Origin of the sequence: Oceanobacillus massiliensis str. N'diop (assembly GCF_000285495.1) — a bacterium.
GTDB classification, from domain to species: domain Bacteria; phylum Bacillota; class Bacilli; order Bacillales; family Amphibacillaceae; genus Oceanobacillus; species Oceanobacillus massiliensis.
Genome location: NZ_HE610977.1, coordinates 822,724 through 875,617 on the forward strand (window position 1 = coordinate 822,724; position 52,894 = coordinate 875,617).

Below are 52,894 nucleotides of genomic sequence, written 5' to 3' on the forward strand. Positions count from 1 at the left end.
CCCATTTTTTTAAGTTTTCGCCGTGCCCAGCTTCACGAAAGTTCAAATATCCACTTGTATCTTGATATAAAAATTCACTTTATCTACACAGATATCACTAGCCAGAATCGTATTTTTAGTCAAAAATGTGTTCCTTCACATTTCAATTTGGAATACCTAGTAACCGAACACCGCCATCAGATTTCTGGACTTCGTTTTGTTGAGCAGACTCATCCAATGATATCTAGCCTTATATGAAGTTCACGTTCCTCAGACCGGAAGTTTGCCGCTCTCTTCCTTCAGATTACGCGCTACTTTAATAAAATTTAAAAGCCCTTCGCCAAGAAGAGCTTTTAAATTTTATATCTCTCGCTACACTATTGGCAGGATGACATGTGATGGATATTCATTTTGATGAAAAAGACTTTGGGTTGCCTTTTTCATTTCTTCGGAATCTAGTGTTGTTTTTCCAGTGTTAGGATTCACATCATAGCGTGGGAAATCGCTGGAAGCTATTTCAATCCGAATGGAGTGTCCTGGTAAGAATACATTGCTTGTTGCACTTAAATCTATTTCATAACGGATTATTTCTCCATTCAAACTTACTTGTTCCCTTTTCCCGCTTCGCCATTTGGCACGGATAATACCATCTGCTAAATTATAAGCAGTTCCATCAGGGAAAACATCGATTAACTTTGCTGTAAAATCAGTATCTGGAGCATCAGTAGACGCCCAAAGAATAACTTTTGCTGTGCCAGTTACTTCTACTTCCTGTTCTAATTGTTCAGAAGTGTAGACGACAACATCCTCACGTTCTTCTATTTTTCTTTGATCATGTGGCCCAGCGTTTCTACCGTTAAAAAATAGCGTTCCACCTCCATTAGTTGGTACTGGGCTCGTTGGATCATGAATAAACTGGTCCTTTTGCTCATCGCCAGGAAGGGTAGTATTTAAGATGCCAGACTTGAGATTTGCTTGTCCATCACTATGAAAATAAAAATTGGTATATGCAGTACGCTGCAACGGCCATGACTTTTCCGACCGCCATTGATTAATACCCATAACAAAAATTTTAACAGGGTCTTCATCATCTTTTCGAACCTCGTTCTCTTCTTTCAACCAATGATTAAACCATTTAATATGCAAAGATGTGAGGTCATCTTTACCATCAATAGAGTCGCCTGAACTATTTACGCCAAAAGAACGCTCTCCTAAATCGGTACCAGTCATTCCGTGTCCCCATGGACCAATGATTAACTTTTGATTTTGGCTATATGCCTGCATCTGTTCATAATTCAATAGGGTCTGATTTAAAAAATTATCATACCAACCAGCAAGATGATAGGCTGGGATATCCATTAAATCAAAATACCTCTTTACACTCCTATGCTCAATGGCTTTATTATTGTAATCTTGATGAATATATTTCTGGTAGATATCTTGTAGTGCGGGATGCTTCATGACTGCTGGTAATTCTTTAATCGGAGTGAATTTATGCCATTTTTCAATCTGATTTAGGTCGTTGGCTATCTCCTCCATTGCTTTTGCAAAATCCTCTGGACTTAGCTTTCGTCTTAAATAATCAGGCGCTAACGAATCAAGCATCCACGTTTCTGCTGCAGCTAAAGAGAGTATGCCGTTTTCCTCAAAGGCATTCTTAAAAATGTTTCCTGTCATCGCGGGGAAAATTGCTTTTAGAGCAGGGGGCTGTTCTACCATTGCATACAATTGTGTGAATGCATAATATGAGAGGCCAAACATACCTACTTTACCATTGGAATAGGGTAAGCTCGCTGCCCACTCCACGGTGTCATAGCCATCTTTCACCTCTTGAACAAAGGGTTCAAATTCTCCTTCTGATGCAAAACGGCCACGAACATCTTGGATTATAACGATGTAGCCTTCCATTGCGGTTCGAATGGGATCAATCCAACGATGTGAAAAGTTAGGAAGATTTTTATTGTAAGGCAAGCGAGTTAAAAGTACAGGAAAGTTTCCGTTTGCTTGTGGACGATAGATATTTGCATAGAGTGTCACTCCGTCTCTTAACTTACAAGGAACTTCTCGATCGACTATTACTTGATTTATGTCTGACATATTTAACTTCCTTTCGAATAAGGTAAAATTTATCATACACTTGATAAAGAGAGCAGAAACAAACAAAGTCTGTGCTGACTCAGTCAACACAGACACTCATTTATTTGCCTAACATTTCATTTACTTTATCTTGATTATTATCAATCCACTCTTGTGCTACTTCTCTGGCAGGTACGTCTTCTTCCTCAATTTTAACAATCATTTCTTCCACATCATCAAGTGGGATACTCCAATTGCTTAGAAATTCGTATGCGTCAGGTGCTGTTTCTTGTAGTTCTTTGTTCGTAATAACTTTAACAGTAGCTGTTTCAAAGAATCCTTTGGTGTCTTCTATTACTTTAATGTCTAACTTATTAAACATTGTGTGTGGACGCCAGCCATAGAAAACAACTGGTTCTTCATTTTCCAATTTACGCATAGCTTGTGCGAGCATACCACCTTCAGATGAATTGACTTGCTCCATATCCAGGCCATATCCTTCAATCAAGTCATCAATGATGCCAGTCACACTTGCTCCTTCTTCTATTCCATACAATTCATTATTAAACTGATCTTCCATACCTGCGATGTCCTCGACTGTATTCACATCTTCCATATAACTCGGAACGACTAAACCAGCATCAGCATCTGAATAGCTAACCGCTGTTTCTTCAATAGAGTCACCATACTTTTCGATATATACGTCATGGACTGGGAACCAGCCATCCATGAATACATCAATATCACCACGTGATAGTCCAATATATGTGCTTCCCGCATCTGCTTGTGTTTGTTCTACGTTATAACCCATATCTTCCAATAAAATTTGAGCTATTTCTGTAGGAGGTACAGTGCTTGTCCATGGCGTTACACCTAATGTGATTGTTTGCTGTTCTTCATCACCTGTCTGACTTTTGCTATCAACGTTTTGTTGGGAACAACCAACGATAAACATTACGAATAATGCACTGATCATACCTAGTAATACCTTTTTCATAATATCTCTCCTTCTAGTTTTCTATTTTCTTGATATGCCGAACTATTAGATTTAGTTTACAATTTATTCCCTACTCCTTGTGTAATGCGGTCAAGTATAATGGCAATTACAACGATAGCTAAACCACCTGTTAACCCCAGTCCTACGTTAACTGTCGAAATCCCTGACAATACTACCGAACCAAGACCTGGAGCCCCAATCATGGAGGCCACGACTGCCATCGATAATGCCAACATAATTGTTTGGTTTATACCAGCCATGATGGTTGGTATAGCAAGTGGTAATTGAACTTTAAATAGTAATTGTTTTGATGTTGTACCAAATGCTTTTGATGCTTCAACTACTTCTTCAGGCACTTGTAAAATCCCCAACCGAGTCATACGCACAGCTGGTGGAGCCGCAAATACGAATGTTGCTATTACAGCTGGGACACCACCAAGCCCAAATAATAGAATCGATGGAATTAAATAAACGAATATAGGTAGTGTTTGCATAAAGTCCAAAATTGGACGGACAATTTTATCTATAATGCTGCTTTTTGCACTTGCTATGCCAACAGGAACTCCAAAAATAACGGATATAATTGTCGAGACGATTACAATGGCAACCGTTTGCATTGTTTCAGCCCATAAATCAACAGAACCGATATAGAGACAACCTATTAACGTAAACAGTGCGATTCCTTTCCCAGCTAGTTTCCAAGCTAATAATATGAGGACGACTGCGATAATTTCGGGAGGGATTATAATGATGAAATTCGTCACCCCGTCAATAAAAGACCGAAGTGCCATACTAATACTATTAAAGAAACCACTCATGACCGGCAGTAACCAACCATTAACAAAATTGTTTGTCCAATCTTCTAATGGGAAATTGATATAATTCATGTTGACACCACCTCGTCTTTCTCTTTCCCTAGCACTAAGCCAGACAATATGGAAACGCGTGACACGATACCCATCAATTTACCATCTTCAACAATCACAATCGGATACTTCACATTAGCAGCAATGCCGATTAAATCATTCAAGGGTGTATCTGGCGAAGTAGTATAAACATCCTCTGTTATAAGCATTTCTTCCATTGAGATATTATTTTGATAAGCTTTAACTGCATCATCAATGGTCAAGAGGCCCTTAAAATTCTTTTCTTTATCTGTAACAAAGATACTAGAAACACTTGCTTCCTCCATTTTTCTTACAGCTAACCGGGGGCCGTCCTTGTATGATAACAATACTTCAGGGTTTTTCATCACATGGGACGCTTCAAGGACTTTGGAACGGTCTACATCTTTTACAAAGTTGGATACATAATCATCTGCTGGATTTTCTAAAATCTCCTCTGATGTTCCTATTTGTACAATTTTTCCGTCCTTCATTATTGCAATCCGATCACCAAGCTTTAGAGCCTCATCCAAATCATGGGTAATAAATAACACAGTTTTCCCCAATTTGTTCTGGATCTTTAAGAGTTCGTCTTGCATTTCTTTACGAATAATGGGATCTAGCGCACTAAATGCCTCATCCATCAATAGAATATCCGTATCGTTTGCAAGTGCACGAGCTATGCCAACGCGTTGCTGCATTCCTCCACTTAGTTCGCTTGGATAGCTATCTTCATATCCCTTCAGCCCGACATCCTCAATTGTTTCTAGTGCTATTTTTTCCCGTTTTTCTCTTGCAATTCCTTGGATTTCTAAGCCATAAGCGACATTGTTCATAATTGTTTTATGTGGTAGCAACCCAAATTTTTGGAAGACCATACCTAGTTTTTTACGTCTTGTTTCAATTAGAGTATGTTTGTCCATTTTGGTAATGTCTTCCCCGTCGATTAAAACTTCCCCATCTGTGGGTTCGATCAACCGATTGACTAATCTTATTAGTGTTGATTTACCACTCCCGGAAAGGCCCATAATAACGAATATTTCTCCAGGTTTTACTGCAAACGATGCCTGGTTAACACCAACTGTCATTCCAGTTTTTTTAAGAATTCCATCTTTTTGTTCTCCATTTTTCAAACGTTTTAGACCTTGCTGTGGATGAGAGCCAAAAATTTTCGTCAAATGATTCACTTCAATCTTATTCATCTACATTCTCCTATTCTTCTAGAGATACTTTTTGGAAAAGCACCGCCTTAACTTTTTCGCTTAATACCTATCGTTCTACCCACTTGCTTCGGTTTTTTTAGTTGCTTATCCTTGTCCCACATTACTTCTATACTATTTGCTACAGGAGCAGGAAAGGGAGCAGGTCTTTCTTGATCGGTATTGATCCCCATTAACATTTGTTCACTTGTTGCGATTGCTTCGTTCATTTCATTTTTCATTGTGAAAATTACATGCAGACGTTTGCTGTCGACGTCTAACAGTTGGATGGTCACGTCTAGTTGCTCATTCTGATGCGCTTCTTGCAAATAACACAAATGTGTTTCTAAGGTGAAAATCGTATAACTAAAATAATTTCTTGACGCTTCATCCAGTCCGATATTAGCCATAAATGCATCAACAGCCAAACTAAATACCTTCGCATACGCTGCATCATTCATATGGCCGTTATAGTCTACCCAATCTTGATGGACTACGGTTTGATAATGAAAGGGTTGTTGCTCTGCCATGGTTTAAAATCCTCCCAGACTGTTAATTAATTTGTTCAAAAAGATGGACAAAGGAAGAGAACATTCCAGGTTGCAGCTTTTCAAGTTGCCGAACGTTTTCAACTACATTCCTGACACAGTAGCAACCAGTATTTTCGTCTACCTTTTTAACCATCTATTAAATTTTGGATTGAGGCCAATAATCCTCGACTAAGTCTAATAGTTTAACTAGAAACTCGTTTCGTTTATTTTCTAAATCGGAGATCGGTACATTACCTGCATGGCTTTCACAGCCTTCAATCACTTTTTCTTTTAATTCATCCGTTAGTTCAGGTGCTTCTAGTTTTGTCCATGGCTTTTTAAGTGCTGGGCCAAACTGTTCCAGCATATGTCGCATGCCTTGATCTCCGCCTGCTAGATGGAAAGTCAGGAATGGTCCCATTTGAGCCCAACGAAGCCCTGCACCATAAATAATGGCTGCATCAACTTCTTCTGTAGTAGCAATTCCGTCATTAACAAGGTGTAGCGCTTCACGCCATAATGCTTCCATTAATCGATCAGCTACGTGCCCTTCAATTTCTTTGTTAATGACTAGTGGCTTCATTCCAATAGATTGATAGAAAGCTTTTGCCCTTTCCATTAACGCAGCATCAGTTTCTTCTCCCCCAACTAGCTCAACAAGAGGCAAAAGGTAAACTGGATTGAAAGGATGAGCAACAATTACCCGCCCTGGATACTGCAAACCTTGTTGTAATGTTGTTGCCATAATTCCTGAAGTACTGGACCCAATGATGGCATCAGGCTTAGCATGTTGATCAATATTAGTTAAAACACTTCTCTTAATATCTTCACGTTCGGGTACATTTTCTTGGATAACTGCAGCATTTTGAACCGCTTCTTCAATTGTCGGAACGAATGTCAATCGTCTTTGTGAAGCCCCTTCTGCCAACCCAAGCTTTTCCAAAGACGGCCAAACTTGCTGAATGACCTGCCGAGTACGTTCTTCTGCCCCTTCTGCTGGATCAAAGGCAATGACATCTAGCCCTTGAGCTAAAAATCGACCGATCCACCCATTTCCAATTACCCCGGTACCAATGACTGCTACTGTTGTTGACTGACTCATATGCTTTCGCCTCCGTATGGGTTTCTCAATCCGAATTGTATTCTGGCTTCTTGTGGTGTCATGACTTCGATATCATTACTGTTTAACATGTTTACTGCTTTCTCAACGAGTTGGTCATTTCGAGCAAGCACACCTTTTGATAAATATAAATTGTCCTCTAAACCAACACGTACATTTCCACCTAACTGTGCGGTTTGTTCAAGAATTGGCAACTGCATCCGTCCAATACCAAATGCTGACCAGTGTGCATTTTCAGATAGACGATTTTTCATGTACATCATTGTTTCTGCATCTGCATCCATTCCCCAAGGGATTCCCATACAGAATTGGTACATTGGATCCCCGTCAATTAATCCTTCATTCACTAGCTGCTGGGCAAAACGAAGGTGCCCTGTGTCAAAGCACTCTAATTCAGGTTTGACACCGCTTTGTTGAATAAGTGCCGCTTGTTCTCTTAACCAATCAGTTGGGCTCATATAGATCATATTGCCGAAATTTACTGAACCACAGTCAAGGGTGCACATTTCTGGAAGCAACTCACCTACAGGCTGATGACGTTCCGCTGGTGTTTGGATATCGGTTCCATTTCCACCGGCTGCTGGTGTGTTTAAACTGGGTATGAAATCTCCGCCTCCCCCAGAAGTAATATTAATAATGACATCCGTTTCAGATTCACGAATCCGATCAACTATTTCTCGATAATGATCAACGTTGTGGCTTATTCCACCTGTCTCTGGATTACGAGCGTGAACATGGGCCACAGTTGCTCCCGCTTTTGCTGATTCTATTGCTGCTTCAGCAATCTCTTTTGGTGTTACAGGTACATGAGGGCTTTTTGAAGTTGTATCCCCTGCACCCGTAACAGCAGCTGTTAGTAATACTTTTTTCAATCTGCTTCCTCCTATTCTTGAGTGCTCATTAAGCTTTCTTAGTAATAATCGATTAGTGTTACTTTGTGTACCATCCGGACGGTTTGTTTATCACAATAATAAACTATACCATCCAGACGGTTTGTTTTCAACCCTCTTTAAAATCAGAAAGGTGTTTCATTTGCTCTTTTTCATTTAAAGCAATCACTAAACTCGTCTGTAGTAGGGATTGGCTGGTTTTTCGATAAGCTTATAAAAAAACAAAAACACCCTCATAAAGGGGTGTTTTTGTTCAACATTTATCCTATACGTTTATTCGTTTGCCCATTCTCTTAGCTTTTCGTAGACAGCTTTTTTCTTGTCTTTTTCAATATGATAAATATCGAATAGTTCGGATAACCAAATTCCATCAGTAGCCAGCCTTATGATGGTAGCTTTAATGGGATCTAAACCATCGTCCTCAATTTTACGTTGCCAATCTGAATAGAGTTCACGAATAGGATCCAATGAATTAGCACTGACTGCTTTCGCCGCAAGTAAACCATAATGCATATCTTTGTTTTGGTAAGCTTGATTAAACGTTACATCAACATATGCACGGACCCATTTACCTTTATCGACTGGATCTGCCTCCGCATTATTACTTATTTTCTCTCTATAGTTATTCGCTAGATGTTCTACCATCCCTTGCACAAGCGCTTCTTTCGATGGATAGTGATAGAGAAGGCCACCTTTGCTTATTCCAGCTTCCTTCGCAGTGGCATCGAGTGTTAGATTAAAGATACCTTTTTCACTAACGACTTTCGAGGCAGCATTAAGAATATCCACTTTTCTTGAAGTTTTGCCCATTGAAGATCTCCTCTTTATTTTATTTATGCTACTTAACATACCATCTGGACGGTATACTTTCAATCTTTTTTAGAATGGGAGTAACAAGTTAATTTTACAGGTTTTGGGCTGTAATTCCCAGTCAATCACGCAAAAACTCCTTTTATTTAAGGTGAAAATTAATTAGCTTTCATACAAGTAGCATGTTTTTAGGATAGGTTGTCTTGTTTAGAACCAGAGGGCCATTCATTATATTGCATACTAACTATATAATTTATCAGCTCCTGTATTTCTTTTAATAAATCATAAATTTAGGCAATGTTGAAAGTAATTATTTTCAATCGTTGCTAATGTAGTGCAATCCTGATTGTACTTGGAGATTTTGAGATGAGAAAGATTTATTACCTTCAACTCTACACTATTTCTTCCTTAACGGGAACAATTACCATTCTCAGAAAAGTTATTGACTACGATTGTTAAATTACTTAAAAACTGGCCTGCTGTACGGCTCTGTCTAATGGAGAAAGTATCTTCTTTGCCAGTAACTAATCATTCCTGCTCAGAGCCTGTATTGATCTTTCACAACCAAGTTATAGCCCACGCCGGACGCATCAAAAAAAGCGCCCCCTACAATGTAGGGAACGCTTGATTTACAGCTTATTAACTTACTGTTAAACGAAAATAAGATACCGGTGGTCGGGGTCTAATACAGCTTATAATGGTTGATATATCAATGTTATAATTTATTATGTGTAAAATCTGTGTAAAAGTTTATGTAAAATATACTATGATGATAAAAATGATCTTTCTATTTCGAACTTGAAAAATGCTAGTTTTCATATCGTTTCATAAGAGTTTATAAAAGCTGTTCTGTCAGTATTTATATCCCAATGACTTCAAATTAATTCATATTAAATCATTATTTGTATGCACAAATTAGGCCCATAATTAGATTAATGTAATCAGAAGGGGCAAAACTATTTTTGTTCCTTCTCAATCATTATATCCTAATAAATGCAATTGCTTTTATATACTATAAAATTAGGAGGAAGTTTCCAGCTGTTAAATTTGAACCAATGCCCCCTTTATTATCAAAGTCATTGTCGTTACTGTTATTAATTTTTCCGCTCTCTAATACCCGCTATATCAAGCCTTATCTCTTGTTGTATTTCCACTCCATATCATTAATCATCCATTATAGTTATTTAAAACGTTCGTCTTTAAATGTCACTTTACTATATTTTTAAAAAGTCTTGGAAGCCTTACAATATTCATATGACATCTAAATTCTACAAACCTTTATTTTCGCTATTTATGATACGGCTCACCGTAGTGATTTAAGAGGCAAAAAGTGGGCGAGGGTTGAATCTCCAACTCTCGCCTTTCTTATAATGAGATTCGAGAATAATAATACATCATATTGTTTTATTTAATAATAATCACACATTATATTACTTTTAAATCATACACCAATTGTATGTTCATTCTCTTTGACTATCGGAACTTTTGCATCAACTAGTATTTTTAGTAACTCCGATATTTCCTTAATATCTTGTATTGTATTTTTCGGCTTTCCATATTTCAAAATTTCCCTTTCCCTGCTAATCGTAAAAATAACCCTTTGCTTTGCACGGGATAAAGCTACAAAAAAAGCATTCTTATCAGCTTCCTTCTGAGTTTTAAAACTCCAAAATGCTGCATCTTCTAAACCAACAAATATTACTGTTTTATATTCCAACCCTTTACTTTTATGTATTGTCATTATAGGGATACTATATTCTCCACAAAACTCTTGAATTAGATCCTTTAACGAAGCACCTCTATAATAGTTTAGATTCCTTATCATTCTTTGAATTCTATCTTCTATATAATTTTTCTGGTTATATTTGGGATAGGTTGATTTAATATTCTCTTCACCTAAAAACTCTACTGCCGTATTCATTATTTTTTGAAATTCATTCTCAAAATTTGCTTCGTCGACATTAGAATAAATATCTTTGATTGTTTTTAATGCTTTTGATAATTCCTTTTCTACGTTCAATATATTTATATCTTCTAAATCCGAGCTTGTATGTTTTATTTCAATAATTGTATCGGTAAATTCCAACCATAAGTCTGGCAATTTTTCCTCTCCACACAATTTCAAAAAATTTAAAAATAGTAAAATTAATTCATCCGATAATAAATCCTGAAATTCTCTCTCGATTCTACTTTCGATATTTAACTTTGAAAGAGCTTGAATTATTTCAGCTGCATAGACATGTTCCTGTTGCTTAACAATAATACAAAAAATCCCTTGGCTTTGAATCTTCAGAATCCATCCACTCTTGTATTTTTCTCGCTAAAATATTAGCTTCATTCATATGATTTTTAAATGTCCATATTTCGCAGATTCCATCCTCTGCGCTCCACTCTCCAGCTGGAATTGCATCTACCGAAGTCTTATTTAGTGTTTTAGAAAATAAATTTTGAATATAGATTAATCTAGGGGCGGATCTATAGTTATTTAACAAAGAAAACTGAGTTGCATTAAAATCTTTATTAAAAATTTCAAAAGCATTTTTTAATGCCCCAGCCCAACCCATAATTCGTTGTTTATTATCACCTACTGTTGTAATAATAGATTTTGAATCTAAAAAAGCTGTTTTTAAAAGGTCATATTGAATATATGTAGTATCCTGAAATTCATCTAAAAAGACATGACTATATGTAGCATGTAATGAATTAACAATTAATGGATTTTCCCTTAATAAATATTCTACTAAAATAGATATCATGGGAAAGGTCAATGAGCTTTTCAAATTATTTTTTCCTTTTAATAATACATTCCATAGTCTCTCATTGATCCAATAGTACAAATCATTATCAAAGGTTGATAAAGGAAGTCTTGTTTCTTTCAATAGTTTATTGACTCTTAAAAAGTTATATTCATGCTGCCATGTTGGGTAATAAACATTTGTATCAGTAATATATCCTTTAATAATGTCATCTACTAGTCTTTCATTACTAATAATCTCATATTGCTTCGCTGGCTTATACTCTTCAGGTAAGGCATGTAGAAATTGATCCAATAACCCTTTTGCAAAAGAGTCGAATGTTCTTGACTCAATTCTGCTTGAAACCTCTTTACCGTATCTCTTTTCAACTCGCTCTTGAAGGTTACTGGCAGCATCCACCTTAAAGCTTATGGCTAAAATTTTTTTTGGATATGTGCATACTCCTGTTTCAATTAGGTATCCGACCTTATGAGCTAACAACTCAGTCTTTCCAGCTCCCGGCCCAGCGACAATTGAAACATTATTAGGTTCTTTTATTGAAGCTAATGCAGAATCCTCTAATTCTATGCCATCTGATGGCTTCCAAACTTGCTCAAATACTTTATTCTTCATCGTTAATCCCTCCTGTTAAATCTATTTTTTCTTTTATTTTATCTAGAAGACTTAACAGTTCTTTAGGGGCATTGGCCAAAAATGTAGTATCTTCTACATCCTTCAAGGCAGCAATATGCGTACTTGGTTTCCCTCTACCTAAAAATAAAGAATTGTACCATATCATTAACTTTTTTTCCCCTTCAGAATATGTTTTGGCAACAGCATCTTTATTTTTAAGAGTAGCTTGTATTGATCCTTGTAATTTATCATCGTATTCTGAGGATTGTTCATCTGCTGGAATTCTAGGACCATTAATCATGGTACTTTGGTATTCCACTTGGAAACTTTTCAACATTGAGAAATCAATATCTAATGGAAATGAAAAATAAATATCTTCTTTTTCCAATTTAGTTATCCAAGTATCCATTGAATTTAAATGTTCTACATTTCTTTTATGAAATTCTTCTAATTCTTCAATGCTATAAATATACTTTTCTTTTTCTTTACCTCTATAAACTGTTCTAAGGTCTTCAGAACATCTATTATTATTATTAAGCTGCTTTAGCACATATTTGATTCTTCCCCAGCCTCCTCCATTTCTCTCTCTGTCTAAATCTAACAATGTGACATGAGGAATCGATAAATCATTTAGGAGCTTCCACATATGATTAACATGTCTACCGCCCAATGGTACTATTGAAATATTGAAATCATCTAGGTAAATATCAGAAGCAATTAATAACTTAGGCAATACAATTTCTTCACTATCTCCTTCCCCTAAGACTACTAATTTTGAAAAGTATAAATCAGGATAAGATTTAACCGCCTCTTTAATATAAGTAAATGCTTCGTCATGTTTCTCAGGAAGTGTAATATTATGAACCAAAGACTTTGAATCACTTATCTGCAAATGTCTAATATATTCTGGATCAATTTTCCCAATAATAGACGAATTATGGGAAGATAGTATTACTTGTGCATTTTTTATATTAGCTATTTCCCTTAAATTCCTTACTACTCTTCCTAATATATGCTGGGATATATGATTCTCCGGTTCTTCTATAGCCAATATATTCAACAAGGGTTTATCTTCTTTTTCTTGTTTATTTTCAATTTCAAGCAGAGAAGAAACTAGCGTTATATAAAATAAAGACTTTAAACCATCCCCCAACCCATCAACCCTAACAGAATTACCATCAACAGCTGGATTAAATAAAATCTCAACGTTTTTTAAGAAATCATTCAGACTATTGCTATTGAATTTTAATTGACTCTTTGAATATCTTTCATCCTTATAATATTTATTCCATTGAGTATTTAAGATCTTTTGTACGTTTTTAATTCCGTCAATACCGTTAAATAACTCTTCAATTGGCTCAGTTAATGATTCTATATCTTCGTTTAAATTTTTTGGCCAATCGATTCCATCAAAAATGCGCCAAAGTAAAGTTCCAGAAGCATTTTTCAATTGACTAGCTGGGTCTCTCATTGCCGGTACATAAATCATTTGAATTAATTTTTTATGATGAATTGGCACCTTAATTAAGGCATCTTGCTCCTCTTGTCCATACGGTACTTTTACATAAAATAATTCTTGTTCAATATCTCCTTCAGGTGTAGTACCCTGCACCCATTTACCCACTAAACGCATTCTTAAATACGGCTCTTTTCTCGCCTCATCCACAATCAACTGTTTTATAAATTCAGGTATAGTCTTAATTTCCTCCGGTTTTTGGGATTTTAATTCCGGAAAAGCAATTTTTGCTTCTATACTGAGGTTCATTTCCCCGATATTGGATAGATCTTCGTTTTCGGAAATGTGAAAATCTGTTTTAATCAAAGTTCTTTCATTATTTCTCTGACCAAATAATCTTAGCAAAGCCATAATCATACTAGTTTTACCTGAGCTATTTGAGCCTATTAAAGCTGTTAAATTATCAATTTTAATCGACTGAGTATCTGCACCAAATGATCTAAAATTACTTATATGAAGTTCTGAAACTATCATTTATAAAATCCTCCTTAGAATTTTCAATCTAGATAAAATTAAAATAAAAGGGTCAAATTACAGCATAGCGACATTTTCCTAGCAAGATAGACCCTCTCATTATTTAAAAACTTGTTTTCCCGCACAAAATACAAAATTTAATATGTACTCCATCCTCTTTTAAAAAAATAAATGCCAGCCATCTATAAAAGTAATTTTACCAACCTTTCTAGAAATGACTGACATTCGCTGTTTTAATCAATATTTATCTTTTGATTCTGTTACTGATAAATTTCTACCCTATACTTCATCAGACCGCAATGTTTTATAAACATCTGCAGCAATAAATGCATAGACAGTTTTAAAGTAAGTATCGTCAGCTCCAATTAACCTTTGATAAGCTTCTGTATTCTTCGTGTATTCATCCATTACTCGATCAAGGAACACATCTTTAAACAAACTATTTTCAAACATTTCTTGGCTGTTATTTTTAGCCATATTCACTATTTTCGCATCTCTTACTTCTGTGAATGCCTTGTGCAATGTTTCTACAATTACTCGATCTTGTGGAAAAAATTCATCTGGGAACCGTTCGTTAATTCGGTGAATAATCTCTTCCAATGAATCACGTTCTTCTACTGGCTTTACGTTAGCATTAAATTCTTCAGGGTGCTTTAATTCACCACCCTCTTCACCTTCAGCAACGAGCATGATTTCGCCTTCAAAATCCTTTTGAAGCTTATAATATTCAAGCTTTACTTTATCTGCGATATCCACCTTTTCACGCTTTTCTTTAGGGATAAAATTTAATAAATAACTTGTATAAATGTTTTCTTCTAATAATTCCATATCAAATGTTCGATCTAACTGTGCGACATAGTTATACCATTTTCCGAAGTTACGTAATGTCACCCTGAACTCATATTTTGTATCTTCTGGTAAGTCCTCATACCGCTGAATGACAGGCTTGAATAAACTAGAAATACGACCTAATAAACGCTCATCTTGCTTCTTTTGTGCTTGTTTCACTAGTTTCATCACCTGTGCAATATCATCGTCATTGTACAACGCAAATTTACGTAACTTACTTTGCGTATCATAAATTAAGTTCAAGTTTACTTCTTCTTTTAATATCGTTACTTCATAGAAAGCTTGAAATGCTTCTAATATCTCTTCTTCTGTGTTCACAAAGTCTAAGATAAATGTATCCTTTTTTCCTTGCATTGTTCGATTTAAACGGGATAGTGTCTGCACTGCCTTCACGCCACGTAATTTTTTATCGACAAACATCGTATGAAGTAATGGCTCGTCAAAACCCGTTTGATACTTCTCTGCAACAATTAATATATTAAAGTCATCGCCATGAAATGTTTCTTTTAATTGGTTTTCTTTAATCCGTTCGCCATCTTTCGTTACGTTCATACTCGGTTCTGTATATTCATTGTCATCATCTGTAACAGTACCCGAAAAAGCAACAAGAACATCAAGATCAGTATAACCTTTCTCTTTAATGTAAGCTTTAAACTCCTTCATATATCGAACTGCATGGAGGCGTGAAGGTGTTACAATCATTGCCTTTGCTCTACCACCAATTGCTTTTTTTGTTACTGCTCTAAACTGCTCAATCATTACTTCTGTTTTTTGCCGTAATACCCAAGGGTGGAAAGATTGATACCGGGAAATTGCACGAACGGCTTCTGTTTTCGGTAATTCAGGGTTCTCTTCTATTTCTTTAGCAATACGATAAGAAGTCTTATATGTCATATAGTTTTTTAATACATCTAAAATAAACTCTTCTTCAATCGCTTGTCTCATGCTATAAATATGAAACGGTGCAAAGCTTCCATCAATTTGTTTTGTACCGAACATTTCAATTGTTTTTTCTTTTGGAGTAGCCGTAAATGCAAAGAAACTTAAATTTTGATGCTGTCCTTGAGATAATAACGTATTCACAAGCTGATCTTGTTCATCTAACATTTGATTTTCAATACCTTCTTCAATTTCTTGATACTCTTTTAAGGACGCTTCTTTATCTGCGAGCGCTTGCTTTAATTTTTGCGCGCTACTACCTGTTTGAGAAGAGTGCGCTTCATCGACAAGAATCGCAAATCGTCTTCCTGCCACTTCATCAACTTCATGATAAATCACAGGAAACTTTTGCAGGGTGGTTATAATAATTTTATTTTTATCGTTAATTGCATTTTTCAAGTCTTGAGATGTTCTATTCTCACCAATCGTTTCTACTTGTCCTGTTGTATGTTCGAAACTTGTAATTGTATCTTGTAACTGTCTATCTAGTACTGTTCGATCTGTGACAATTAAAACAGAAGAATAAATTGGATTATTATCTTCGTCATGTAAGGAAGCTAGGTGGTAAGCAAGCCATGCAATACTATTCGATTTTCCTGAACCAGCTGAATGTTGAACGAGATAATTTTTCCCTGTTCCATGATTTTCTACATCTTGTATAAGCTTATTTACAACGTCTAATTGATGATAGCGCGGGAAAATTAAAATATTCTTTTTCACTTCAAAATTCATAAAGCGTTCGACAATATCCATAAACTGATTACGATGTAACACTTGTTCCCACAAGTATGCTGTTGGGTAGCCTTCTTTATTATGTGGATTCCCCTTTCCACCAACTTGTCCTGCTCCATTTGAACCTTGATTAAAAGGTAAGAAGTATGTTTTGTTTTTTTCAGTTTAGTTGTCATGAATACTTCAAAATGGTCAACAGCGAAATAAACTAAGAAGCGCCTATTAAATTGAAATACAATTTCATTCGGTTCTCGATCATTTTCAAACTGTACCTTCGCATGTTCAACATTTTGGCCCGTGTATTGGTTCTTCAATTCTAAAGCGACAAGGGGTATTCCATTGACTGCAAGCACCATATCAATCGTATTACGGTTATTGTTGCTGTAAGCAAACTGACGAATACATTGGAAGTGATTTGCTTCAAACTGCTCGATGTTTTCATAACTTAAAGAAGAAACAGGACGAAAATAAATAACCTTTAAAGTGACACCACGATCTCTAATCCCTTTTCTAAGCACATGTAACAGCCCGTGTGTATTTACTTCTTCAATAAATCGTTTAATAAACTTCGCTTCAGCGTCTTCACGATAAATTCTTACATAACGTTTCCAAACTTTCGGTTGTGTTTCTTGAACAAAAGATAATAGTAAAGAAACATCTAATCCATGTTGCGGATCATAATTTGTATCTTTGAAGGCGACTGATTCCCAGCCGCCTTCATCTATTAAACTTGCTTCAATGTCTTTTTCAAACCGTACTTCTCTATTTTCAAGCATAAAACATACCTCCTTACACTTCTTTTTTACCGGTCACATACTCATAAACAAGTGATTTTTTATACTGTTCGAGGTCTTTGATTACTTTTTCTTTATCAGAAATTAATTTATCGATTCTATTAGTTTGTTCATCTAAATAAGAAACAATTTCTTGTTGTTCATCAACACTAGGTAATATAATAGGAAGCTTTTTTAATAATGGCTGACTTAAAGAAGCTCTAGTTACCAAATTCATTTCTTTTGCGAAAAAGTCTCTAATAAAAGTTGCTTCTAAATAATATCTCGCATATTGAGATGAAAATTCACTTTCTTCATTGGGTCTAAGCCTAATCAAAAAACCGGCAAATGTTGCATGTTCAATATCTGAAAAACAAACTGAGGCCATTCCTACTTCTTCAATAGTTTCTGAAGTACGAGTAAATAGTACGTCACCTTTTTGTATTGAATAATATTCCTGTTCATTTACTGTTGACTTCACTAACCCTTGTACTGTAGATGGAAGTACCCTATTATTATAAACATCGCTATAACTAACAAAAGGATAGCCTTCTCCAAAATGGTCTCCTGATTTACTGATACCGTTTTGTAGTGACCCCAAATAGCCTAGCGGAATGACACTATAGTTTCTTTTGATTTTCCCAATCACTTCAATTCCACTATCTTTCATTTCCACATTGGAATTTAATCCTTTTGTTACTGATTCTGTAATGATGGATTGTTTATATTTCTTCAATTCTTCGATGGATTGCCGTGTTTCGTTTATAACGTTTTTGATATTGTCACTAAACTTATCAATCTTCGCAGCAATATTTTCTTGTTCAACAATATTAGGTACAGGTATTGGAATGTTCTTCATTTTCTCCCATCTTGTAGACCATAAGTCTGCAACAATTCCAGTCCCCCATTTATAGAATTCTTCTGCAAATGAATAGTTTTTCAATAAATACTTAGTGTATTCTTTTGATATTGTATCTGAATGAATTACTGTATTAATTACAGAAACAGATCCATCTGAATAAGCGATACCTGATGACATTTTTCTGTCTGATCTAGAATTAATGACAAAATCGTCTTTAAGAACTAATTTTCTATTATTATGATTGGAGGATTTTGCTGCCGAGTCTAATTGCGGAACTATACCATTTTTGGTCACCGATAACGGTTCATAATCTAAATCTGACACCTTTTCATTTCTATTAATATAGTGTGAACCAATTTTAGACACTACCCAATCCGTGGGTATCTCCCCTAACCAATCAACACCTGAGTCTTTCATTTCTTTAGTCAACATTACTCACATCCTTACCCGATAACGCCTGGAAGTTTGCGACGATTGATTCTTCTAGCATTTTAATACGCTCACTTATGATTTCTGATGACTCTGGCGGCGTATATTTATAAAATAAACGTGTAAACGGAATTTCATAGCCAATTCTATCTTTTTTACGGTCCATCCACGCATCTGGATTAAATGGAAGTACTTCACGCTTAAAGTAAGCATCAATATTCTCTTTTAAAGGAATTTCTTCTGTATCTCTTAGTATCGTATCTGCTACAGGTTTATTTTTCTTTAAAATGATATTTCCTTCTTCGTCACGTTGAGGGCTTTCAACTGTTACACGTGTATAGCCGAACTCTTCATTATCAAAAGTCTTAGATTCTACTAGTCTATCATCTAACTTATACTTTTTGGTATCAAATTCTCCATACGCTTTAACAATTATGTCCCGACATTCATTTGATATATCAACGCGCTTTTCTCCAATATTTTTCCGGCGTTTTTCAAACATCTTAGACGCATCAATTAATTGTACTTTCCCTTCGCGTTCAGGAGATTTATTCTTCGTAATAAGCCATACATACGTAGATATACCTGTGTTGTAAAAAGAATCATTCGGTAATTGTACAATCGCTTCTAACCAATCATTTTCAATAACATATTGACGAATACTACTTTCACCACCGCCAGCATTTCCAGAGAAAAGCGCAGATCCATTATGAATAATCGCCATTCGACCATTCTCTTTTAACTTCGAAATACCGTTAAGTTGGAAGAGTAGTTGCCCATCACTGATTTTCGGCAGCCCAACACCAAAACGTCCATTTTCTCCCAGTTCATGCTCAGCTTTTACTTTCTGCTGATCTCTTTTCCAGTCTGTTCCAAACGGCGGGTTTGAAATACAATAATCGAATTGATATTCCTCAAACTGATCATTTGATAACGTACTCCCTAATGCCATATTGTCTGGATTTCCACCGCGAATCATCGTATCTGCTTTGGCAATCGCATATGTTTCAGGATTCAATTCTTGTCCATATGTTCTAACTTCTGCATCTTTATTAAAATCATGAATACGTTCTTCCATTGCCGATAACATTTGAGATGTTCCCATTGTTTGGTCATAGACCGTCTTCACAACATCTTGTCCCGTCAATGTATCTCTATCTTCTACTAGCAACAAATCTGTCATTAAATAAATAATATCTCGGCTCGTAAAATGCTCTCCCGCTTCTTCGTTATAGCTCTCTGAAAACTTACGGACTAACTCTTCGAATACATATCCCATATCTGTGCTGGTTACTTTGTCTGGTCCTAAATATGATTCGTTTTTATTGAATTCTTGAATAATGTGAAATAGTGCATCATTATCATCTAAAGTGGATACTTCAGTGTCAAATTTAAAGTTTTCTAAAATATCTTGCATGTTTTCCGAGAAACTATTTAAATAAGCTCGAAAATTCGTCTCGATATTCGCAGGATCTGCTAATAACGTATCAAACGTATATACGCTCGTATTGTAAAATGAATAACCTGAAGCTTGTGTCAAAAAGCGATGACGAAATGCTTCGTTCATTTCTTTATGCTGCTCTGATGCTTTCATTACTTTTTCTCTCGTTGGTAATAATGTATCGTGTAAACGCTTTATTACCGTCATAGGTAGTATTACTTTCCCATATTCATGTGGCTTATATAAACCCCTTAAAATATCTGCTACGTTCCATATAAGATTCGCTTGTTTCTGAACGTTTGCTGTTGTTTGGGAATTACGTTTTAATTCGCTCATTTCATCTACTCCTAAATATATAGTTTATTCCATTATCAAATACCTATAGTATACCAGCCACAGGGAATATAGGTTGTAGCTGGTAAATTTAGTATTTACATTTCTGAATAATAATTGACTATCATCGTTTTAATAATTGGGAAAGTCACTTGAATTGCTAATAAAGCATCTTCCTCCGCAGGTTCAACTTCACCTATTTGGTCAATATTGTCCGCGGCATGTATAAAAGCTGACAAGAAATTGTAAAGACCGTTGAATAGCCCTTTCGATTGGTCATTAACCAAATTTCTGCTTTTATCTAGGATAACTGTATTGCCCAATGCCGTGCGCAGCACACTTTGATTTTTCGATTCGTTATTCTTGTCAAGATGTAAGTTTCGCACCTCTGCCAATTTTTAACAATCGTTTCGGTTGTGAGGCGTAGATTTAGAATACAAGTTTTATAGTCGCCTTCTCGAAAGGATTGTAAAGAATCCTCCATGCGCTTTGATATTGGTTTAAATAAGTCCTCATCTTGTTCTAATAGCAGAAACACCTGCTCCTTGGCTTGTACTACCTCTGAAGGAACAATTCTGATAAGTGTTTTACTACTGTCATCAAAACTAAAACCATCTGCCGCCAAAGAGCGAATTAACATATTACGCTCATAAGATCTAAATTCAGTATCATCCTCCAACAATGATTTTGATAAATATTGAATTAGTTCTAATAAGTCGGATTTATTTAAAGCGCCTGAATAAACTGCCTCTCTCATTAAACTTATTTTTTTATTGATACTGTTTGCTTTGGGATTGTCTTCTAATACAACATCAAAATTAAACATTTCTGCTATTTGGGATACCTCAGAATGTGATTGGAAAATATAACCTTCAAACGCCAAAACAATCGACTTTTTGGAGAGTAACATACAATCCTTCCTTTCTAAATTTATTTTAGCAATGTAAAGGATTCACCTAATCCCATAGATTGATAAGCCTCCATAAACCCATCTTGCTTTATGACATTAGCTAAATTTAGTTGCTTCATGTATTCCTTTTTCACTTGTAAGAGATGGTTAGCTATTACATCTTGCTCCTCATAAGATATTTGGGGAATCATTATCTTTTCAATATCTTTTGTACTAAGAACCGTTACCATACTTCCGGTTTGATATGACTTAATGAAGTACTGCCCTACTGGACTATCCAAGAAAAACTTTACAAAGTGCGGATGATATTTGTTTAGATTATTCAATCTCAAGCGTATAAAATTAGCAGAGAATACGATATTCGATTCTACATCTTCTGGTATCACAACAACTCTCGTTTTCCTTGCCCCTCTGCTGGAAATTAATATATCCCCGGCTATCACATTCTGCCCATTTAGCTTTTTTGCGGTAAGAAATGCACCTTTGAGTTGACTAAATATAATTTCTTCTTCTGAATCGATATCGGCTAAATTAATTACTTTGCAATTGCTTTCTGTTGCTTCCGTTTCTTTCGCTGTAATATTCAGACCTCGCTGTAAATCTGCAATATCTCCAATTGGAATGCTGTCTACCTCTTCATAGGCCGACTTTGAAACGACCATTTCACCAAGATCCGTTTCTACCTCAACCTTGTCAAAATAGCGGAATGGTAATAGATTAAATTCATTTTGTTGTACTGTTTCAAGATCTACTAGTGTGCTATAACCTTCCAGTTCTTTATAGTTGTGGTATACATCTACAATTTTATTAATGTTAGTTAATTGTAATAGATTTTTCACTCCCTTTTTACCATATTCATTTTCAGCGTCAATAAAAAAAATTTTATCTTTCATAAATGAATCCTTGGATTTATTGATAACCAATAACGCAACAGGAATACTTGTGTTATTAAACAAATTTGCAGGTAGACCAATAACGGCCTCTACTACATCATCCAAAATAAACTGCTTTCGAATTTCCCCTTCTTGTACTCCTCTAAAAAGTGCGCCATATGGTACTACAATAACCGCTTTTCCAGTTTCATTTAAAGAAGCAATACTATGTGAAATAAAGGCCCAGTCACCAGAGGACTTTCTTGGCACGCCATATAAAAAACGTTGATACTTATCGTCAATTACCTTTTCATATCCCCAGTTCCCTAGACCGAAAGGGGGACTACTAGCAATACCATCAAATGTCTTTAGTTTTCCATTTTCTAACCAAAGCGGGTTGGTAATTGAATTACCACACTTTGTAGATGCTATTATTTTATCTAATCCATGTAAAATAAAATTCATCTTTCCAAGCGCCCAAGCTTCTCGGTTAATCTCTTGACCAAATAATTTCACATTACCATTGTTATCAGCCGCATAGTGATACTGTTCAATTAAAAATTCATTAATTCCCGATGTGCAATCGTATACTTCTCCTTCAAAACGATTCAAGATCTTTATAACTAATTCGCTAATCTCTTTTGGGGTAGATATTTCATCTACATTATCCTTCTCTATAAACATCCCTAAAACTGCTTGGATAAATGCTGTAAAATCAGGATGCTTGGTATTAAGTTGTGATGTTTCATTTATCAAATTTACTAACCTCAACCATATTCCTGGATCCATATCCTTAAAATCAACAAGAGGGAAAATACCTAGTAATGTTGGATTAAGATCTTCAATTGCTTTGAAGGCATTTTCGATGTTGATTTTAAAATTCCCACCATCGCCTTCCAAATTGCCCCATTTCGCATGTTCAGGGATAACATAAGAATATTGATCATTTTCTTCACTAAGTTTTTTTAATGTTAGTAATGAAAAATAGATAGCTTTTGCGTTGTATGATTTCGGACCTCTGGGGAAAAAACCGTAAACTTGCGATACTTGATTATGTGCTAACTTTGTAATGTTTTTTTTGTTTTCATAAGCACTCCCCTCACAAGTGTATGGCTCATACACTTGTTTTGAATTTAATTTTTTTGTCATTTCTACATTTGATCCCTTTAGTAATCTAAAAAAGAGTATAACCCATACACGTTTCATATTCAAGTATGAATCATACACATTTTAAAATATGGATACTTTACAGATTAATCGTAAATAGCCAGTAAAAATCTACAGGTTCCCACTAAAGCTTTCCCAAAGGGTATTTGAGCTAACTCTTGCGAACCGATAATCACTAAAGGTAAATCCACCTCTTAATAAAGGTCAAAATTATAATACAACCCTAGTTGTACACATGAAACGTTAATATATCAAAGCTTAATAATGTATCGTTAAGGTGTACTCTAGCTGAACTGATTTTATCACATTAGCCTTTATTATCTTTATAATCAAAGTGCTTATGCAATATTACCGCATGGCAAACAAAACTAAGTCCTCCTTGAGCAATTTAGAACCAGTTCGTTACAAACACTCTTCTCCCAAATTTCAAAAGCTTTTAAAATATTTATTCTGCAAACAATCTCGATATTTTAAAAGTATATTAAGTATAATCTTGATAATCTAGTAGGTGATTTTATGAGTAAAGCATTTAATCTATTCGATAACTCCCAACACTTGAATGAGACTGGCTTAATTTGCACCTTATCCAAAGTGCATTCAGTTACTATTCCAAAAATAATTAGAAATACATTACAATTAAAAACAGGTGTTGAGGTAACAATTAGTCTGAGAACCAAGTCAAATGATATAGTAATACAAAAAAATAATGGTGATGCTTCTGAAAATAAAATGGTATTAAACAATAGAGGATCTGTCCGGATACCAGCAGAGATTATAAAACTTATGTATCTAAATAAAGGAGATATTTTTAAAATTTACCTAGCAAGCAATAATATATTCATTTTATTGAGAAAACGGTCTTAAAATATTGAACGCAATTAATTAAGTATCCTCCTCCGAGTAATCGCTGATACTTTCAAATTCTTTATTACAAATGAATGATGACAATTGAGTAGGTAACTAGCCATTAAATGACTAGTAGGCCTCTCACATCACCAAGCATACGGTTTACGTACTTGGCGGTTCTATCTTTTAAGTATCGGAGCTCATAAAGTGTGGGTAATTCTTTAATCCCCCTACTTTGTGAGCCCTTTCGTTTGTTATGGAACGATGGACAATCTCATATGTATCCTGAACCAAGGGCTACTAATCATAATACCTAAAAAATTAAAGAAGAATTATTCATAATGGCTGGAGATGAAGTTGCCGTATCCTTGGTAGCCACTTTATTTACTTAGGAAACCTAACTAGTAATATCATTCCAACTAATAAAGACATCTTTTTAATCATGCTCATTATTTATATTTTAACGCACCTCTAATTTAGATGAGTTATTACCAATTTAATACTGAAATATTAAGCTATTATTACAAGTACTTAGTCTGCACACTTACTCCATATTTTCTATTTAAGATTAAGGATAATAACATTTGCATAAAAGGAGTAAAACCACCTATGAAGTTAAAGAACCTTCTTCAAGAAATTAGTACTGCGAGTAAAGTAAATTCTGAGACAGCAAACCTCATTATTAGAGGTATAGCAGACAGTTCAGCTGACGTGTTACATGGCTATATGTTTGTGGCAATTAACGGGTTCAATCAAGATGGTCACCAATTTATCCTGGAAGCTATTGAAAAAGGTGCATGTTTAATAGTAGGTGAATCAGAAATTTCCGATTTAACTGTACCTTACATACAAGTTGAGAATAGTAGAAAAGCTTTGGGGATCATTGCAAATAAATTTTATGGCAATCCTTCAAACCAAAAGCTAATGATCGGTATTACAGGGACGAATGGAAAAACAACGACAAGTTATATCCTGAAACATATCTTAGAAAGTAATGGAAAGTCATGTTCATTAATTGGAACAATACAAAATGTTATCAATGGCCGGGTTAAGAAGAGCGCCAACACTACTCCAAGCTCATTAGATTTACATAAATTAATAGCGGAAAGTAAGGATGAGGTAGTCATCGTGGAAGTTTCCTCACACGGGTTATCCCAACATAGAGTACAGGGCATCACATTTGATTTTTGCCTGTTTACGAACCTTGAACATGAACACTTAGATTACCACCTTTCGATGGAAGATTATTTTCAAACAAAAATGTTATTGTTTGACCATTTAAAAGAAGCTGGACAAGCCATTGTTAACACAGATAATCATTGGGGTAAAAGACTGGCTAAAGTCTTACAGGGAAAGGGAATTAACGTAAATTCTATTGGTCAATCTACTAATAATAAAGTGAGGATACTTTATTTTAACGTCAAAAACTCTACCATTTTCCTTGAAGATGGAGATGAATTAAACCTTATTTTTTCACCTATGCATGGGATTCACAATATGTATAATACCTTGATGGCCTATGTTAGTGCTAGACTAGTGGGTCTTAGTGAGGATTCCATTATTGAATCCGTTTCAAATTTCCAAGGTGTAGAGGGGCGTTTTGAAAAAACTAAACTTTCTAATGGCGCTACCATCGTAGTCGACTATGCCCATACCGCAGAAGCTATTTTAAACTGCTTAACAACTGCAAAACGGTACGGCGCGGAGAGAGTAATCCACATATTCGGCTTCCGGGGCGATAGGGACCAGAGTAAAAGACAAGAAATGTTGACAGTAACCTCTGGCACAAGCGATCAATATATTTTGACCCTAGATGATTTAAATTCTGTTCCCCAAAGTGAAATGATAGAAATGCTAGACAGCTTAAACAACCTCTATGGAAATGAAAGAGGACTCATCATTCCCGATCGAACCCTAGCCATAAAGTGGGCTATAGAACATAGCAATCCAGATGATTGGATCATTGTTACCGGGAAAGGCCAAGAAATATACCAGCAAAATTACCGGTTGCAAACGAATTCTGATAAAGACACCGTTTTGTATATTACTAATAAGAAAAAACATTCTTGGAGTAGTTAAATATGAGAAAAATCACAATAATCATCACAGTTTTAGTTGCCATAAACTCTTTGTATGTATCAAAAGCCTTCGCAGAATCCAGTCCTTCTCTCCCAACTGTAGCAAGTGAGGCTGCTATTTTACTAGAGGCAAATTCAGGTCAGATTCTTTATGATAAAAACGCCAATTCTCAAATGTATCCTGCAAGTGTGACGAAAATTGCTACAGCGATCTATGCAATCGAAACGGGTAACCTGAATGACATTGTAACGATTAGCAGTAATGCCAGCGCCAGAAATGTAGAAGGTACCACCGTTTTCTTGGAAAAGGGAGAAAAAGTACCATTGAAGAAGCTGATTCAAGGCTTATTAATCAATTCAGGCAATGATGCGGGTGTAGCAATTGCTGAGCATTTAAGTGGCAGTGAGGAGCAGTTTTCTAAGGACATAAATACCTATCTTAAAAACGTTATTGGCGTCCGGAATACTAACTTTGAAAACCCGCATGGTCTTTTTAATTCAGAGCATCGTACCACTGCAGAAGATTTAGCGAAAATAACACGGTATGCCATGAAAAATGAGACCTTTGGGAAAATATTTGGAACAAAGGAATTAGAATGGGATGGGCAAACATGGGACACAACCATACTTACCCACCACAAATTAGTTAAAGAGGAAATACCTTATGAAGGTGTAACAGGCGGGAAAAATGGCTTTGTCAATCAATCCGGCTATACATTAGCTACTACAGCAGAGCGAGATGGTTTAAGCTTAATCGTAATTACCTTAAAAGGCAGCATGAAAAATGATGCGTATAATGACACGATCAAGTTACTAGACTATGGATTTGAGAATTACAGAACATCCATTATCCCAAAAGGAACTAAATTTATGGTAGAAGATCAAGAATATATAGCCTCTGAGAAAATAGCTTATACTCATCCAAAGAATGAACAACTAAGTAAAGAAATAAACGAGGATGGAACCCTGGAAATCATTACTCAAGATGGAGTAGTAACAGCTTCTTATCAGTTAAAGAAAGTTCTAAATGAAACACATAATGTTAAAACTGAATTAAAAAACAAATCTACTAATGAAGTAAAATTTGAATCAATTTTTGGTCACCTTAATCCATATCTAGCATATTTTTCTATAGCCTCTCTACTAAGCATAATTGGTATATTCTACCGTCAAAAAATATAATCCTTAAGAAAGATAAAATGAAAATGCGAGCTCAATAATTTATTGAGCTGCTTTTCATTTTATCTTTCCTTACTTATATTACAAAAATTATTTTTTATATTTTTGAACTTAGAATAGGAAGATGCCGCAAGCAAATAATAACCTCCCTATGAACATGAATAGAAAAACAATTCCAGATGTTAATTTCTCATATGTTTAGGCATTGATAGTGATACCCTAGTTACTGAGCATTTACTTCTATTGCACCCTCGTAAAGTTCTTTAAATACTTCTGAAAATGCATCAACAGTGTTACTTAATTCATCTTTGTTGTTATCTATACCACCTACTTCAACCAAGATCGACCTATTAGAAATATCCTGATTATATACGCCATTGCCTTCGGCCCTCGTTTTTAAGTAAACCCCTTTACTTAACCCAGGATAACTTTCTTCAAGCTTTTCGTGGATTTCTTTTGCAAACATTAAATTCTCTTCATAATTTTCATGTTCTTGCCCCACCACAAAATATAGCCTTGCATAGTTTTTACCATTAATAGTTGAAGTTGTACTTTCTTTCCTTGCGGAATCTCTATGAATGTCAATATAGTATGAGATACTTTTACTCTGTGATGAAGCAGTCTCAACAATTTCCCGCGACAAGGTATATGAATCAGTGTAATCCCATCCCTTATCGTGTAATGCTTGCGCAATATTTGAATTCTCGTGCAGAGTAGTTATTCCATATTCACCCAATTTTTCACTTAACATCTTACCAACAAGTACTACATTTTCTTTGTTATCTGTGCTAGAAGAATCACTTGGCTTAACATCCTTATGGATTAAAGGTAGGTATCCTTCCCAACTATGAGAATGATAAATAAAAACAGAAGGATCTTTGCTGGTAATAATCTCTTCATTATCCGATTTTTCACTATTCGGTTCATTTTCCTTGTTGATATTTGAGTTATCCTCTTTTAGTAATTCATCAAAATCCGGCGCAGGAGATTCCTGAGGGAGATTCGAATAATCTGAGCCCTCTCCTGCAATATAAATTTTAGTATTTGCACTGTTAAATCCTGGAACCTCATGCAAAAGTAATGTTGATAAATTATTAGTTCTAATTCCGGTTATTTTCTCAAAAGCTAAATTAGATATAGAAGGTATTTCCAATTCTCGTTTAAGAAAATCTTTAAATCGAGGAATTTCTTCTCCTAATATAAGAAGAAGTGCGTCTGTAATAGTTTCTGAATTTGAAATTCCTATATAATCTCGATATTGGAAAATGTTAGCTTTCATACTAGGTGTATTAACTACTAATAATATTACCGAAATTATAGAAAAAAGAAAACCAAGTACTAGTACTAGAAAATTCGTATTTTTTTCTCCCTAACCTTGGTTTTCATCCATAAATCACCTCTAGTTGATTCTATGGAATTGCGAATAAAATTAGAAGTTTCATATCTAAAAATTTAATTTAAATTTTGATAACGTAATATGATAGCAACAAAAATATGTATATTGTCCTTTCTATGAAGCAACTTGCATAAATAGGTTGTTTCATTTTTTATATAGAAGTAAATTTAAAAAATGGTGAAGAAATAATTATTTTTTCTTCACCATTTTTGGGTTCATTTTTAAATAAGATAGGGTTTAAACTAATTCTCCTACTACACTTTCTTTTATCCTAGCGCCACATCTAGAATCATCATTACAGTAAAACCAATCATTAAACTCATAGAAGCAAGGTCCCTGTTGCCTTCTTCATGGGAACCGGGAATCACTTCTTCTGCCACAACAAAAATCATTGCTCCAGCCGCAAAGCTTAGGGCATATGGCAAAATTGGTTCGACAAAGGAAACTGCCAGCACTCCAATAACTGCCGAAATTGGTTCTACCATCCCTGAAGACTGACCGTATAGAAAACTCCTTTTACGAGACATTCCATCCCTTAAAAGTGGCATGGAAACAGCTACACCTTCTGGAAGGTTTTGAATACCAATTCCAATTGCTAATGCAATAGCCCCGGCTATGGATGCAGAGGGAGATCCAGTGGCTACAGCTCCGAAAGCAACACCTACTGCCAAGCCTTCCGGTATGTTGTGCAGGGTTATAGCAAGTACAAGCAATGTACTTCTTTTCCTTTTTCTCGGCTGAATTCCTTCAGCCTGATCTATAGGAGTGTTAGGGTGAAGGTGTGGGAGTAGCTTATCAATTCCCCACAGGAAAATTCCTCCTAGCATAAAACCAACTGCTGCCGGTACCCAAGCCGGTACCCGGCCTCCCTCCGCCATCTCTAAAGCAGGAGATAAGAGAGACCAGAAGCTTGCAGCAATCATTACTCCGCCCGCAAAACCTAACATCCCATCCAATAGTTTCTGATTAAATGATTTAGTGGTAAATACCAATGCTGCTCCTAGTGCAGTCATTCCCCAGGTAAATAAAGTTGCTAATAGTGCTTGAATTAAAGGATCAAGCCCTAGAAAGAAATCAACCATTTCTCTTCCCTCCCAAAATATTTTTTCTTTATTTTATGCCCTGCATCTTAAATGTTTCCTATATACAACTAATTTAACCTTAGATAACTTACCTGTCAAAAATATTGATTTGGTATTTATAGGTTTCTCTTCTTTTACTCTTATTATTTTTGACAAAATAAAAAAGCAAACTAGTTTAGCATTGGTTTGCTTTTCCATTTTTAAGATGATATTACTTCAATTATTCCAAACATCCCTGACTCTACATGCCCTGGGATAGTGCAAGTAAAACGGTATTTTCCAGGAGTTAATGGAGTAAATGAAATTTCCTGTTTTTCTCCTGCCATACTATGAACATGAACTATAGTATTATCTTTTTGGTGGATATGTGAAGTACCCGATTCCATCATTTCTGTTATCATTCCTTTTATTTCCAAATCATGTTCTACTTCCCCGATATTATCTAAAGTTATCGTTACCCTTTCTCCTGCCATTATCTTTGTATGGCTTGGAGAGAAAGAATATTCATCAGCTTGTATCACTAGGTTGTTCGCACTCATACTGTGATTGTTGTTACTGTTTTTTAGTGAATGTGAGGATGGAATTAATGACCCCAACTGATTATATCCGACAATAAATAGGACAAATAATATAATCATGACGAGGGGATGATTTACTAGTGCCTTGCTTTTTATAAATTCCTGTTGCATCATTTGATACAAAATTATAATCATTCCAATGAATAACAAAAACATGACCCTTATTAAAGTATCCTGGTGCTCGGTAGCAATCATCTCTCCCAGCATCGCACCCATCATCCCACCCATCATCCCCGCTAATGCACCGTCTAAAATCGCCATCAAACCAATCGGTAAACCTGCAAGGAAGCCGGCTGCAATTCCAATTATCATCGCCAATAAAGTGGAGGAAAACAGATCGCCTGCCAGTAAAATGCCAAGTATTACCCCAATGGTTAACCCAACAACCATTCCCAATACCATCGAAATCATCATTCCAGTCATAACCGTTATTTTCTTTCGGTGATAGATGGTATTCCATATAATCCATATCGTTAAAATAAAGATACCTATTAATGTAACATATAGTGAATTTGGCATCTATAATTCCCCTTTATGAATCTTGTCCTAATGGTTCATTATATGAGGAATAAAAACGTTCATTCATGGGAAATCATTTTCATCAAATTTATTTATCACGCGGCTCTCATATTTCTTTGTTTGTCACAGTAAATTCCTACTTAATGCAAATATTCTCGATACTTTGATTGTAGACTTGCGATATACGAGGAGGAAAAAGAGATGAAAAAAATTACTATTCTAACCGTTATTATAGGAATTATCTTTTTAGCTGCATGTTCCCAACAATCTACAGATTCACAGGCTTTAGATAATTCGGTTGAAGGAGATAATACTTCCATAGAAGAATCTTCCTCACAAGAAGTAGTACATGTAAAAACAGAAGACACCGAAGGAAAAAAAGTTAACGAGTTTAATTTAATTGCTCAGGTATCCGAGTGGAACTTAAGTCCAGAAAATAAAATAACTGCTTGGACTTATAACGGTACTGTTCCAGGTGATGAAATACGTGTTAAAGAAGGAGAAGTAGTGAAAGTTAACTTAACGAATGAATTGGAAGAACCTGTTTCTATTCATTGGCACGGTATCTCCGTTCCAAATAAACAAGACGGGATCCCGGGTGTTACACAAGATGCCGTTGTACCCGGTGAAACATACACGTATGAATTTGTTGCAAATGATCCAGGCACTTATTGGTATCATTCGCATCAAAATGGTGTAGAGCAACTAGATAAGGGTCTTTATGGCACAATTATTGTAGAATCAGCTGAAGACGAGAACTACGATCGAGATTATACCCTGATGCTTGATGAGTGGGAATCCGGAAATCATAGTGAAGCTGATGCGAGTGAGATGGAAGACATGGAAGGAATGGACATGGATGAAATGGACCATGACAGCATGGATATGGAAGGTATGGATATGAATGGCACAGGTCAAGACCCAATGATGGGGCATGACATGTCCTCCTATGATATTTATACCATTAACGGAAAAACATACGAAGAAAACGAACCGTTAAGTGTTAAAGAAGGAGAAACCGTCAAACTTAGATTTGTCAATGCGGGCTATATGGCTCACCAGATCCAAATTCCGGTAGACTATAAAGTTACCCATCTTGACGGGCAAAAGGTGAATAATCCCCAAATTGTGAATGGATCTTTGTTCGAGGTTGCTCCCGGGGAACGTGTCGATGTGGAATTTATTGCTGATGGCAGTGGTGATTTCACGATTGATTGCCATGGTGAAATGGAAGCATCCCAAGATATGCAATTGGATGTTGTCTATGAAGATGGAAATGGGAAAAAAACGGAACATAATTCATCACCAGACTTGATAGATATCACGAAGCTTGGTGAAAAAACAGAGTCACAGTTCTCTTTAGACGACGAGTATGATGTGTCCTATGAGATGGATCTAGCCACTGAGATGAACGCCGATGCCGAAATGGGAATGGTATGGTCAATTAATGGTGAAACATTTCCAAACGTTCCACCATTAGAAGTTAACAAGGGAGATAAGGTCAAAGTAACACTGACAAATAACAGTATGGATCAAGCATATCATCCGATGCACCTTCATGGTCATTTCTTCCAGGTATTAAGTAAAAATGGAGAGAAACTGGAAGGTTCTCCAATCATCAAAGATACACTAAATGTAAAATACGGAGAAACATACGAGGTAGCATTCGTTGCGGATAATCCAGGAAACTGGTTATTCCACTGTCATGATTTGCACCATGCTTCTAACGGAATGGTGACTACTGTTAACTATAATAACTTTGAGGAATTTTATAATGATACTGGAGAAGTTGATAACCAACCAGAATAACAACAAAACATATCTAGAAGTTATACTTGGAGGCTCTATCTTCTACGTTAACCTGTGATATTTGATATAAAAATGCAAAAGGAAACTGTCACCAAGTCGCACTGGCACAGTTTCCTTTTGTCATTCTCAATTCTCAGAAGACTTTAGAATCCTGAAAAACCAAACCATCCGGCTAAGAAGGCAGTTAGCTTAGTCATCCAATCAAAGAATAGTGCAATTCCCATGAAAATCATAATGTACCCACCAAATTTAATTATCCGGACACTATGTTTTTTAATCCACTTTAATCTACCAATAAAGAATGATAATACAAGAAATGGAATAGAGAATCCTAATATATAACTAATCATCATTATCATACCAATATCTGGATTGGTTGCAGCTAACGATAAAACTATAGCAAGTATGGGACCAGTACAGGGTGTCCACCCTAATGCAAATGCCATCCCTATAAGAAAAGAACCAAAAAATCCTCCGGGGCGATTTTTAAATTTGATCTTTTTATCCTGCATTAGGAACTTAAAGTTAAATACTCCCACAATGACCAGACCAAAGAAAATAATTAAAACTGCACCAATTTGCCTTATAGAATCTTGATAGATTAATAAAAATTCAGATATAAATGATGTTGTAAAACCAATCATGATAAAGATACTTGAAAATCCAATTAAAAAGAAAATGGTATGTAAAAGTGCCCTTTTATTCATCCATTTGTTTTCCTCTTTTATCTCACTAACACTCATTCCAGTTATATAAGATAAGAACGCTGGATATAACGGTAAAGTACAAGGTGAAATAAATGATAAAAAACCAGCACCAAAAGCTAAAAATATGTTTATTTCATTCAAAACTTATCCTCCATTTCTAAAATTATTGCCTATTGTTTTGGTAAGATATCATTCAGATAACCTTCAAGACTCTCCAATGATAGTGCCCCATTTACAATTTCTTCTATTTCTCCATCAGGATTTATAAAAAAGGTACTTGGTATGGGACCGACTTTGTATAGGTCTGTGATTTCTCCAGTTTTGTCGTGCGGAATCGGAAATGTTAAATCATACTTATCGATGAAACGATCGACGACAAGCTCTGTGCCGTCAAGACTTATAGCAACAATTTCAATACCTTTCTCTTTGTATTCCGGATAGAGTTCCTGCATATATGGCATCTCTGATTCACATGGCTTGCACCAAGTAGCCCAGAAATTCAACATGACACCTTTCCCCTCTAAATCACTCAATTGTATTGTTTCAGCATCATTGTTATTACTAATCTGATTTAATTGGAAGTCAGGAGCTTTATCACCCACGCTATAAACAGTATTATCCGCCTGCAAATTTGAGACAAGTGCTACTACAACCGCACCCATTAATACAGCTAAAATGGCCGTTCTAAAAATTAAGCGATTTCTTTTTTTGTTTTTCTTGTTTTTCTTGATTTGTTCCAAACTCATATAAGTACCTCCTCATAGCCAAATGATAAGAAAAGACAATCAAAAAACGTCTGAATGTTTGGTGACTAAATAGTTGGTATTTCTTAGTACACACCATACAACCATAGGACAATAATGTGCAGAAACTGTGAAGAAAGGCATACAATTACTATAATGCAGAATTAAAAAGCTGATTTCCAATTAAGGAAATCAGCTTTTTATATTTTTTATATTAGGCGACTACATCATAACCTTATTCTTCTACTCGCGCATTGAATCTACTGTTACTTTAGATTCATCGTGCGAAAACTTTTACATTTCCTGTAACTTAGGTCTACTTCAACAGATGATACTCTTTCTAATTATTTCAGAGCATCTTCCAGCGACATTTTGCAGTGGTCACATGTCATCCCTCTTACATATATCGCCCTTTTATATGATTAATACAAATATTACGGACAACTACATTATTTTTAGTTTGTAGTTTATTCCACCTTTATCTGCCCCATCATGCCGTTGTCTTCATGTTCAAGAATATGGCAATGGAACATATACACGCCCTTATGCTTAAATTGTACAGCTATTTTAACTGTCTCATCTGCTTCTACGGAAATAGTATCTTTCCATCCTTGTTCATTTTCCGGTGGTTCTTCTCCATTTCTGGAAAGTATTTTAAATTGAGCTCCGTGTATGTGGAATGGATGGATCATTCCCCCCATCTCATCCGGTTTATTGTATATTTCCCATACTTCTGTAACGCCTTGCTCTTGTGTAAAATCAATTCTTTCTGGGTCAAATTTCTTTCCATTTATCGTAACCTGGTCCATCATCCCAAAAAGTTCCACCTTTTTTGTAACTGGCAAGTTCATCTCTTCTTCTGTTATTGAAAAATCATTCATCTCTTCAGGAATGCTGCTATTCTCTCCACTTTGATCAGAAACCTCAAACGGTAAAAGGATCGATCCATCCTCCTCATTTATTAAAGCCAACTCTTCTTCTGTGTTAAGCTGTGAAAAATCAATAACTATTTCCGCCCGTTCAGATGGGGTCAGTGTAATTTCATTCAGAGTCACCGGTTCATTCAAGAAACCTCCATCCGTTGCAATATGCACAAAGGAATCCCCTGTATTCAATTTAAATGTGTAATTCCTCGCATTAGACCCATTTAATAGACGAAGACGAACCTTCTCTTTGTTTACAGTCAACTTCGGATTTAATGTCCCATTAATCAATGACGTATCACCGATTGTTCCATCCTCGTTCATTGCAGCACTGTAATTCAATTGTTTCTTATCATCAAATGTTTTATCTTGGAAAATCAAGGGAATATCATTCTTTCCATACTCATTTGGTAATCCGAGACTCTTTGAATTGTCATCTTCGATATAAATCAATCCTGCAAGTCCATTGTATACCTGTTCAGAAGTTTTCCCTTCTGGATGGGGATGGAACCATAGCGTTGACGCTTCTTGTGTCACTTCGAATTCGATCAACTCTTCTTCACCCGGCTTTAAAGAATTATGTGGTCCACCGTCTGCTTCCCCAGACACTTCTAGTCCATGCCAATGAAAGGTTGTCTCTTCATCTAGCTCATTTATCGTTCTAATTTTCACCGTATCACCTTTTTCAAATTGAATCACCGGTCCTAAAAACGACCCATTGTACCCATACGTTTTCGTTTTAGTACCATCAAATATTTCAGTCTCTCCTTTTTGTGCTCGAACAGTGTATACAACTTCTTCTTCATTATCGCTTCCAAGCACGGAAGGTATTTTCAATTCTTTTTCCCCGGTTGAGTCATTTAAACTTACCACCTCATCATGACTCATATGACCATTCTCCATTGCATCATCATCCATATCCATAGTTGAATGATCCATTCCTTCTTCCATTGAATCAGATTCTTCTTCATTCATGTTCATATTTTCACTTGACTCTTGTTCCATTTCTGAGTTTTCTTGAGCTGTGGATTCATCATTCCCTGCACAAGCCGATAAAACAAGTGCTGTCAATAAAGAAATTAAACCTATTAATAATATTTTTCTTTTCATAAACCATAACTCCCATTAAGTGAATTTTTACATATTAATCAATCTTTAAAAGCTAAGCATTAATAGCATAAATGATGGTATTAAGCGACATAATAAGTGCCCCAATTGCTGATTTAATAATGATTCCTAAATCTATTATCACACCAGCAGCTAAAGGTATGGCAACAATGCTATATCCAGCAGCCTACACTACTAAGCCTTCGAGAAGTGGCTTTAGATAATTTGAGAATATTTAATATATTGTTTGGAGAAATATTCATTAAGACGACATTTAGCTGTTTCACTGGCAACATCTATACCAGCACCTGTCGCAATACCAAAGTCGATTTCAGCAATGCTAAAGAAACTTTTGATTCATCATATTTTTACTTTCTACTAAGTTAGGCATTAGCCAATTTTATTTGATTCAAGAATTATATTTTTATTCATCGGAACCTTTTCATCACTTGAACTAGGACAATCTTGATACATTTGCTCCATTTGTTGTTCATCCATATTTGGGTGCATTACCTACTTGAATGGTAGAATTGCCTTATAACTCCACCCTTTGTCTGATCCATTACTAGCATATACTGCGTTAACCTAACCCTAAAACCAAATCAGCAACTATACCTAAAGATGTTAACTTCTTTTTCATTAATGCCTCCCTTTCGTTAGATATTTAACGCCCATTAATTTATAGTTTATTGTCCTTATGATGTAACTATATATTAAGATTTTCGAGAATTTATCAAGAAAAAGAAAATATTTGACGAAACGGAAAATACTTTGAAGTTTTCAACTTGACGATAAATCTTTAATCCAGTATGGGACTACAAATATAAAATAATTTTGTGCAGAAACGGTTTAAATGTACAATTTAACTCAAATGGGCTATTACTTTTCTGTTCCGGAAACCAACTAGAACGTTAAAAGTTTAACCCTCTAGCTTATTTCAGGAACACAACTTACTTTTCGTTATTCATTTAAACATTTAATAGACAAAAAGATTCCATTAAAATAGGTATCAACTTTCAAAACAGATAAGTTTGACTGTTTTATTAGTTCTAAGGTATCTCTGTTCAAATGACATCCATCACAAGTTTTTTTCCATAATGGCGTTAATATATCCTGTGTTTTTCCCAAGATTGCTTGATCTAGTCTTACATGCTCAAAGAATAATATTTTCGCATTAGGTTTACTAACTCGTTGAATTTCCTGAAGAGCCTTTGTCGGTTCTGGAATGGTACAAAAAACAAGTGTGGCTACAACTGAATCAAATGTATTATCTGCAAATGGCAGCTTTTCCGCTTTGACCTGATAGATTTGTATGGGGATACGTGTTCCCACCATCCGTTTAAGGGCTCGTTCCTTCATCAAAGGGTTCGGTTCGATTGCATCTACCTGTGTTGCATTCTGATAATGAGGAAAGTTCACCCCTGTACCTGAACCAACCTCCAACACCCTTCCTGTCGCTTGGTTTACAAGTGTTTTCCGTATTTTCTTAAATTTAGTTTTTTCGAGTGGTCTCATTGCCATGTCATAAATAGATGGAAACCATTTTCCCATTCTTTTTTCACCTCACCTAAGGAAGGAAATTCTCCAGAACTGGACATTACTAAGACATATTATCTTGTGAATTAGAGGTTGAATCTTCGCTTGTATCTGATGTCGTCTAAGTGAATGATGCAAACGAGCATGCAATGGCACCATCCGTAACAGCTTCTACTGTATATCATAGGCTGACTTTGGCTAATGATTGGGCATTATTAATGCAACCCCCATGGCTACTTTTTCCCACCTTGCTTTAATATAAAAGCTGATTTCCATAACAGGAAACCAGCTTTTTCATTTTTATATTTAGGCACTAACATCGTAGCCTTGATCTTCAACAGCTTCTTTCATATTATCCAATGAAACTTTTGATTCATCATAAGTAACATCTACTTTACCAGAGCCCAAATCAACTTCTGCAGCAGTTACTCCGTCTAATTTTTCTAGAGCACCTTCCACTGACATTTTACAGTGGCCACATGTCATACCTTGTACATCTAAGGTTTTTGTTTGCATTTTTTTCACCTCCTTTAAAGTACTAGAAAAAATTATATCTTAACTCTCTTCAATCGAAGGGAGTTAGAAACAACACTTACCGAACTTAACGCCATTGCAGCACCAGCAACCCATGGTGCAAGTAACCCAAGTGCTGCAATCGGGATCCCTGCTGTATTGTAGCCGAATGCCCAGAAGAGATTTTGACGGATATTTTTAATCGTCTCATGGCTGATTTTAATTGCTTTAGGTATGAGCAGTAGCTCTCCACCAAGAATGGTAAGGTCAGCAGCTTCAATCGCCACTTCTGTACCAGTTCCAATTGCAATTCCAATATCTGCAGTAACTAATGCAGGTGCATCGTTCACACCGTCACCAACCATTGCTACCTTTTTACCTTGTGATTGAATCTCTTTGACTTTATCCGCTTTTTCTTCAGGTAAAACTTGGGCTATTACTTGGTCAATGCCAACCTGTTTTGCAATAGCTTGTGCTGTTCTTTCGTTATCCCCTGTTAACATGATCACTTCTAGGCCTTGTTCTTGTAACTCTTTAATTGCTTGTGGTGCTGTTTCTTTAATCGTATCTGCAACAGCAACAATTCCGCGATACTTACCATCAACAGCAATCAGCATAGCTGTTTTGCCTTCCATTTCGTAATCGACTAGTTCGATTTCCGCATCACCAACATCGACTTTGTGATCTAGCATTAATTTTCGATTTCCAACAAGAACTTGTTTTCCGGAAATCTTAGCTGCAATACCATGACCAGGTATTGCATCAAATTCTTCTACTTCCACAAAATCAATATCTTTCTCTGTTGCGTGTGCCACAATAGCTCCTGCAAGTGGATGTTCAGATCCTTTTTCTGCACTTGCTAACAATTGTAATGTTTCTACATCACCCGAAAAGTCAGTAACTTCTGGTTTTCCTTTTGTGATGGTTCCTGTTTTATCAAGAACAATTGCATCTAACTGATGCGTTCTTTCTAGGTGTTCTCCACCTTTAAAAAGAATTCCATTTTCCGCAGCTCTTCCTGTTCCTACCATAATAGAAGTTGGCGTTGCAAGCCCTAACGCACATGGACAGGCAATAACAAGTACAGCAATCGCTGCAACTAAAGCAGGTTCAAATTGACCAGGCTGGACAAACAGAATCCATACAGCAAATGTTAGAAGGGCAATCACTACAACTATCGGTACGAAATAGCCAGAAATGACATCGGCTAATCGTTGGATTGGTGCTTTCGATCCTTGAGCCTCTTCCACAACCTTGACAATCGATGCAAGCGCAGTATCTCTACCTACTTTTGTTGCTTCCATTACAATCGAACCATTTTTGTTGATCGTCGAGCCGATAACGCCTGAGTCTACTTCCTTTTCGATTGGAATGGATTCCCCAGTAATCATCGACTCATCTACAGAGGTTCTTCCCTTTACAAGCCTACCATCTACAGGTATTTTTTCTCCTGGTTTTACAACTAACCGATCACCAACAACAACTTCCTCTACTGGAATCATGATTTCCTCGCCATTTCTTATAACGCGAGCTTCTTTTGCCTGTAAATTAAGCAATGAGGACAGTGCATTCGTTGTTTGGGTTTTTGCTCTTGCTTCTAAATACTTACCAAATAAAATCAACGTGATTAGTACAGCACTTGTTTCAAAGTATAAATGTGGCATATATGCAGGATTGCCGATGGTCTTAAATGCTTCATATAAACTATAGAAATAAGCAGCACTTGTACCTAATGCAACAAGCACATCCATGTTTGCTCCACCATTTCGAAGGTTCTTATAGGCACCAACATAAAATTGCCATCCGATGATAAATTGAACGGGTGTTGCCAAAGCGAACTGGAACCACGGATTCATGAATATATCCGGTATATTTATATTTAATAAATGAACCAACATGGTTACTAATAGCGGTGCAGATAACACGGCCGAAATGATTAATTTCGTCTTCATATGTTGCAATTCTTTTTCTTTATGTGTTTTCTTTTCTTCAGCTTCCGCTTTAGGTTTCGCATCATAACCCACATTTTTGATTTTATCAATGATTGCTTTCGCATCTGTGAGTCCTGGGTTATATTCGATGGATGCAGTTTCTGTTGTTAAGTTTACAGTTGCGTGCTTTACCCCTTCTTGCTTATTCAGTACTTTTTCAATACGGGTCGAACATGCTGCACAGGTCATTCCAAAAACATCTAAATCTGTTTTTTCCATTAAAACTCCGTAGCCGACATTTTCAATTTTCTTCGTAATATCTTCGATGGAAGTTTTTTCTGAATCATAGTCTACGGTTGCCTTTTCTGTTGTTAAATTAACTTGTGCCTCGACACCATCCATTTTATTTAATACTTTTTCAACACGAGTGGAACATGCTGCACAGGTCATCCCTGTTACACCAAGTGTTGCATGATTAGTTTCGCTCATAATAGTCCCTCCTTACTTGGAAAATTGCTTTAATACAGTCATTAATTCCTCAATTGTTTCCTTACCTTCACCTTGTTTGATCGCATCACTGACACAATGGTTCATATGCCGTTCAGTGACAGCGAAACCTACATTTTTTAACGCGGATTGAATCGCACTAATTTGCACTAAAATATCTACACAATATCGGTCATCTTCCACCATTTTCTGTATTCCACGAACTTGACCTTCTATGCGTTTTAAACGGTTAATGACTTTTTGCTGTTCATCTTTTGTTCTTGGTTTACTTGGGTGATCATGTAAGAATTTATCCAAATGAATCACTTCCTTTTCTTTTATACTTATACTATACCCCCACACGGTATATCTGTCAATAAAAGAACTTCAACTTTAAAATATTTTGAAATGGCTTCTTTTACTCTTTTAACTAATCAATTGATCCTTACCCACCCTCTTCCAGAATTTAAAAACGTCTCCCGTTTTTTACCCATCTGTGAATAGGCAGCAATAATCTCATCTACAGTATCGTACAATTCTTTCGGTGTTAAGTTCTCCTTCAGTAAGAAACCAACTTCGGCGTCTTTTCCTTTTGCTTTTCCACCAACATATAAATTGTAATGTTCTTTAAATTTCATAATACCTATGTCACTTAACATTGGTTCACCGCAACCAATCGGACAGCCAGTATAAGCCATTTTTAGAGTAACCGGTACGGCTTTTCCAGCAAAGCGTCGATTTAACTCTTTTGCTACTGGCATCCCTTCCCTTTCTTCACCTTTACAAAAATTACAGGTTCGTAAGCTTTTTACGAAGTTTCCAACTGGGTAACATGACAATCCAACACTTTTAAATTCATCTATGATTTCATCTTTTCTAACCTCTGGAATTTCTATATAGAGTTGTTGAAAAGTGGTTAATTCAAGTTCATCATCTTCGTTCATATATTTTGAGATCGTTATCAGTTGCTTTGAATTTAGTTTTGCTCCAAACCCTATTCCTCCGTTTACAGCGATTTTAATTTTTTTAACATCGCTCTCCATATTCATTCCCCCATTTCATTACCAACTTACCATACCACAGAAGGGTATATTGTTTTTAAAAAACTACCAAAATATCGATTATATAAAGCCGGCTAGCCTATATTTAATAGCTTTTTTATTTCATCCTTATTCCTTTCAAACCCTATCATGCTTTTTGACTTTCTTCTCAACCCTAAGAGGGAGACCTGAGAAAATACTAGTCCCGGAACGATTCTATTTCCCGCTATCTTTATAAGATCTTTTTCTTTCGCTGGTTGTTTTACTAAATCATATTGCTTGTGCGGAATACGATGACTTTCCAAGAATTTTTTCAAATCCTGGCAATCCGAACAAGTAGGTCTAGTGTATATTTCAAGCTGATATTTAGTCATTCTCAAACTTACCTCCTTTATCTTATAATCCCTTTGTTTATTCTTTGCTTCTATAATAAAAGGATAGAAGTGCTCGTTATCACCGAACTTAAATTCAGCTCAAATTTTATACATGCCTGGTTTAGAAAATTTCGCATAAAAAGTTTTAAACTCCGAAATGTTTTCGGATCTGATTTCTCTACCTTTCTACAACACATGATTTCGCTAGCTGCAAACTTTTGACGAACCATCAATGTCCATGAAATCGGCAAATCAAATGAGAATCCATTTCGACCCTTAAAGAAAGAGGTGGTTCTAATTATCTAATTCAAGATTCCTTGAAAGTTTTGTTTGCATTAATCTCTTACATTGTTTTGCTTCTTTTACCATCAAACTTGGGTAATCATTTGTAACACTTTTCCTAATTGGTTTGTACGCTGTGCTCTAGGTAAAATCTGACAAATATCTTCCTCGTTATAACCTACTTGTAAACGCTTTTCATCCAAAATTATAGGTTTTTTTAATAAACTGGGATTTTGTTTTATTAAGCCAATCAGATACCTTAATGGCACTTCATCAATATCAACATTAAGTTCTTGATAAACTTTGGATCGTATTGAAATAATTTCATCAGTTCCTTCTTTAGTCATTTGTAATATTTTCTTAATTTCATTATCCTTTAATGGTTCAGAAACTATATTCCTTTCGATATATGGTATATCATTTTCTTCCATCCATGCTTTTGCCTTTCTACAAGATGTACAACTTGATGAAATATAAAGCGTTATTACGTTATATCACTCCTTATGATTTTATCGTGTATAAAATTTTGATGATTTCCTAAGTATAGAACTCAATTAAGTTGTTATCTATGAAGATGAGAGCACTTACAACAGGAAAATCATAGGTTCTTTAAAAAAAGAGAATAACAGGTGCCATTCTCTTTTTTAGAATCATTTACTTAATTCGGAAAGTAGCTTTCTGAATTCATCTAACTTGATTCTAGTTGTTAGCCATACGAAAGAAAATTCATCTATCTTGAATTTTTATAACATTATACTTTACATCTGCTAATGATTTGCGAATCGCTTGATCACTATCGATTGTAAAATGTGTACTAAGACCGTGGTTGCACATCCATCGCATTTCATTCCTTCAATTAGTAATTTTTTCCATACTAAATTTCTCCTTTCAAATTTTCAGAATCTATTTTAACCCATCTAGATTACATTTTCTAAATCTTTTTCCAAATAGAATCAACGTAATTAATAAAGCACTCGTCCCTAAGTAAAGATGTGGCATATAATCAGCAGTCCCAATTGTTTTAAATGCTTCATATATACTGCGGGAATATGCTGTACTAGTTCCAAAGGCAACTAGAACATTCATATCTTTTGATTATCATAAACTTGCCCCTCAATACGCTTCGAACGATTGCTGCTTGCTTTTTATTTTTTGTTCTCTGCGTTGTCGAATGTCACGAGGAATTTTTCCAAAATAATCACTTCTTTACCTTTTATAATTATACTATACCCCCCTAATGTATTTGTAAAATGGTTTTTTTATTTATTTTAAACAAAATGCTTTCTTGGGCATATATTATAATAAATTACTATATTGAAAGAGGTTTTTATATGGATTCGTTACCAGCGATCGATCTTGGATTAATGGCAGAACACTTAACTGCTCATGAAGGAGTCATTAATAAGTTATCGTACTACCAATCCTTGGTATCTAACACCGAATTGAGAAATATCCTTAAATTACAAGAGAACGTCATGCACTCCCATGTATGGGTTATGTTAGCCTTTATTAATCCGAATTATCATAATAATGTGGAGGTTCCTCCCTTAAGTGTTTATAGAGAAGAACACATTTTCGAAAGACCGGAAAAGGGAGAGAATAATAAATGGATAGCATTAGAAGCGCACAGTACTGCAAAAAATATGTCAGTGGAAAATTATAATTCTGCAATGATGATGCAAAACGAGAATGTAAAGAACGCACATATCAAAATGGCTTTACAACAAAATCGAATAGGGGAAAAATATACCCATTTTATTAAAATGATGGGATGGAGTTATGCACCAAAAGCAACGACTCAAGCGCAAATTAACACCTTTTTGCATTTTGACCATTTATTAAAACAATGATTATTTAAAAGAAATTACGCCTGCTGTTAAGAATAAGCAGCAGGCGTTTTTAAAGCTTTCAGTTATCCCTATCATTTCCAAAAGGAATAGTTAGACCTTCTTCCAAATTATAATACCCCTATACCGTAATCACTTAACTTTTTTTCTGAATTTTAATCAATCTTCAACAATTGAGCATTAATTGCGCAAATTATGGTACTTAGAGACATCACCACCGCCCCAATGGCTGGAGTTATCAAAATGCCAATATTATACAAAACACCTGCTGCTAGAGGAATAGCAACAATATTATATCCAGCAGCCCATCCTAAGTTCTGAACCATTTTTCTTCGACTTGCTTTGGACAGCTTAATAATATTTAAGATATCTACTGGATTACTATTCACTAGTACGACATCAGCTGTTTCAATTGCAACATCCGTACCCGCACCTATTGCAATACCTAAATCAGCCTCAGCTAAGGCAGGCGCATCATTAATTCCGTCACCAATCATTGCAACTTTTTTGCCACCTTGTTTTAAATCCTTCACATTATTCGACTTTTCATGTGGTAAAACTTCCGCAATAACTTTTGAAAGCCCGAGTTTTTCACCTACATAATTTGCTACCCGGCTATTATCTCCAGTCATCATTACTGTTTCTATACCACGATCATTCAATTCTTTAATTACTGTATAAGACGATTCCCTGATAATATCTGCTAAAGCTATCATTCCCTGCAATACATTATCCTTTAGTACAAAAACAACTGTTTTCCCTTGCTGGGCGAGTTTTTCATATGTTTTTTCATCAAAAGCAATCTTATTCGCTCTCATAGCTCCAGGACTAATAACTGCGATTTCTGAGTCATTTACGTTAGCAGTTAATCCTTTCCCAGTTAAGTTTCTATAATCTGTTACATCATAGGTTTCTATGTTTCGTTCTTTTCCTTCTTTTACGATTCCTTTTGCAATTGGATGATCCGATTGTGTCTCAACAGAGTAAGCTAACTTCAATAATTTTTCTTCGCTAGTTCCGTTACTTGGATGTATATCCGTCACACCGAAGTTCCCCTCAGTCAACGTACCAGTCTTATCAAATACGACACGATCCACTTTCCAAGCACTTTCAAATGGGGTACGATTGCGAATTAACAATCCTTTTTTTGCTGCAATCGATGTAGATCTTGAGGTAACCAATGGTCCTGCTAGACCTAGTGCATGTGGACAAGCAATAATCAAGACCGTAACCATTCTCTCCAAGGCAAATTCAAAATCACCTGTAGTCATCCAATAGGCTAACGTGATAATTCCTACAACTACAGCAACATAAAATAGCCATTTTGCAGCAATATCAGCAAATCCTTGGGCTTTTGATTTCGTTTTTTCAGCGTCACTAACTAATTGAATCACTTGAGCAAGGTACGTATCATTACCTGTTTTACTAACTTTTATTTTTAGTACACCTTCACCGTTCACCGCACCACCAATAGCTTCCATGCCAGGTCCTTTTTCAACAGGTACAGATTCTCCAGTAAGCATGGATTCATCAACTGTTGATTCCCCTTCAAAAATTTCACCATCTAGTGGAATCTTTTCTCCAGATTTAACTAGAATTTGATCACCTGATAACAACTCTTCAACAGAAACATCTACAATGTTTCCAGAAGCATCAATTTTGTGTGCTTCCTTTGGCATGAGTTTTATTAACTCTTCCAAGGCTTTCGAAGCACCCATGATGGATTTCATCTCAATCCAATGTCCTAGCAACATAATGACGATTAATGTAGCCAATTCAAAGAAGAAGTCACTACCTTCAATAAAGAAAGCTGTCAATGTACTATATACATAAGCTGTTACAATAGCTAAAGAAATTAACATCATCATTCCAGGTGTTTTTGCTTTTACTTCATCCCACGCACCAAGTAAGAAAGGTTTACCGCCATAGAAAAAGACAATCGTTGAAAGCAAGAATAATAGTAAAGTATCACCAGTAAAGTTAACTTCATACCCAAAAAGCATTTGAATCATTTCCGACAAATAAGAAATTGGTATAGCCAAAACTAAGGATACCCAGAATCGCTTTTTAAAGTCCTCAATCATATGTTCATGGTGACCTGCATGGCCACCTCCATGTCCACCGTGGTGTTGGTGAACATGTTCGTTGTGTTTATGATTCTCATGTCCTTCATGCAAACTGTGTGCATGTTCATGTTGGTTATGATGCATGTGTCCTACATGTTCGCTGTGATTGTGTGTCTCATGCCTTTCTTGTTCACTATGATGGTGATGTGAATGGCTTTGCTCGTTATGACCTCCCTGCTCATGATGGTGTTTGCTCTTTTCGTTACCTTGCTTTTCCATTGTTCTCACTCCTTCAATCATTTTAGTTTGAGAAGATTTTATGTTCTTTATTCCACCTCCTATCACAATCATATCATACGATACCCATGTACCGTATAGATTAAACAAGAAATATTGTTAAGAAACTGTGCATTTTCTATGGAGTTATCGGAAATTAGTTTATTAGAGTAAATAGTGGGAAACTGTATACTGTGTACGATAAAAACATAAATAATTCAGGAGGGTTTTAAAAATGTCACATGAACAACATCAAGAACTAATCCAGTCGTTACATGAATGTGCGGTAGCATGTAATTATTGTTATGATGCATGCCTGAAAGAGGAAGATATTAAAATGATGGCTGAGTGCATCCGATTGGACAGAGAGTGTGCTGATATCTGTTCTTATTTAGAACAAGCGTTATCAAGAAACACACCATTTGTTTCTGAATTAGCCTCAGTTTGTGCCAAGATTTGTGAGGCATGTGGAAACGAATGCAAAAAACATGACCATGACCATTGTCAAAAATGTGCGGATGCCTGCTTTAAATGTGCAGAAGCATGTAGAAGTGTTGCTTAAGAGCATCCATTATGTAAAAAAAGTTTCTACAAGCGGGTTAAATACCGGCTTGAGAAACTTTTTTATCAAATATAAAATTTCATTTATTAATCCATTTATATCCGATTCCCCAAACCGTTTTAAAATACTCATCGATGGGGAAACCAACCTGACGAATTTTTTCTCGTACATTTCTGACATGTGAGTCCACGGTTCGTCCTTCCGTTTCCGAATTGACCCCCCATATTAAATCAATTAACTGATCTCTGGAAAAGACCAGTTCCGGATTTTTCAATAAGACTCCAATCATGGCAAATTCTTTTGGTGTTAATTTAATCGGGTCATTTTTATAGGTAAGCTCAAACCGATCTTCATCCCATAACAATCCATTTACTTCAATCTTACTGGCTGGTTTTATTCTCCGCAACAATGCATCCATTCTCGCTACTAATTCCTCTTCATTAAAGGGTTTTGTAATATAATCATCTGCACCCAGTTTCAGTCCTTTCACGATATCTTCTTTCTGTTCCCGTGCAGTGACCATAATAATCGGCACTTCTGAAAAACGCCTTATTTCCCTACAAAGTTCCCATCCGTTCATTTCCGGCATCATTATATCAAGCAGAATGATGTCAAATTCCTCTTCTTTTATATAGGATAGTGCCTTTTTAGCTTCCAGCGCTTTTTGACACTGATAATGATGTGGCTTCAAATACAATGCCAACAAATCCAACATCCGTTTTTCATCATCAATTAATAAGACTTTATTCATGGGAATCACCTCTCTGCAACGTTATGATAAAACTAGTCCCTTCGCCCAGTTTACTTCTAACCTCAATCGTACCACCATGGAACTCCACAATTTCTTTTGCAATAGCTAATCCCAATCCAGTTCCACCACTCAATCTTGACCTGGATTTTTCCACGCGGTATAAACGTTCAAATATATAAGGTAGGTCTTCTTCGGGAACCCCTTCGCCTTCATCCGAAATCATCGTTATAATCTCACGTTTACTTTGGGATACTTCTAATGAAATTCGCTTTCCTTGAGAGGTATGTTTTTTTGCATTATCCAATATATTCAATAGCACTTGCTGAATTCTTTCAGGGTCAATATGTGCAGTGATATGGTTTGGACAACGAACGGAAAATGTGATGTTCTTTTCTTCAAGTGCAGGTCGAATGCGTTCAGTAATCGTATGGATTAGTTTTCCAAACGCGACATCCTCTTTATTTATAGTGAACTTATTCTGATCCATTTTTGCCAGCTCAAATAAGTCTTTAACTAATATCGCTAATTGTTCGCTTTCTTCCCGAATAATTTCAATATACTCATTTCTCTCGTTACCTGATATGTCACCTCGGCTAATTATATCCGCATATCCTTTCAGATAGGTTAACGGGGTTCGGAGTTCATGCGAGATACTGGCCAAAAATTCATTTCTCTCATTTTTCAATCTCTCCAAGTCATCCGATAACTTCGTAATTGAAGCTGCCAATTCCCCCAGTTCATCTCTACGTTCGGTATGTAGCTCCACCTTATGTCTACCTTTACTTAGTTGTTCCGTTGCTTCCTTCATTTTAACCAACGGTTTTGTAATTAGTCTGGAAAGGATAAAAACAGTAATAATCGTCAGAATGATAGTAATAAGTCCAATAACTATAAATTGATCACTTAAATGATCGACAATTCTTCTGATATTATTAGTATCAGCGAACATAAATACATGACCCTGATGTTCCTCATTTATTGTAATGGGACTATCTGTTGCTATGTATTTTTTTTCCGGCCAACGTTCTTCCAATACTTTACCCTCGTTAGGCATTTGTTTATAATCCGTGTGTTCTATAACATCCATCATTTCCTGTTCAATTGAATCCGAATTGACGATTACGTTCCCTAAGGCATTTGTAATCACGACTGTAAAATCTGATTCGGACTCCATTATAGCAACATGTTCTAATGTAGTTTGATTAAAATTCTCTTCCAATACAGCGCTATGAGTATTACCTCGGGCCAATAGGTTAGCCATCACTTCCTCAATCCGTTCATTTGCTAGGTTCGTATACAGAACAAAATACAGGAAGGTCTCAATAATCAAGATAAATACAAAAAACAGAAGACCAATTTTTAAGGATAGTTTATTTAACATAATTGACCCCTTTATTACCAATAGGTTAGTGTATCTACTATACCAATCAGGAGTAGTAAAACACCAGCGATTCTTTGGGTTATTGCACCTATTTTCCTGCTTTTCTTTAAGATTGCTCCACTTGCCCCAAAATACCAGATTAAAAATATAACTACCAGCAACGGAAGTGAAGTCCCTAAGCCAAATACAGAAGGTAGAACAAAACCATTAGATGTTTCCAATACTACAGGCATCAACGTGAGTATAAATAACACAAACATGGTCGGACAAAAAGCTAATGTGAAGCTTACCCCCATCAGAAAGCTACCGAAGTAACTATCTTTTAACTTATTGAAAGGAATTTCAAAAATCGCCCAGGTTTTCTTCCACTGAAATACTCCCATCATATACATGCCGATAAGGATAAGTACTGGTCCGATTGCTTTTCTTAAAATAGGGAACATCTGTGTCAATGTACTATATATCTCTTGCCCTACCAGCCAAATAACTATCCCAATTATAGAGAACACAACTATCTTACCTAAAATAAACAAAAACACATGTAACCATGGAACCTTGTCTACGAACGATTTATTACCATAAATAGTAATTGCACTTATATTACTAGTAAGTTGACAGGGTGCAACGGCCCCAATTACTCCCAGGAAAAACGCAAACAGTAAGGGAAGATGCTCAAAGCCATATGCAATTTGTTGAAGTTGTCCGCTTAGAGTACTACTGATTTGATTGAATAGATCAAACATATTTAGTTCAACTCACTATCACTTATTTTACTTGGCCATTCTCAAGGATCTGTAACCATGATTCCGTATCATCCTCTGATAAATAAGCATGTCCTTTTATGGTATAAATGGCTAATTGGTTTTCATCCTGTGAATTTTGTGCAATATAGACAGGACTATCCTCTTCCAATTCCGGTAATTTTATTGCTACTTCTTCACCATTTTCAACATTCCTCTTTACAAGTTCTGGACTGGAACTAAAGCTTGCATAATATAAATGATCATCATTAAAAAATACAGCTGTCCCGACATCATTTCCATCCGTTACAATTTGAAAAGTGTCCCCTCCATCTTCAGATAAATAGATACCAGTCGAAGTGGCAGCTGCAACAAAGCTAGAGTTGGATGGATGAATAGCCAACGAAAGAATTTCGCCTGCAAGGCCTTTGGCATTTACATTTTCCCATGAATCGCCATCATCTGAACTTCTGTAAAAGCCCTGTTCTAATTCGGAGTTTGTTGCAGGATTCATCAGAAAAATATCGTGGCTATTATATCCCACTGCCATGGCATGAAAGTCGGTTTCACCCTCAAATTTAAGATGTTCCAGTGTTCTGCCCCCATCGAAGCTCCGCTGAATACCGATTGGATTCGGCAAATCGGAATCCTCTCCAGGGTGACCTGATGTGTAAAATCCCTCGTCTACTGCATTAAAGCCCATATAATCATTAAAATTCTTGGTTGTTTCATACCAATTACCATTACGGAGTATTTTCAAGCCGGTATGAGTAGCAAAATATAGTCCATTATCATTACCAGCATAACCCATACCATGAACATGATCTATATTACCATCAGAAGCGACTTCAAAGTCTTCTTCTTGATTATTACTGCAGCCTGCTAAAAATATCCCTACGATAATTGTTACAGTTATTATTGTCTTACTCAACATCATTCAAATCCTCCATATCTTCAATACATTCCAATTTTATATAGGTATGTTTAACCTTAAGTTATTCTATAAAAAAATGTCGATTTTTTGTGCAGATTACACCAATAAACTCACTCCTTTAGAATTGATTTTAAACGTTCAAATTCCTCATTGTCTATTTCACCTCTTGCTATTCTTTCTCTTAAAATTCTTTTGGAACGATGTCCTCCATGAATAATGTTTCTAATTAGGAAACAACCTAGAATAATTAACCCCAGCCATAATATTAACATACAAATCATAGGCCAAATTGAACCATAACCATACATTAAATGCATTTTGTCACCTTCTTTTTATTGATTCCAATAAGTATATAAAAAATTAATCCAGAAAGTTTGCAGAAGAAATTGTTTAGTCTTATTAACAAATTCTTTAGGTAAAACTTATCAATGCAGAAAAATCTGCACATAAACTGCAAAAAAATGGGGTAGAGTGGGTATGAATAATATAATGGAGGGGTTTAAAAATGAAAAGAAATAAAATTATAATGGGACTTATCTCTATCTTTACGGTGTTCCTATTAGCAGCCTGTGGTGGGGAAGCAGAAGAAACGAATCCTGAAGAAAACACGGGTACAGAAACAGAATCCAATACAGAAGAAGAAATGGATATGGAAACAGAATCTGACTCAAATGAAGATATGGAAGGTATGGACCATTCTGAAATGGATATGTCCAGCTCTGGCGAAGTTCCTGAGGATTTGAAAGAGGCTGAAAACCCAACCTATGAAGTTGGAAGTCAAGCTATTATTGAATCCGACCATATGGAAGGTATGAATGGTGCGGAATCAACAATTGCTGGTGCATATGATACTACGGTATATACTGTTTCTTATACTCCCACAACTGGTGGAGAAGAAGTAACAGATCATAAATGGGTCATTCATGAAGAATTAGAAGATCCAGGTGAAGCACCGTTAGAACCTGGTACGGAAGTGACTCTAAATACAGATCATATGGAAGGTATGAATGGTGCAACGGCTGAAATTGATTCCGCAGAAGAAACTACCGTCTATATGGTTGATTTTGTTACGACAACTGGTGAGGACGAAGTGGAAAATCATAAATGGGTAACAGAAGACGAATTATCACCAGTTGAATAAAATATAATTGATACTTTTTTAAACTTAAAGAGCTTATTCATATTGAATAAGCTCTTTAAACTATTGAAATGTTATAGAAGGTTAGAAAGAAAGACATTCTACTTTTTTCTTCACCCGCATATTTGTAAGCCATTTAACGCCACTGTGATACTATATATTAATAATAGAGACTCAAATTAATTTAAACGAAAGGCGAGATGAACTATGTATTTAAACTATAATGATGGTCATGGATTATTTGCTACAGAAAAAGAATTTTGTTTGATTGTCAATGATGATATTATTGGCCCAATGCCAGGAACAATAAAATTCTGTAACCTACTGCTTTCTTTGGTGGAAAATATTGAAGATAAACCTACTCGTTTACAAATAGCAAAGGAAATGGCAAAAGAAATGCAAGAGTCTCGAGAACGCTCCTAAAGTAATTTCATATTATCATTTTCTTTCAGTCTAATGCCTATGAATAATGACGTTGTTTCCTGTGGTGTATGGTTCAATATCAATTCTAATTCTAGCATATAGTTTTATCCGCTATATTTAATAAGATTTTAATAGGAAGAATTTAAAGGGTGAAAGAGATGGGGCTACTTATAAATGTTTATTTTGTGGGGAAAATGAGGTATACTATGTTTAGAAAGTCATATTATAATAAAAGACCGACCATGGCGGTACATGGACGGTCTAATGTATAACAGCCCTTCAAGGGGGCAGCTCACACGTTTGAGTTAAAAAGTAACCAACCCAAATGCTGGCTAGGCGTTCAATGGGTGGTTACTTTTTTTGTTGTGACAGTATAGCTACAATTAAGGTTGAGAAAGAGATCATCAGAACCAATGCTTCAAATACTGTCATATTATCACCCCCCTTCAAGAAAAGGGGTGAACTACCACCCATGAAAGCCCTATTACACTTATATC

General features: G+C 35.7%; 43 protein-coding genes and 2 pseudogenes. 9 read left to right on the forward strand and 36 right to left on the reverse strand.

Features of this window, described 5'->3' with window-relative positions; genetic code table 11:
* Window positions 1–237 (forward strand): hypothetical protein (locus tag OMHG_RS19025; RefSeq protein ID WP_222704854.1); only part of this gene is annotated, 237 nt, incomplete at its 5' end.
* Window positions 238–351: 114 nt separating this feature from the next.
* Here OMHG_RS19025 and OMHG_RS09595 read toward each other — a convergent pair.
* The 16 genes and pseudogenes from OMHG_RS09595 to OMHG_RS09670 form a co-directional block, all read right to left on the reverse strand.
* Window positions 352–2,076 (reverse strand): CocE/NonD family hydrolase, encoded by a 1,725-nt coding sequence (locus OMHG_RS09595; RefSeq protein ID WP_010650422.1) that lies wholly within the window; start codon window positions 2,074–2,076, stop codon window positions 352–354.
* 100 nt (window positions 2,077–2,176) lie between these two features.
* The gene (locus tag OMHG_RS09600) at window positions 2,177–3,052 is read right to left on the reverse strand and encodes a glycine betaine ABC transporter substrate-binding protein (protein ID WP_010650425.1); all 876 of its coding nucleotides are present in this window, start codon (window positions 3,050–3,052) and stop codon (window positions 2,177–2,179) included.
* A gap of 56 nt (window positions 3,053–3,108) precedes the next feature.
* The gene (locus OMHG_RS09605) at window positions 3,109–3,939 is read right to left on the reverse strand and encodes an ABC transporter permease (RefSeq protein ID WP_010650427.1); all 831 of its coding nucleotides are present in this window, start codon (window positions 3,937–3,939) and stop codon (window positions 3,109–3,111) included.
* Window positions 3,936–5,138, reverse strand: a complete 1,203-nt coding sequence (locus OMHG_RS09610; protein ID WP_010650428.1) for a quaternary amine ABC transporter ATP-binding protein — start codon at window positions 5,136–5,138, stop codon at window positions 3,936–3,938. Before OMHG_RS09610 ends, OMHG_RS09605 begins: the two co-directional genes overlap by 4 nt.
* A gap of 47 nt (window positions 5,139–5,185) precedes the next feature.
* Window positions 5,186–5,665 (reverse strand): thioesterase family protein, encoded by a 480-nt coding sequence (locus OMHG_RS09615; RefSeq protein ID WP_010650430.1) that lies wholly within the window; start codon window positions 5,663–5,665, stop codon window positions 5,186–5,188.
* 157 nt (window positions 5,666–5,822) lie between these two features.
* Window positions 5,823–6,767: a 3-hydroxyacyl-CoA dehydrogenase NAD-binding domain-containing protein gene (locus OMHG_RS09620; protein ID WP_010650432.1), complete on the reverse strand. Its 945-nt coding sequence runs from the start codon at window positions 6,765–6,767 to the stop codon at window positions 5,823–5,825.
* Complete coding sequence (locus OMHG_RS09625) at window positions 6,764–7,657, reverse strand: beta-keto acid cleavage family enzyme (RefSeq protein WP_010650434.1); 894 nt, start codon at window positions 7,655–7,657, stop codon at window positions 6,764–6,766. Before OMHG_RS09625 ends, OMHG_RS09620 begins: the two co-directional genes overlap by 4 nt.
* A gap of 291 nt (window positions 7,658–7,948) precedes the next feature.
* Window positions 7,949–8,485, reverse strand: a complete 537-nt coding sequence (locus tag OMHG_RS09630; protein WP_010650436.1) for a TetR/AcrR family transcriptional regulator — start codon at window positions 8,483–8,485, stop codon at window positions 7,949–7,951.
* A 1,441-nt stretch (window positions 8,486–9,926) separates the two neighbouring features.
* Window positions 9,927–10,586 carry a 3'-5' exonuclease gene (locus tag OMHG_RS19030; protein WP_237566168.1) on the reverse strand — a complete coding sequence of 220 codons (660 nt, stop codon included), beginning with the start codon at window positions 10,584–10,586 and terminating at the stop codon, window positions 9,927–9,929.
* A gap of 151 nt (window positions 10,587–10,737) precedes the next feature.
* Entirely contained in the window at window positions 10,738–11,853 is a 1,116-nt protein-coding gene (locus OMHG_RS19035; protein ID WP_237566169.1) for a UvrD-helicase domain-containing protein, read from the reverse strand.
* Window positions 11,843–13,843 carry an ATP-dependent nuclease gene (locus tag OMHG_RS09640; RefSeq protein ID WP_010650438.1) on the reverse strand — a complete coding sequence of 667 codons (2,001 nt, stop codon included), beginning with the start codon at window positions 13,841–13,843 and terminating at the stop codon, window positions 11,843–11,845. The genes OMHG_RS19035 and OMHG_RS09640 overlap by 11 nt, the downstream gene beginning before the upstream one ends.
* Before the next feature lie 279 nt (window positions 13,844–14,122).
* Window positions 14,123–17,139, reverse strand: a pseudogene (locus OMHG_RS09645) (type I restriction endonuclease subunit R).
* A 13-nt stretch (window positions 17,140–17,152) separates the two neighbouring features.
* Window positions 17,153–18,430, reverse strand: a complete 1,278-nt coding sequence (locus OMHG_RS09650) for a restriction endonuclease subunit S (protein WP_010650440.1) — start codon at window positions 18,428–18,430, stop codon at window positions 17,153–17,155.
* A complete protein-coding gene (locus OMHG_RS09655) occupies window positions 18,420–20,204 on the reverse strand; it encodes a type I restriction-modification system subunit M (RefSeq protein WP_010650442.1) in 1,785 nt (594 codons plus the stop codon). Before OMHG_RS09655 ends, OMHG_RS09650 begins: the two co-directional genes overlap by 11 nt.
* Before the next feature lie 298 nt (window positions 20,205–20,502).
* Window positions 20,503–21,084, reverse strand: coding sequence for a hypothetical protein (locus tag OMHG_RS09665; RefSeq protein WP_147629042.1), 582 nt, complete (start codon window positions 21,082–21,084; stop codon window positions 20,503–20,505).
* A gap of 47 nt (window positions 21,085–21,131) precedes the next feature.
* Window positions 21,132–23,132 (reverse strand): N-6 DNA methylase, encoded by a 2,001-nt coding sequence (locus OMHG_RS09670; protein ID WP_010650448.1) that lies wholly within the window; start codon window positions 23,130–23,132, stop codon window positions 21,132–21,134.
* 534 nt (window positions 23,133–23,666) lie between these two features.
* Between OMHG_RS09670 and OMHG_RS09675 the strand changes: the two genes are divergently transcribed.
* From OMHG_RS09675 to OMHG_RS09685, 3 genes are all read left to right on the forward strand, one after another.
* Entirely contained in the window at window positions 23,667–24,014 is a 348-nt protein-coding gene (locus OMHG_RS09675) for a hypothetical protein (RefSeq protein WP_010650449.1), read from the forward strand.
* Between the two features lie 591 nt (window positions 24,015–24,605).
* Entirely contained in the window at window positions 24,606–26,075 is a 1,470-nt protein-coding gene (locus tag OMHG_RS09680) for a UDP-N-acetylmuramoyl-L-alanyl-D-glutamate--2,6-diaminopimelate ligase (protein ID WP_010650451.1), read from the forward strand.
* 2 nt (window positions 26,076–26,077) lie between these two features.
* The gene (locus OMHG_RS09685) at window positions 26,078–27,256 is read left to right on the forward strand and encodes a D-alanyl-D-alanine carboxypeptidase family protein (protein WP_010650455.1); all 1,179 of its coding nucleotides are present in this window, start codon (window positions 26,078–26,080) and stop codon (window positions 27,254–27,256) included.
* 220 nt (window positions 27,257–27,476) lie between these two features.
* Here the strand turns inward: OMHG_RS09685 and spoIIP are convergent, their stop codons facing one another.
* The 3 genes from spoIIP to OMHG_RS09700 all read right to left on the reverse strand — a co-directional run bounded on the left by spoIIP (window position 27,477) and on the right by OMHG_RS09700 (window position 30,828).
* The gene (gene spoIIP, locus OMHG_RS09690; protein WP_010650456.1) at window positions 27,477–28,532 is read right to left on the reverse strand and encodes a stage II sporulation protein P; all 1,056 of its coding nucleotides are present in this window, start codon (window positions 28,530–28,532) and stop codon (window positions 27,477–27,479) included.
* Between the two features lie 383 nt (window positions 28,533–28,915).
* Complete coding sequence (locus OMHG_RS09695; protein ID WP_010650458.1) at window positions 28,916–29,731, reverse strand: ZIP family metal transporter; 816 nt, start codon at window positions 29,729–29,731, stop codon at window positions 28,916–28,918.
* A 200-nt stretch (window positions 29,732–29,931) separates the two neighbouring features.
* Window positions 29,932–30,828 (reverse strand): cupredoxin domain-containing protein, encoded by an 897-nt coding sequence (locus OMHG_RS09700; protein ID WP_010650459.1) that lies wholly within the window; start codon window positions 30,826–30,828, stop codon window positions 29,932–29,934.
* Between the two features lie 201 nt (window positions 30,829–31,029).
* On the opposite strand from OMHG_RS09700, the gene OMHG_RS09705 reads away from it, so the two are divergent.
* Window positions 31,030–32,637: a multicopper oxidase family protein gene (locus OMHG_RS09705; protein ID WP_010650461.1), complete on the forward strand. Its 1,608-nt coding sequence runs from the start codon at window positions 31,030–31,032 to the stop codon at window positions 32,635–32,637.
* A gap of 143 nt (window positions 32,638–32,780) precedes the next feature.
* On the opposite strand, the gene OMHG_RS09710 is transcribed toward OMHG_RS09705, so the two are convergent.
* From OMHG_RS09710 to spx, 10 genes and pseudogenes are all read right to left on the reverse strand, one after another.
* A complete protein-coding gene (locus OMHG_RS09710) occupies window positions 32,781–33,485 on the reverse strand; it encodes a cytochrome c biogenesis CcdA family protein (RefSeq protein ID WP_010650463.1) in 705 nt (234 codons plus the stop codon).
* A 29-nt stretch (window positions 33,486–33,514) separates the two neighbouring features.
* A complete protein-coding gene (resA, locus tag OMHG_RS09715) occupies window positions 33,515–34,090 on the reverse strand; it encodes a thiol-disulfide oxidoreductase ResA (RefSeq protein WP_010650464.1) in 576 nt (191 codons plus the stop codon).
* A 464-nt stretch (window positions 34,091–34,554) separates the two neighbouring features.
* On the reverse strand, window positions 34,555–36,120 hold the full coding sequence (locus OMHG_RS09720; protein WP_010650466.1) for a multicopper oxidase family protein: 1,566 nt from the start codon (window positions 36,118–36,120) through the stop codon (window positions 34,555–34,557).
* 957 nt (window positions 36,121–37,077) lie between these two features.
* Window positions 37,078–37,668, reverse strand: coding sequence for a class I SAM-dependent methyltransferase (locus OMHG_RS09725; RefSeq protein WP_010650469.1), 591 nt, complete (start codon window positions 37,666–37,668; stop codon window positions 37,078–37,080).
* Window positions 37,669–37,959: 291 nt separating this feature from the next.
* Window positions 37,960–38,169: a copper chaperone CopZ gene (gene copZ / locus OMHG_RS09730; RefSeq protein ID WP_010650470.1), complete on the reverse strand. Its 210-nt coding sequence runs from the start codon at window positions 38,167–38,169 to the stop codon at window positions 37,960–37,962.
* 32 nt (window positions 38,170–38,201) lie between these two features.
* Window positions 38,202–40,586: a heavy metal translocating P-type ATPase gene (locus OMHG_RS09735; RefSeq protein WP_010650472.1), complete on the reverse strand. Its 2,385-nt coding sequence runs from the start codon at window positions 40,584–40,586 to the stop codon at window positions 38,202–38,204.
* 12 nt (window positions 40,587–40,598) lie between these two features.
* A complete protein-coding gene (locus tag OMHG_RS09740; protein ID WP_010650474.1) occupies window positions 40,599–40,901 on the reverse strand; it encodes a metal-sensing transcriptional repressor in 303 nt (100 codons plus the stop codon).
* A gap of 108 nt (window positions 40,902–41,009) precedes the next feature.
* Window positions 41,010–41,626: pseudogene (locus OMHG_RS09745) on the reverse strand (nitrite reductase).
* Between the two features lie 92 nt (window positions 41,627–41,718).
* A complete protein-coding gene (locus OMHG_RS09750; RefSeq protein WP_010650477.1) occupies window positions 41,719–41,997 on the reverse strand; it encodes a glutaredoxin family protein in 279 nt (92 codons plus the stop codon).
* A gap of 368 nt (window positions 41,998–42,365) precedes the next feature.
* A complete protein-coding gene (gene spx, locus OMHG_RS09755) occupies window positions 42,366–42,764 on the reverse strand; it encodes a transcriptional regulator Spx (RefSeq protein WP_081498520.1) in 399 nt (132 codons plus the stop codon).
* 846 nt (window positions 42,765–43,610) lie between these two features.
* Here spx and OMHG_RS09760 point away from each other — a divergent pair.
* Window positions 43,611–44,129 (forward strand): hypothetical protein, encoded by a 519-nt coding sequence (locus OMHG_RS09760; protein WP_010650480.1) that lies wholly within the window; start codon window positions 43,611–43,613, stop codon window positions 44,127–44,129.
* Between the two features lie 152 nt (window positions 44,130–44,281).
* Here the strand turns inward: OMHG_RS09760 and OMHG_RS09765 are convergent, their stop codons facing one another.
* A complete protein-coding gene (locus tag OMHG_RS09765; RefSeq protein WP_010650482.1) occupies window positions 44,282–46,471 on the reverse strand; it encodes a copper-translocating P-type ATPase in 2,190 nt (729 codons plus the stop codon).
* A 232-nt stretch (window positions 46,472–46,703) separates the two neighbouring features.
* Here OMHG_RS09765 and OMHG_RS09770 point away from each other — a divergent pair, with 232 nt between their 5' ends.
* Window positions 46,704–47,030, forward strand: a complete 327-nt coding sequence (locus OMHG_RS09770; protein ID WP_010650483.1) for a four-helix bundle copper-binding protein — start codon at window positions 46,704–46,706, stop codon at window positions 47,028–47,030.
* Between the two features lie 79 nt (window positions 47,031–47,109).
* Here OMHG_RS09770 and OMHG_RS09775 read toward each other — a convergent pair whose 3' ends face one another.
* The 5 genes from OMHG_RS09775 to OMHG_RS19040 all read right to left on the reverse strand — a co-directional run bounded on the left by OMHG_RS09775 (window position 47,110) and on the right by OMHG_RS19040 (window position 51,153).
* Entirely contained in the window at window positions 47,110–47,781 is a 672-nt protein-coding gene (locus OMHG_RS09775; protein WP_010650485.1) for a response regulator transcription factor, read from the reverse strand.
* Window positions 47,774–49,162, reverse strand: coding sequence for a sensor histidine kinase (locus tag OMHG_RS09780; protein WP_010650487.1), 1,389 nt, complete (start codon window positions 49,160–49,162; stop codon window positions 47,774–47,776). The genes OMHG_RS09775 and OMHG_RS09780 overlap by 8 nt, the downstream gene beginning before the upstream one ends.
* A 14-nt stretch (window positions 49,163–49,176) precedes the next feature.
* Window positions 49,177–49,905, reverse strand: a complete 729-nt coding sequence (locus tag OMHG_RS09785) for a cytochrome c biogenesis CcdA family protein (RefSeq protein ID WP_010650489.1) — start codon at window positions 49,903–49,905, stop codon at window positions 49,177–49,179.
* A 22-nt stretch (window positions 49,906–49,927) separates the two neighbouring features.
* On the reverse strand, window positions 49,928–50,836 hold the full coding sequence (locus OMHG_RS09790; RefSeq protein ID WP_010650490.1) for a F510_1955 family glycosylhydrolase: 909 nt from the start codon (window positions 50,834–50,836) through the stop codon (window positions 49,928–49,930).
* Between the two features lie 110 nt (window positions 50,837–50,946).
* Window positions 50,947–51,153: an SHOCT domain-containing protein gene (locus tag OMHG_RS19040; RefSeq protein ID WP_010650493.1), complete on the reverse strand. Its 207-nt coding sequence runs from the start codon at window positions 51,151–51,153 to the stop codon at window positions 50,947–50,949.
* Between the two features lie 188 nt (window positions 51,154–51,341).
* On the opposite strand from OMHG_RS19040, the gene OMHG_RS09800 reads away from it, so the two are divergent.
* Together OMHG_RS09800 and OMHG_RS09805 are read left to right on the forward strand one after the other, a co-directional pair.
* On the forward strand, window positions 51,342–51,977 hold the full coding sequence (locus OMHG_RS09800) for a YdhK family protein (RefSeq protein ID WP_010650494.1): 636 nt from the start codon (window positions 51,342–51,344) through the stop codon (window positions 51,975–51,977).
* A 204-nt stretch (window positions 51,978–52,181) separates the two neighbouring features.
* On the forward strand, window positions 52,182–52,397 hold the full coding sequence (locus OMHG_RS09805; protein ID WP_010650496.1) for a hypothetical protein: 216 nt from the start codon (window positions 52,182–52,184) through the stop codon (window positions 52,395–52,397).
* Between the two features lie 351 nt (window positions 52,398–52,748).
* Here OMHG_RS09805 and OMHG_RS19460 read toward each other — a convergent pair whose 3' ends face one another.
* Window positions 52,749–52,871 carry a putative holin-like toxin gene (locus tag OMHG_RS19460; protein WP_222704855.1) on the reverse strand — a complete coding sequence of 41 codons (123 nt, stop codon included), beginning with the start codon at window positions 52,869–52,871 and terminating at the stop codon, window positions 52,749–52,751.
* Window positions 52,872–52,894 lie beyond the last annotated feature (23 nt).

Excerpts from the sequence above, each read along its gene's own strand:
- OMHG_RS09680 (WP_010650451.1), top strand. The coding sequence starts at position 24,606 with ATGAAGTTAAAGAACCTTCTTCAAGAAATTAGTACTGCGAGTAAAGTA.
- OMHG_RS09600 (WP_010650425.1), bottom strand. The coding sequence starts at position 3,052 with ATGAAAAAGGTATTACTAGGTATGATCAGTGCATTATTCGTAATGTTT.
- OMHG_RS09750 (WP_010650477.1), bottom strand. The coding sequence starts at position 41,997 with ATGACTAAATATCAGCTTGAAATATACACTAGACCTACTTGTTCGGAT.
- OMHG_RS09685 (WP_010650455.1), top strand. The coding sequence starts at position 26,078 with ATGAGAAAAATCACAATAATCATCACAGTTTTAGTTGCCATAAACTCT.
- OMHG_RS09705 (WP_010650461.1), top strand. The coding sequence starts at position 31,030 with ATGAAAAAAATTACTATTCTAACCGTTATTATAGGAATTATCTTTTTA.
- OMHG_RS09735 (WP_010650472.1), bottom strand. The coding sequence starts at position 40,586 with ATGAGCGAAACTAATCATGCAACACTTGGTGTAACAGGGATGACCTGT.
- OMHG_RS09655 (WP_010650442.1), bottom strand. The coding sequence starts at position 20,204 with ATGAGCGAATTAAAACGTAATTCCCAAACAACAGCAAACGTTCAGAAA.
- resA (WP_010650464.1), bottom strand. The coding sequence starts at position 34,090 with ATGAGTTTGGAACAAATCAAGAAAAACAAGAAAAACAAAAAAAGAAAT.
- OMHG_RS19460 (WP_222704855.1), bottom strand. The coding sequence starts at position 52,871 with ATGGGTGGTAGTTCACCCCTTTTCTTGAAGGGGGGTGATAATATGACA.
- OMHG_RS09780 (WP_010650487.1), bottom strand. The coding sequence starts at position 49,162 with ATGTTAAATAAACTATCCTTAAAAATTGGTCTTCTGTTTTTTGTATTT.
- OMHG_RS19040 (WP_010650493.1), bottom strand. The coding sequence starts at position 51,153 with ATGCATTTAATGTATGGTTATGGTTCAATTTGGCCTATGATTTGTATG.
- OMHG_RS09630 (WP_010650436.1), bottom strand. The coding sequence starts at position 8,485 with ATGGGCAAAACTTCAAGAAAAGTGGATATTCTTAATGCTGCCTCGAAA.
- OMHG_RS09620 (WP_010650432.1), bottom strand. The coding sequence starts at position 6,767 with ATGAGTCAGTCAACAACAGTAGCAGTCATTGGTACCGGGGTAATTGGA.
- OMHG_RS09775 (WP_010650485.1), bottom strand. The coding sequence starts at position 47,781 with ATGAATAAAGTCTTATTAATTGATGATGAAAAACGGATGTTGGATTTG.
- OMHG_RS09695 (WP_010650458.1), bottom strand. The coding sequence starts at position 29,731 with ATGGTTGATTTCTTTCTAGGGCTTGATCCTTTAATTCAAGCACTATTA.
- OMHG_RS09670 (WP_010650448.1), bottom strand. The coding sequence starts at position 23,132 with ATGACAAAAAAATTAAATTCAAAACAAGTGTATGAGCCATACACTTGT.
- OMHG_RS09595 (WP_010650422.1), bottom strand. The coding sequence starts at position 2,076 with ATGTCAGACATAAATCAAGTAATAGTCGATCGAGAAGTTCCTTGTAAG.
- OMHG_RS09605 (WP_010650427.1), bottom strand. The coding sequence starts at position 3,939 with ATGAATTATATCAATTTCCCATTAGAAGATTGGACAAACAATTTTGTT.
- OMHG_RS09770 (WP_010650483.1), top strand. The coding sequence starts at position 46,704 with ATGTCACATGAACAACATCAAGAACTAATCCAGTCGTTACATGAATGT.
- OMHG_RS09765 (WP_010650482.1), bottom strand. The coding sequence starts at position 46,471 with ATGGAAAAGCAAGGTAACGAAAAGAGCAAACACCATCATGAGCAGGGA.
- spoIIP (WP_010650456.1), bottom strand. The coding sequence starts at position 28,532 with ATGAAAGCTAACATTTTCCAATATCGAGATTATATAGGAATTTCAAAT.
- OMHG_RS09640 (WP_010650438.1), bottom strand. The coding sequence starts at position 13,843 with ATGATAGTTTCAGAACTTCATATAAGTAATTTTAGATCATTTGGTGCA.
- OMHG_RS09790 (WP_010650490.1), bottom strand. The coding sequence starts at position 50,836 with ATGTTGAGTAAGACAATAATAACTGTAACAATTATCGTAGGGATATTT.
- OMHG_RS09650 (WP_010650440.1), bottom strand. The coding sequence starts at position 18,430 with ATGTTGACTAAAGAAATGAAAGACTCAGGTGTTGATTGGTTAGGGGAG.
- OMHG_RS09615 (WP_010650430.1), bottom strand. The coding sequence starts at position 5,665 with ATGGCAGAGCAACAACCCTTTCATTATCAAACCGTAGTCCATCAAGAT.
- copZ (WP_010650470.1), bottom strand. The coding sequence starts at position 38,169 with ATGCAAACAAAAACCTTAGATGTACAAGGTATGACATGTGGCCACTGT.
- OMHG_RS09675 (WP_010650449.1), top strand. The coding sequence starts at position 23,667 with ATGAGTAAAGCATTTAATCTATTCGATAACTCCCAACACTTGAATGAG.
- OMHG_RS19035 (WP_237566169.1), bottom strand. The coding sequence starts at position 11,853 with ATGAAGAATAAAGTATTTGAGCAAGTTTGGAAGCCATCAGATGGCATA.
- OMHG_RS09800 (WP_010650494.1), top strand. The coding sequence starts at position 51,342 with ATGAAAAGAAATAAAATTATAATGGGACTTATCTCTATCTTTACGGTG.
- OMHG_RS09700 (WP_010650459.1), bottom strand. The coding sequence starts at position 30,828 with ATGCCAAATTCACTATATGTTACATTAATAGGTATCTTTATTTTAACG.
- OMHG_RS09610 (WP_010650428.1), bottom strand. The coding sequence starts at position 5,138 with ATGAATAAGATTGAAGTGAATCATTTGACGAAAATTTTTGGCTCTCAT.
- OMHG_RS09805 (WP_010650496.1), top strand. The coding sequence starts at position 52,182 with ATGTATTTAAACTATAATGATGGTCATGGATTATTTGCTACAGAAAAA.
- OMHG_RS09785 (WP_010650489.1), bottom strand. The coding sequence starts at position 49,905 with ATGTTTGATCTATTCAATCAAATCAGTAGTACTCTAAGCGGACAACTT.
- OMHG_RS09760 (WP_010650480.1), top strand. The coding sequence starts at position 43,611 with ATGGATTCGTTACCAGCGATCGATCTTGGATTAATGGCAGAACACTTA.
- OMHG_RS09725 (WP_010650469.1), bottom strand. The coding sequence starts at position 37,668 with ATGGGAAAATGGTTTCCATCTATTTATGACATGGCAATGAGACCACTC.
- OMHG_RS09720 (WP_010650466.1), bottom strand. The coding sequence starts at position 36,120 with ATGAAAAGAAAAATATTATTAATAGGTTTAATTTCTTTATTGACAGCA.